Annotated in this window: 37 protein-coding genes; 21 read left to right on the forward strand and 16 right to left on the reverse strand. The window is 67.6% G+C overall.

Annotated elements, in window-relative coordinates; translation table 11 throughout:
• Window positions 1-166: 166 nt before the first annotated feature.
• The gene (locus QZ847_RS06140; RefSeq protein ID WP_294354325.1) at window positions 167-934 is read right to left on the reverse strand and encodes a Crp/Fnr family transcriptional regulator; all 768 of its coding nucleotides are present in this window, start codon (window positions 932-934) and stop codon (window positions 167-169) included.
• Between the two features lie 144 nt (window positions 935-1,078).
• Between QZ847_RS06140 and QZ847_RS06145 the strand changes: the two genes are divergently transcribed.
• Genes QZ847_RS06145 through QZ847_RS06160 form a run of 4 tightly spaced genes read left to right on the forward strand, consistent with a single transcriptional unit; the run spans window position 1,079 to window position 5,203 of the window.
• Window positions 1,079-2,215, forward strand: coding sequence for a metallophosphoesterase (locus QZ847_RS06145; RefSeq protein ID WP_294354327.1), 1,137 nt, complete (start codon window positions 1,079-1,081; stop codon window positions 2,213-2,215).
• Complete coding sequence (locus QZ847_RS06150; RefSeq protein WP_294354329.1) at window positions 2,209-3,459, forward strand: arsenic transporter; 1,251 nt, start codon at window positions 2,209-2,211, stop codon at window positions 3,457-3,459. The genes QZ847_RS06145 and QZ847_RS06150 overlap by 7 nt, the downstream gene beginning before the upstream one ends.
• A 10-nt stretch (window positions 3,460-3,469) precedes the next feature.
• Window positions 3,470-3,916 carry a DMT family transporter gene (locus QZ847_RS06155; protein WP_294354332.1) on the forward strand — a complete coding sequence of 149 codons (447 nt, stop codon included), beginning with the start codon at window positions 3,470-3,472 and terminating at the stop codon, window positions 3,914-3,916.
• A gap of 30 nt (window positions 3,917-3,946) precedes the next feature.
• Window positions 3,947-5,203: an MFS transporter gene (locus tag QZ847_RS06160; RefSeq protein ID WP_294354337.1), complete on the forward strand. Its 1,257-nt coding sequence runs from the start codon at window positions 3,947-3,949 to the stop codon at window positions 5,201-5,203.
• Between the two features lie 15 nt (window positions 5,204-5,218).
• Here QZ847_RS06160 and QZ847_RS06165 read toward each other — a convergent pair whose 3' ends face one another.
• From QZ847_RS06165 to QZ847_RS06175, 3 genes are all read right to left on the reverse strand, one after another.
• Window positions 5,219-5,494 (reverse strand): hypothetical protein, encoded by a 276-nt coding sequence (locus QZ847_RS06165; RefSeq protein ID WP_294354341.1) that lies wholly within the window; start codon window positions 5,492-5,494, stop codon window positions 5,219-5,221.
• Window positions 5,495-5,586: 92 nt separating this feature from the next.
• Complete coding sequence (locus tag QZ847_RS06170) at window positions 5,587-5,886, reverse strand: hypothetical protein (RefSeq protein WP_294354344.1); 300 nt, start codon at window positions 5,884-5,886, stop codon at window positions 5,587-5,589.
• A 40-nt stretch (window positions 5,887-5,926) separates the two neighbouring features.
• Window positions 5,927-8,812 (reverse strand): pitrilysin family protein, encoded by a 2,886-nt coding sequence (locus QZ847_RS06175; protein ID WP_294354413.1) that lies wholly within the window; start codon window positions 8,810-8,812, stop codon window positions 5,927-5,929.
• 154 nt (window positions 8,813-8,966) lie between these two features.
• Between QZ847_RS06175 and QZ847_RS06180 the strand changes: the two genes are divergently transcribed.
• From QZ847_RS06180 to QZ847_RS06210, 7 genes are all read left to right on the forward strand, one after another.
• Complete coding sequence (locus QZ847_RS06180) at window positions 8,967-9,416, forward strand: MarR family winged helix-turn-helix transcriptional regulator (RefSeq protein WP_294354348.1); 450 nt, start codon at window positions 8,967-8,969, stop codon at window positions 9,414-9,416.
• A complete protein-coding gene (locus tag QZ847_RS06185) occupies window positions 9,413-10,849 on the forward strand; it encodes an efflux transporter outer membrane subunit (RefSeq protein ID WP_294354351.1) in 1,437 nt (478 codons plus the stop codon). Before QZ847_RS06180 ends, QZ847_RS06185 begins: the two co-directional genes overlap by 4 nt.
• A complete protein-coding gene (locus QZ847_RS06190; protein ID WP_294189172.1) occupies window positions 10,846-12,006 on the forward strand; it encodes an efflux RND transporter periplasmic adaptor subunit in 1,161 nt (386 codons plus the stop codon). Before QZ847_RS06185 ends, QZ847_RS06190 begins: the two co-directional genes overlap by 4 nt.
• 133 nt (window positions 12,007-12,139) lie before the next feature.
• Complete coding sequence (locus QZ847_RS06195; RefSeq protein ID WP_294354415.1) at window positions 12,140-13,654, forward strand: DHA2 family efflux MFS transporter permease subunit; 1,515 nt, start codon at window positions 12,140-12,142, stop codon at window positions 13,652-13,654.
• Between the two features lie 46 nt (window positions 13,655-13,700).
• Window positions 13,701-14,894, forward strand: coding sequence for a kynureninase (kynU, locus tag QZ847_RS06200; RefSeq protein WP_294354355.1), 1,194 nt, complete (start codon window positions 13,701-13,703; stop codon window positions 14,892-14,894).
• Window positions 14,891-15,727, forward strand: coding sequence for a tryptophan 2,3-dioxygenase (kynA, locus tag QZ847_RS06205; RefSeq protein ID WP_294354360.1), 837 nt, complete (start codon window positions 14,891-14,893; stop codon window positions 15,725-15,727). The genes kynU and kynA overlap by 4 nt, the downstream gene beginning before the upstream one ends.
• Before the next feature lie 117 nt (window positions 15,728-15,844).
• A complete protein-coding gene (locus QZ847_RS06210) occupies window positions 15,845-16,510 on the forward strand; it encodes an energy transducer TonB (RefSeq protein WP_294354363.1) in 666 nt (221 codons plus the stop codon).
• A gap of 40 nt (window positions 16,511-16,550) precedes the next feature.
• Here the strand turns inward: QZ847_RS06210 and QZ847_RS06215 are convergent, their stop codons facing one another.
• Window positions 16,551-17,180 (reverse strand): L,D-transpeptidase family protein, encoded by a 630-nt coding sequence (locus QZ847_RS06215; protein WP_294354366.1) that lies wholly within the window; start codon window positions 17,178-17,180, stop codon window positions 16,551-16,553.
• Between the two features lie 175 nt (window positions 17,181-17,355).
• Here QZ847_RS06215 and QZ847_RS06220 point away from each other — a divergent pair, with 175 nt between their 5' ends.
• Window positions 17,356-18,099, forward strand: coding sequence for a murein L,D-transpeptidase catalytic domain family protein (locus QZ847_RS06220; RefSeq protein WP_294354367.1), 744 nt, complete (start codon window positions 17,356-17,358; stop codon window positions 18,097-18,099).
• 44 nt (window positions 18,100-18,143) lie between these two features.
• Here the strand turns inward: QZ847_RS06220 and QZ847_RS06225 are convergent, their stop codons facing one another.
• The 3 genes from QZ847_RS06225 to QZ847_RS06235 are packed head-to-tail and all read right to left on the reverse strand — an operon-like array spanning window position 18,144 to window position 21,982.
• Complete coding sequence (locus QZ847_RS06225; protein ID WP_294354370.1) at window positions 18,144-19,187, reverse strand: glycosyltransferase family 2 protein; 1,044 nt, start codon at window positions 19,185-19,187, stop codon at window positions 18,144-18,146.
• Entirely contained in the window at window positions 19,184-21,643 is a 2,460-nt protein-coding gene (locus tag QZ847_RS06230) for a DegT/DnrJ/EryC1/StrS family aminotransferase (RefSeq protein WP_294354371.1), read from the reverse strand. Before QZ847_RS06230 ends, QZ847_RS06225 begins: the two co-directional genes overlap by 4 nt.
• 24 nt (window positions 21,644-21,667) lie before the next feature.
• Window positions 21,668-21,982: a chorismate mutase gene (locus tag QZ847_RS06235; protein ID WP_294189189.1), complete on the reverse strand. Its 315-nt coding sequence runs from the start codon at window positions 21,980-21,982 to the stop codon at window positions 21,668-21,670.
• A 124-nt stretch (window positions 21,983-22,106) separates the two neighbouring features.
• On the opposite strand from QZ847_RS06235, the gene QZ847_RS06240 reads away from it, so the two are divergent.
• A complete protein-coding gene (locus QZ847_RS06240) occupies window positions 22,107-22,316 on the forward strand; it encodes a hypothetical protein (protein ID WP_294354374.1) in 210 nt (69 codons plus the stop codon).
• Between the two features lie 225 nt (window positions 22,317-22,541).
• Window positions 22,542-23,156 (forward strand): 30S ribosomal protein S4, encoded by a 615-nt coding sequence (gene rpsD, locus QZ847_RS06245; protein ID WP_093006254.1) that lies wholly within the window; start codon window positions 22,542-22,544, stop codon window positions 23,154-23,156.
• Between the two features lie 139 nt (window positions 23,157-23,295).
• Here rpsD and QZ847_RS06250 read toward each other — a convergent pair whose 3' ends face one another.
• The gene (locus QZ847_RS06250) at window positions 23,296-25,056 is read right to left on the reverse strand and encodes a DUF885 family protein (RefSeq protein ID WP_294354376.1); all 1,761 of its coding nucleotides are present in this window, start codon (window positions 25,054-25,056) and stop codon (window positions 23,296-23,298) included.
• Between the two features lie 469 nt (window positions 25,057-25,525).
• Between QZ847_RS06250 and wecC the strand changes: the two genes are divergently transcribed.
• The 3 genes from wecC (at window position 25,526) to wecB (ending at window position 29,127) form a co-directional block, all read left to right on the forward strand.
• A complete protein-coding gene (gene wecC, locus QZ847_RS06255) occupies window positions 25,526-26,824 on the forward strand; it encodes a UDP-N-acetyl-D-mannosamine dehydrogenase (protein ID WP_294354379.1) in 1,299 nt (432 codons plus the stop codon).
• Between the two features lie 58 nt (window positions 26,825-26,882).
• Window positions 26,883-27,887, forward strand: a complete 1,005-nt coding sequence (locus QZ847_RS06260) for a GDP-mannose 4,6-dehydratase (protein WP_294354382.1) — start codon at window positions 26,883-26,885, stop codon at window positions 27,885-27,887.
• Between the two features lie 76 nt (window positions 27,888-27,963).
• Window positions 27,964-29,127, forward strand: coding sequence for a UDP-N-acetylglucosamine 2-epimerase (non-hydrolyzing) (gene wecB / locus QZ847_RS06265; protein WP_366930173.1), 1,164 nt, complete (start codon window positions 27,964-27,966; stop codon window positions 29,125-29,127).
• A 34-nt stretch (window positions 29,128-29,161) separates the two neighbouring features.
• Here the strand turns inward: wecB and tal are convergent, their stop codons facing one another.
• The 3 genes from tal to QZ847_RS06280 form a co-directional block, all read right to left on the reverse strand.
• Window positions 29,162-30,265, reverse strand: coding sequence for a transaldolase (tal, locus tag QZ847_RS06270; protein WP_294354383.1), 1,104 nt, complete (start codon window positions 30,263-30,265; stop codon window positions 29,162-29,164).
• 88 nt (window positions 30,266-30,353) lie between these two features.
• The gene (gene tkt, locus QZ847_RS06275; protein WP_294354386.1) at window positions 30,354-32,432 is read right to left on the reverse strand and encodes a transketolase; all 2,079 of its coding nucleotides are present in this window, start codon (window positions 32,430-32,432) and stop codon (window positions 30,354-30,356) included.
• Between the two features lie 122 nt (window positions 32,433-32,554).
• The gene (locus QZ847_RS06280) at window positions 32,555-32,716 is read right to left on the reverse strand and encodes a DUF1674 domain-containing protein (protein ID WP_294354388.1); all 162 of its coding nucleotides are present in this window, start codon (window positions 32,714-32,716) and stop codon (window positions 32,555-32,557) included.
• Window positions 32,717-32,827: 111 nt separating this feature from the next.
• On the opposite strand from QZ847_RS06280, the gene QZ847_RS06285 reads away from it, so the two are divergent.
• From QZ847_RS06285 to purH, 4 genes are read left to right on the forward strand one after another with little or no spacing between them, the layout of a single operon-like run.
• Complete coding sequence (locus QZ847_RS06285) at window positions 32,828-34,087, forward strand: RsmB/NOP family class I SAM-dependent RNA methyltransferase (RefSeq protein ID WP_294354392.1); 1,260 nt, start codon at window positions 32,828-32,830, stop codon at window positions 34,085-34,087.
• A 25-nt stretch (window positions 34,088-34,112) separates the two neighbouring features.
• Window positions 34,113-34,775, forward strand: a complete 663-nt coding sequence (rpe, locus tag QZ847_RS06290) for a ribulose-phosphate 3-epimerase (protein WP_294354396.1) — start codon at window positions 34,113-34,115, stop codon at window positions 34,773-34,775.
• Window positions 34,772-36,511 carry a heparinase II/III family protein gene (locus QZ847_RS06295; protein ID WP_294354398.1) on the forward strand — a complete coding sequence of 580 codons (1,740 nt, stop codon included), beginning with the start codon at window positions 34,772-34,774 and terminating at the stop codon, window positions 36,509-36,511. The genes rpe and QZ847_RS06295 overlap by 4 nt, the downstream gene beginning before the upstream one ends.
• Before the next feature lie 60 nt (window positions 36,512-36,571).
• Entirely contained in the window at window positions 36,572-38,143 is a 1,572-nt protein-coding gene (gene purH, locus QZ847_RS06300) for a bifunctional phosphoribosylaminoimidazolecarboxamide formyltransferase/IMP cyclohydrolase (RefSeq protein WP_294354401.1), read from the forward strand.
• Between the two features lie 6 nt (window positions 38,144-38,149).
• On the opposite strand, the gene QZ847_RS06305 is transcribed toward purH, so the two are convergent.
• The 4 genes from QZ847_RS06305 to QZ847_RS06320 form a co-directional block, all read right to left on the reverse strand.
• Window positions 38,150-39,688, reverse strand: a complete 1,539-nt coding sequence (locus tag QZ847_RS06305; RefSeq protein WP_294354404.1) for a lipopolysaccharide biosynthesis protein — start codon at window positions 39,686-39,688, stop codon at window positions 38,150-38,152.
• Window positions 39,685-42,468 carry a DNA polymerase I gene (gene polA, locus QZ847_RS06310; RefSeq protein WP_294354407.1) on the reverse strand — a complete coding sequence of 928 codons (2,784 nt, stop codon included), beginning with the start codon at window positions 42,466-42,468 and terminating at the stop codon, window positions 39,685-39,687. The genes QZ847_RS06305 and polA overlap by 4 nt, the downstream gene beginning before the upstream one ends.
• Window positions 42,469-42,566: 98 nt before the next feature.
• Complete coding sequence (locus QZ847_RS06315; protein ID WP_294354420.1) at window positions 42,567-43,712, reverse strand: serine hydrolase; 1,146 nt, start codon at window positions 43,710-43,712, stop codon at window positions 42,567-42,569.
• Between the two features lie 171 nt (window positions 43,713-43,883).
• The coding region (locus tag QZ847_RS06320) for an FAD-binding protein (RefSeq protein WP_294354410.1) at window positions 43,884-44,717 on the reverse strand (834 nt) is incomplete at its 5' end.

The raw sequence follows: 44,717 nt of genomic DNA on the forward strand, positions 1-44,717 counted from the left end.
ACGCCCAGCCGTTCTGCCATGTTCATTCCCCAACCCCGGTCCGAGAGCGGACCCAATGAAAGGGAGAAAGAAGCGAACAACGCCACCGTTCCCATGACGCACGTACAAAATGCGACTTTGTTCCGCCGCAGTGATCTACATCACTGATTTGATACAGCGATGTAATCTATGTCACTTTCTCCAGCGTCGGAGACACAGCGGCACCGACCGGCGGCAACCAGTCGGTCGCGATCACCGCATGTCGGTCGCGGAAGTCGACCAAGGCGGCGAGCCGGTCGACATCGGTGATCCGCACCACGCGCCCGTCGCGCTCGACCAGCCCGGTCGCCTCCAGCGCCTTGAGCGATCGGTTGACGTGCGTCTTGGTCAAACCCACCGCATCGCCGATGTCCTTCTGCGTCAACGGCAATTCGAACGCGCTGCCCTCCAGATTGTCGACCACGCGCAACCGCGAGCGGATATCGAGCAGCAATGTCGCGATGCGCGTAAACCCGTCGGTCTTGCTGATCGAGGTGAGCCGGTCGCCGATCGACACCTGTTCCGACGCGGAGATCGCGAACATCAACGCGCCCAGCCGCGGATGCTTGCGGAACAGGTCACCGAAATGCTCCTTCGGGATTTCGAACAGCGTCGTGTCGCTGACCGCCTGCAACGTCGCCGCGCTGTGCTGCCACGCGACCGACAGCGTCGTCGTTATGTCGCCGATGAAATAGAAGCGCAGAATCTGCCGGTCGCCGTCGCGCAGCGTCACCGAACTGTGCAGCCAACCACTGCCGACGATGTAGAGGTTCTCGATCGCCTCGCCTTCGTGAAAGATCACCGCGCCGGCCGGATACGACCGCTCGCGCCGTTCGAGCCAGCGCAGCGCGTCGCGCTCGGCAAAGGTGAGGTCGAGATGGTGCGACAAACGGGTTTCTAGCTGGCTGGCCGACATGGCGCTGCAAACGCCCGAACCGGTCGCGGTGTCCACGCGGGCCGAAGGAGGACTGATCTACTTTATTCTGGCCGACGTGGACATTTCTGAACATTGCTGAGTTCCAACGCCACTCTCAGGAAGGGCACCCGATGGAACGCCGGCATGACTGATGCGCGAATACCGTCCCGTTCGATTACGTGGGTGCATATCGGCGATCTGCACCTCGACGAGGCGGACGGCTGGGAAAGCCGCGACCGACTGGTGGCGATCGTCCATCAGATCGAAACCCGGCTGCGTGGGTCGGTCGACTTCGTCTATCTGCCCGGCGACAACGCCAATCACGGCACGCCCGAACAATATCGCGTCATGACCGACGCGCTCGCAGCCTTGACCGTGCCATGGCGCATTATCCCCGGCGACCACGATTTCGAGCCCGGCGACCTTTCCGCCTACGACGCCGCGATCCCGCCCGAGAACCGTCCGGAACACGAGGTGATCGCCGACCACCGGTGCATCTTCCTCGACATCGTGTCGGCGGGCGCCGGCGGTCCCGACTTCCGCCTGACGATGCACGACCGCAACCGTATCGCCGAGGAACTCGCGCGCGCCAGCGCCGAACGGCAGACGCCGCTCGTCTTCATGCACGCCTATCCGGGTGATCTCGCGGCGGACGGCGACGCGGTTGCGCAAAGCTTACTCTACGGCCACGTGGCCTTCGTCGACACCGGGCACACGCACTACAACGAGTTGCTGAACGACGGCTACGTCGTCTACGGCGCAACGCGCTCCACCGGGCAAATCGAAGAGGATCGCGGCCGCGCCGGGTTCGCGATCGTCACCGTCCACGATGGCGTGCCGAGCTGGCGCTTCCGCGCGGTCGACGCGCCCTGGCCACACGTGCAGATCGTGTCGCCGTGCGACCGACGCCTCGTCACCCGCCCCGCCGATCCGCTGCAGGTGCCGCGGCCGGGCAACGTGACCGTGACCGCGCGCGTCGATGGTGCCCCCGACAATATCGACGTGACCTTGGAGCATGGCTCGACCGCCACGCCGATGACGCGCGGTGCGGACGGACTGTGGCGCAGTGAGGTGTCGCTCAACGCCGGGCTGCACGCGCTGCGCGTCAATTGTGAACACCGGTCTGACACGATCGACGTGCTGGTGCGCGGCGCCGACGCGATCCCGAAGCGCCGCCTGCCGGTCGCACCCGGGCAGGAATGTCACGCAGTCGGTGCGTGGCCGATCGCCGGGATCGACGGCGCGCAGCTTGGTCCCAACAAGAACGGTGGCGGATGGTAAGCCTCGCCACGGGCGCCAGCTGGGCGATCGCGGGGCTGTCGACCGCGGCGGTGATCGCGCGGCCGATGCGCTGGCCCGAATGGATCTGGGCGGTCGCGGGTGCGGCTCTGCTCGTCCTGCTCGGACTGATGCCGCTTGGCGAAGCGGGCGGCGCGGTCGCCAAGGGGCTCGATGTCTACCTGTTCCTTACCGGCATGATGCTGCTGAGCGAGACTGCGCGCGAACACGGTGCGTTCGACTGGATCGCCGCCACCGCGGTGAACGCCAGCAACGGGTCACGCGCGCGGCTGTTCCTGCTCGTCTACGCCACCGGCGTGATCGTCACGACGTTCATGTCGAACGACGCAACCGCGGTGGTGCTGACCCCCGCGGTGTTCGCCGCGGCGAAGAAGGCGAAGGCCGACCCGCTGCCCTTGCTGTTCGCCTGCGCGCTGATCGCCAATGCGGCCAGCTTCGTGCTGCCGATCTCCAACCCTGCCAACCTCGTGCTCTACGGCGGGCACATGCCGCCGCTCGGACAATGGCTGCGCTCGTTCGCGCTACCGTCTATCGCATCAATCGTCGTCACCTTCCTCGTCCTGCGGTGGACGCAGGCGCGCCGGATCGCGGGCGCGTGCGAAAGCGACGTTGCGCGCGAGGCGCTGACCGGTCCGGGGAAGCTCGCAATCCTCGGCATCGTTGCGACTGCGGCACTGCTGCTGGTCGTCTCTGCACTCGACCGCGAGCTCGGTCTGCCGACCGCGATCGCCGGAATCGCGACCGCGCTTGTGGTCTCCGCGGCGGCAAAGGCGTCGCCGCTCACGCTCGCGCGGCAGGTGTCGTGGGGCGTGCTGCCGCTCGTCGCCGGATTGTTCGTGCTGGTCGAAGCGCTCGATCGCACCGGCGTGATCGCGCACGTCGCCGCATGGCTGCGTGCCGCCTCCGCGCAGCCGGTTCAGGCCGCCGCCGCATCAGGCACGATCCTGGCCTTTGTGTGCAACCTGATGAACAACCTGCCCGCCGGCCTCGTCGCCGCCACTGCCGTCGCGCAGGCGCAGCCGCCGCAGATCGTCACCGACGCGCTGCTGATCGGCGTCGACCTCGGACCCAATCTGTCGGTCACCGGCTCGCTCGCCACTATCCTGTGGTTGCAGGTGATCCGGCGCGAGGGCGAGGATGTCGGCTTCCTCGCCTTTCTGAAGGTCGGCGCGGTGGCGATGCCGCTCGCACTCATCGCCGCGCTCGGCGTGCGGCTGCTGGTATGAGGATGACACCATGAATGCCGCCTGGGCTTTCCCTTTCATCTTCGTCGCCGGCATGCTGCAGGCCGTCGGTGCCGCGATGGGTGGCGAGCTGAACAAGTCACTCGGTAATCCGTGGCTCGCGACGTCGGTGTCGTTCATGCTCGTGCTGTTCGTCACCGCCGCGCTGTTCGCGTGCATGCCGCGCCCGTTGCCCAGCGTCGGCGATCTCGCGGCGATGCCGTGGTGGGCGCCGCTCGGCGGGATCGTTGGCGCGGTGGCGGTGTTCGCGGGCTTCACGTTTATCCAGAAACTGGGCGCTGGGCCGGTCAACGGCGTCACTATCACCGCCAACATCCTGGCGAGTCTCGCGATCGATCATTTCGGGCTGCTGCGGATGGAGCAGCATTCGATGAATCCGATGCGCTTTCTGGGCGCCGCGCTGATGATCGGCGGCGTGACGCTCATTTCCAAATTCTGACACGCTGGCTCGAACGACGGGAAACGGATCATGGCGACGGCAACGGCATCGATCATGGCAGGCAGCTCGACCCCGAAACGGGGAGCACCCGGCCGCACGCTTGACGCACTGAACTTCTTCCTGGCCGACGTGCGCGACGGACTGGGTCCGTATCTCGCCATCTACCTCGTCGCGGTGCGCGGGCCGGCGCACGGCTGGAACGAGGCGACGGTCGGCATGGTGCTGACGATCGCCGGCATCTTCGGCCTGCTGGCGCAGACCCCCGCGGGCAGCCTGATCGACAAGAGCCGCAACAAGCCGCGGATCGTCATGGCCGCCGCGCTGCTCGTCACGCTGACCAGCGTTTCGCTCCCGTTCGTCCACGGCTTCGCTGCAGTGACCGCGACGCAGTCGATCGCGGCGGCCGCGGGCGCCGTGTTCGCGCCCGCGATCTCCGGCATCACGCTCGGGCTCGTCGGGCCGAAGCTGTTCGCCAAGCGCGTCGGCCGCAACGAGGCGTTCAACCACGCCGGCAATGCGGTGTCGGCGGCACTCGCGGGCGGATTGGCATGGAAGTTCGGGCCTGTGGTCGTCTTCTACCTGATGGGCGCGCTGACGGTCGCGAGCATCATCAGCGCCGCGCGCATCCGCAACGACGACATCGACAATGCGGTCGCGCGCGGGCTCGACTGCGAACCCGAGGAAGGCTGTGAAGAGCCGAGCGGGTGGAAGACGCTGATCGAGAACAAGCCGCTGCTGATCTTCGCCGTCATCGCATTCCTGTTCCACCTGTCGAACGCCGCGATGTTGACCTCGGTCAGTCAGTTGCTGGCGAAAAGCGTCGGCAAGGATCAGGCGACCTCGCTCACCGCCGCGTGCATCGTCGCGGCGCAGCTGGTGATGGTGCCGGTCGCAATGCTGGTCGGGCGCAACGCCGACCGCTGGGGCACGAAGCCGATCTTCCTCGTCGCCTTCGCGTTCCTGGCGGCGCGCGGCGCGCTGTATACCGTGTCGGACAATCCGTGGTGGCTGGTCGGGGTGCAGGCGCTGGACGGCGTTGGCGCGGGCATTTTCGGCGCGTTGTTTCCGGTCGTCATCGCCGATCTGACCGAGGGTTCCGGCCGCTTCAACGTCAGCCAGGGCGCGGTCGCGACAACGCAGGGTCTGGGTGCCGCGCTGTCGGCGAGCATGGCGGGCGCGATCATCGTCTGGGCAGGGTACAGCGCCAGCTTCCTGACGCTGGCGGCAATCGCGGCGGTAGGGTTCTCGCTCTACCTGATGGCGATGCCGGAGACGAAAAAGGACTAACCGGCTGCTGACGCGTCAGGCGCGGCGTGGGTCGTCGCGGTGTTCCGCCAAGGGGACGACCTCGAACAGGTAATCGCGCCAGCCCCGCTGTCGCGCGGCATCGGCTGCCGCCTGCTTCTTCGCGGCCGCTTCCTTCAACGACGCGGCGTGGCCCCAGAACACCTCGGTTCTGCCGTTCTCCAGCTCGGCGACGATGCGCCAGAAATGTGTGAAGGGCGACGCGGTCGGCCCGATCGTCTTGACGTAGCCATCGGGCATCGTCGCGGTCAGGTAGCGCTTCTTTCTCGCCATCGGCGCCGCATACAGGCTGGTCGGGAGCCCGTCAGCACGATGCCGAGAGGCGGGCACGCGCCGCACCTGGCGACGCGTACTCATCCGGTCGTTCAGCCCTTGCGCGTACCCGACAGCGGGAAGCTGCCGAACGCGCCCGCGCCAACCTGTCCGGTCACGGTGTCGCCGTCGATCGTGGCGCTGCAATCGAGCGTCATCGGCATCGGCGAGGTCATCTGCTGCTTCCACTTGAGCGTGTCGCCGTCGACCTCGCCCGACACGTCGGACGCGCCCATCGCGCCTGAGGCCTGGCCGGTGAAGCTGTTGCCCTCGGTCTTGACCGTCAGCGTCAGGTTCTGGTCGCCGAGCGGCGATTTGACCGTGCAATCGTAGGTACCGTCGAGATTGGCCATGATGCTCTCCTTAAGCGTTCACGAAAATGTGCAAGCGGGCTCAACGCCGCGCCGGCGCGGGCGTTGCGGCCGGTGCGGCCACCGGTGCGCCGCCAGTCGATGGCGCAACTACTGCTGCGGCGGGTATTACCTCCACCGGCAGGCCAAGCGTGCCGAGCTGCGGCTGGACCTGCTTGGCATCGCCGACGACGACCCAGACGAACTTGTTCGGATCGATCACCGCCCTGGTCGCCGCGGTCACCTGCGGCAGCGTCAGCGCGCGATATTTCTGCGTGATCGTGGCGTAATAATCGTCCGGCCGCTTGTAGAGGTCGTTCGCCTGCATCGCGCGCAGCACGTCGCCCGAGGTCTCGAAATCGCCCGACAGCGAGCGTGTCGCGCCGTTGATCGCGCGCTCGAACTCGTCCTGCGTCATCGGCTGCGCGCCGACATAGCCCGCGATGTCGCTGCGCATCGCCGCGATCGATGGCCCCGTCTGGTTCGCCTGCACCGGCGCCTGCACCGAATAGGGTGCCGCCATCTCGTTGCGGCGGAAATTGCCACCCGCGCCATAGGACCAGTGCTTCGTCTCGCGCAGGTCCATGTTGATGCGGCCGAGGAAGCTGCCGCCCAGTGCATCGTTGCCGACCTCGACCGGCAGCAGGTCGTCGGTGCCCTTCAACCCCGTCTGGGCGCCCGCGACGATCAGCGACTGCGGACTGTCCGGCCGATCGATCAGCACGATGCGCGACTTGGGCAAGGCGCCGCCCGCGGCCGGGAACACCTTTTGCCCGGCACTGCCGGTCGCCCGCCAATCGCCGAAGCGCTGCTCCATCACCTGTCGCACCTCGGCGAGCGGCCGGTCGGAGACGACGAAGATCTTCGCCTTGTCCGGCCGCAGCCACGCCTGCTGGAACGCGACGAGATCGGTGCGGGTCAATGCCTGCACCGCGCGCGGATCACCCGAACCCTGCGCCTTGGCGTAGGGCGAGTTTGGCGCGATCAGCTTGGGCAGCACGCGTTGTGCCAGCCCCCCTGGGCTGGTCAGCTCCTGCTGGATCTGCGTCAGCTGCTGCGTCTTGACGCGGCCGAGCTCGCTCTCGGGGAAGGCCGGCGCGCGCGCGATATCGGCCCAGATCTGCGACGCCGCAGAAAGGTTCGCGCTCGGCACCTGCAGCGACAAGGTGGTGCGATCGGCCGAGCTGCCCGTGCCGATCGTCGCGCCCAGCCGCTCCTTCGCCTCGGCCAGCTGCACTGAATTCAGCGAGCGCGTACCCTCGTCGATCATCGCCAGCGTCAGCTGCTGCGTGCCGAGCTTGTCCGCCACGTCCGCCGCGACCCCGGCGTCGAAGCTCAGCACCGCCTGCGTCATCGGCACGGTGGCGCGCTGCGCGTAGACGATCTCCATCCCGTTCGACAGCCGCGCGCGCTCCACCTTGGGGAAGGTGAGGCCAGCGATCTGACCGACGCCCGGCAGCGGCCCGCGCGTGCCCTTGGGCGCGGGTTCGGGTGCAGCCTGCACCGCGACGGCGGGCGGTACCTTCGCCTCCTCGTACGCGTCGCGCTTGCCCGGCACGACTTCGACCGAGAAGCTTGGGCGCGACAGCCACTTGTCCGCCGCCGCCTTGACGCTCGCCGGCGTCTGCGCGGCGAGCCGGGCGAGCTGTTTCTTGTAATAGCCCGGATCGTTCGAATAGAGCGCGCCTTCCGCCAGCGCGACCGCCTTGCCGCCGAAGCCGCCGACCGACTCCAGGCCGTTGATCCGGCGCGACACGGTCTGCGTGACGTAGCGGTTGACCTCGTCCGCGCTCGGCCCGTTCCTCAGGAACTCGGCCATGATCTCGTCCATCCGGCGCGAGACGACCGCGGGATCGACGCCGGGACGCACGATGGCGTTGATCGTGAACGTGCCGACCTGTGCGAAGCTGCTGTTGTCCGCCGACACCTGCACCGCCAGCTTGTCGCGCTTGACCAGTTCGTTGTCGAAGCGCGAGCTTTCCAGCCCGCCGAGCACGCCCGCCGCCACGTCGAGCGGTGCGGCGGCGGGATCGTTCAACCCCGGCACTGCCCAGGTCTTGACGATCATCGTCGCGGCGACATTGTCCTTGATCACCGCACTCGCCGGACCGGGCAGCGAGGCCGGAACCGCCGCCGCCGGCGCGACGCTCTTGGGGCCGGTGGGGATCGCGCCGAAATACTTCTCGACCAGCGGGCGCGCGGTCGCGACATCGATGTCGCCCGCCAGCACCAGCACCGCATTGTTCGGACCGTAATGGTCGCGGAACCAGTCCTTGACCGTGGTCAGCGTCGCCGCGTCGAGGTCCGCCATCGATCCGATCGTCGTGTGCCCGTAGGGGTGTGTCGCGGGAAACAGACCCTCGGTCAGCTTGTACTCGAGCAGGCCGTAGGGCTGGTTGTCCCCCTGACGCTTCTCGTTCTGGACGACGCCGCGCTGCTCGTCGAGAACGCCCTGCGTGATCGCGCCGGTCAGGTAACCCATGCGATCGGATTCGAGGAACAACGCCCGATCTAGCGCGGCGCGCGGCACCGTCTCGAAATAATTGGTGCGGTCGAAATAGGTCGTGCCGTTGAAATCGGTCGCGCCGACCTGCTGCAGCGGCTCGAAGAAGTCACCCGGCGCATTCTCGCTGCCGTTGAACATCAGGTGCTCGAACAGATGCGCGAAGCCCGTCTTGCCCTTCGGTTCGTGCTTCGACCCGACATCGTACCAGACACTCACGGCAACGACCGGTGCCTTGCGATCGGTATGAACGACGACGCGCAGTCCGTTCTTGAGCGTGAACTGCTGATACGGGATGTCGACCGCGCTGACGAGCGACGACACCGGCGCCGCGGCGGCGGTCGACGGCGGCGCGGACTGCGCCCAGGCAGCGGGGGTGAGACCGGCGAGCGCGACGCTCGCGGCGAGGAACGACTTGAAGGTCAAGACTGGCACGCTCCCTAAGATGTTTTGCCGTGGTGTTTTGCCGGAGCATAGCAGCGGCCCGGCCGGCGGCAATGCTCCCCACCCAACTTATCTTCATCGCTGTCAGTAGCTCTCGCAGTTGACTGCCGAAGCAACCGTTGCCATAGCAACCGTCATGAATGCTTACACGCGGGAAACCTTTCTTCCCGAAACCTCGATCGGCTATCTGGTGCGCTCGATCCACCAGCTCGGCTACGCGCGGATCGATGCCGCCTGCGCCGACGAGGGGCTGACCGGCATTCAATGGTCGGCGCTGATCGCGATCCATTTCGGCCAGACGACCTGCGCGGCGCTCGCGCGCGATCTCGCGCACGACAAGGGTGCGATGACGCGGATGATCGACGTGCTCGAGGCCAAGGGGCTGGTGCAGCGCGACCGCGACGACGCCGACCGGCGCCTCGTCAACCTGTCGCTCACCGACGAGGGGCAGGCCGTGGCGATGCGCAGCCGCGACAAGGTGATCGCGCTGTGGAACACCGTGCTCGCCGACTGGAGCACGGAAGAAACCATCGCGCTGATCGCGCAATTGCAGAAGCTGCGCCGCACGCTGGAAGAGTTCGCATGACCCGCCCGTTGACCCGGCCGTTGCTCACCAGCCTGCTCGCCGTCAGCGCGCCAATGGCACTGGGTCTGGCCGCCTGCACGCCGCCCGACACACGCCCAATGCTGACGCCAAAGGCGGCGAGCGACCTCGCGCTCGCCGGTCCTTCGGTACAGCTCGCGCCCGATTTCTGGACGGTGGTGGGCGACCCCCAGCTCGACCGGCTGATTGCCGACGCGCTGGCGGGCAATCCGTCGCTCGACGTGGCGCTCGCGCGCACGCGGCAGGCGCAGGCGGTGCTCGCGCGGCAGGGATCGGAGCGCGGACCCAATGTCACGTTCGACGGGCAGGTTCAGGGATCGCGTCTGTCGGGGCGCTACACCATTCCGCCACCCTTCGCCGGCACCGTTCGCGCGATCGGCACCGCGCAGGCCGGGCTCGACTGGAACCTCGACCTGTTCGGGCGACAGAAGGCCGCAATCGCGCAGGCGGGCGCATCATTGCAGGCGGCGCAGTACGACATCGCCGCCGCGCGCCTGATGATCGCAGGCTCTGTGATGCAGAGCTACGCCGAGGTCGCGCGCGCCGAGCGGCAGGCCGCGATTGCCCAGCGCACCATAGCGGCGCGCGAGCAGAGCGTCCGCCTGATCGACGCGCGTGTGCGCAACCGCCTCGCCAGTCGGCTCGACCAGCAGGCGGCGGGCACGCTGCTCGCGCAGGCGCGTCTCGTGCTGGTGCAGGCGCAGGCCGCGCGCGTGTTCGCGACCAACGCGCTCGCCGCGCTGGCCGGACGCGGCAGCGACTATGCCGCGCAAATCGGTGCCACGCATCTGCCGACCGATGCCGCGCTGCCGATCCCGGCGCAGATCCCCGCCGACCTGCTGTCGCGCCGCGCCGATGTCGCCGCCGCGCGCGCGCGCGTCGAGGCGGCATCGGCCGGGCGGCAGGTCGCACGCCGCGCCTTCTATCCCAACGTCAATTTGACCGCGCTGGTCGGATTGCAGGCGATCGGCTTCGGCAATTTCCTCGATCTCGACGCTGGCACCGCGGGCGGCGGCGCGGCGATCCATCTGCCGCTGTTCGACAACGGGCGGCTGCGCGCCGAGCTGGAGGGGGCGACCGCGCTCGTCGATGTCGCGACCGCGCAGTATAACCAATCGGTGATCGACGCCGCGCGCCAGGCCGCCGACGCGATCGCGCAGGTGCGCGCCGCCGACCTCGAGCGCACGCGCCAGCAGCAGGTCGTCTCAGGGTTCGCCGAAACGGGACGCCTAAACGCCATCCGCGTGCAGAGCGGGCTCGATAGCCGGCTCGACCTCGTCGACAACGACGTGCGGCTGCTCGACGCGCAGCTCGCCGCCGCCAACCTTTCGATCGACGCGCTGCTCGCACGCGCGCAACTCGCCATCGCGCTCGGTGGCGGCTTCGACCCTGCTCAGGACGTGACACCCCGATGACCGATAGCGCGACCGATACTGCTTTCGAGACCCCCGCGGGCAAGCCGCGCGCACGGCGTCGCGCCTTCGCGATCCTGGGCGTGATCGTCCTCGTCGCGCTGATCGTCTGGGCGGTGTTCCACTTCCTGCTGGCCGCACCCGAGGAGGAGACCGACGACGCTTATGTCGCGGGCGACGTGGTAGCGATCACCGCGCGCGATCCCGGCACCGTGCTCGCCATCCACGCCGACAATACGCAGAGCGTGAAGGCGGGACAGCCGCTGATCGACCTCGATCCCGTCACCGCCGACGTGAACGTCGCCGCCGCCGCTGCCGATCTGGCGAAGGCGGTGCGCGCCACCCGCGCCGACATTACGCGTGTCGGGCAGTCGGACGCGACGATCGTTCAGGCCCAGGCCGAGCTTGCCCGCGCGCGCGACGATTATCAGCGCCGCCGCGGTGCCGCCGCGGAGGGCGCCGTTTCGGGCGAGGAACTGTCCCACGCCGCCGACGCAGTGAAGGTCGCCAGCGCCAATCTGCGCCTCGCACAGCAGCAGCGCGCGCAGGCGCAGAGCAGCGTTCAGGGCACCGACGTCAACACCAACCCCGCGGTGCTCGCCGCGATCGCTGCCTATCGCCGCGCCGCGATCGTACGCAGCCACATGCACGTCGTCGCCCCCATCGACGGCGTCGTCGCGCAGCGTACGGTGCAGGTCGGGCAGCAGATCGCCGCGGGCACGCCGTTGATGGCGGTGGTGCCGCTCAAGCGCGTCTGGGTCGACGCCAATTTCCGCGAAACGCAGTTGAAGGACTTGCGCATCGGTCAGCCGGTACGCGTCACCGCCGATACCTACGGCGACGACCTGGTCTTCCACGGCAAGGTCGCGGGCGTCGGCGCGGGCAGCGGCAACGCCTTCGCGCTGCTGCCGCCGCAGAACGCCAGCGGCAACTGGATCAAGATCGTGCAGCGCGTGCCGGTGCGCATCGCGCTCGATCCGCGCGAACTCGCCGCCAACCCGCTGCGCGTCGGCCTGTCGGTCAAGACCGTGGTCGACACCGCGAGCAAGTCGGGCGCGCGCCTCGCCGCCGTCGCGGCTGCGCCCTACAAGGGCGAGGTGACCGGCACCGACCCGCAGGTTGAAGCCAACATCCGCCAGATCATCGCCGCGAACCGGTAACGTTTCCGTGGTCGAACAGAGCGCCGCCAGCAAGCTAGCCGAGGCAGCACCCGCGCAAGCGCAGGCCAACGCGCCTATCCGCCCCGCGGCGAACCCGGCGCAGGCGGCAGATGCCGGTGGCGGGCCACCGCCGATGGTCGGCGGGCAGCTGGCGCTCACCTCGTTCGCGCTCGCACTCGGCACGTTCATGATGGTGCTCGATTCGACCATCGCCAACGTGTCGCTGCCGACGATCGCGGGCAATCTGGGCGTCAGCAGCGACAATTCGACCTGGGTCATCACCGCCTTTGCGGTCTCGAACGGGATCGCTGTGCCGCTGACCGGCTGGCTGATGCGGCGGTTCGGCGTGGTGCGCGTGTTCTGCACCGCGGTTGCCCTGTTCACGCTCGCCTCGTTCCTGTGCGGCATCGCCTGGAACCTGCCGTCGCTGATCCTCTTTCGCGTACTGCAGGGCGCCACCGCCGGCCCGATCATGCCCGGCAGCCAGGCGCTCTTGATCGCGATCTTCCCACCGCAGAAACGCGCCACCGCGCTCGGCATCTGGTCGATGACGACTCTGGTCGCGCCGGTGATGGGGCCGATCCTGGGCGGCTACATCTCCGACAATTATCACTGGTCGCTGATCTTCCTCATCAACGTGCCGTTCGGCATCTTCGTCGCGTTCATGTGCTGGACCAACCTGAAGTCGCGCGAGACACCGACCGCGAAGCTGCCGATCGACGCGGTCGGGCTGGGATTGCTCGTCGTCTGGGTCGGCGCGCTCCAGGTAATGCTCGACCTCGGCAAGAATGCCGACTGGTTCAACGATCCCGCAATCATCGTGCTGACGATCGTCGCCGCGATCGGCTTCATCGCCTGGGTGATCTGGGAGTTGACCGACGAGAACCCGACCGTCGACCTGTCGCTGTTCGCCAGGCGTAACTTCCTGATCGGCAACCTCGCATTCGCGCTCGGCTATGCGGTGTTCTTCGCCAACCTGCTGATCCTCCCGCTGTGGTTGCAGACCCAGCTCGGCTACACCGCGACATGGGCCGGGCTGGTCGCCGCACCCAGTGGCGTCGTCGCGGTGCTGCTGACGCCGTTCGTCGCACGCCTGTCGGGCAAGTTCGACGCGCGGCTGCTCGCCAGTGTCGCGTTCATCGGCTTCGCGATCAGCTACTGGATGCGCTCGGGCTTCACGACCACCGCAAGCTTCACCGACTTCATGCTGCCGCTGCTGGTGCAGGGCGTGTCGATGAGCACGTTCTTCCTGTCCATGCTGACGATCGCGATCGATCGCATCCCGGCGGAGCGGCTGCCCTCGGCGACCGGCATCTCCAACTTCGCGCGCATCGTCGCGGGCTCGTTCGCGGCCTCGATCATCACGACCGCCTGGGACCGGCGCGAGGCGTTGCACCAGTCTCGGCTGGCCGAGGCGATCGGCAGCGGCGTGCCCTACCGCATGGCGGCCGAGCAACTGGCGCGCATGGGGCTGTCGGCCGAGCAGGCGGCGGGCGCGATCACGCGGCAGATGGTGGGGCAGGCGTATCTCCTCGCCTCGACCGACCTGTTCCGCATCAGCTCGTACCTGAGCGTCGGACTGCTCGTCATCGTCTGGCTGTGCCGCCGCCCGACCCCGCCCGAAGGACACGTCGTCGCGGCCGATTAACGCGCACTTCTAGGACTTGGCCCGCGGACCCGCTAAACGCACCCGCATGACCGATTTCGCCGCGACGCGCGCGCTGTTCCACCTGCCCGAGGGCGTAATCTACCTCGACGGCAACTCGCTCGGCCCGCTGCCGCTCGTCGCCGAGGCGCGCGTGCGCCAGGTGCTGCGCGAGCAATGGGGCGACCAGCTGATCCGCGCCTGGAACGACAGCAACTGGATGGCGCTGCCCGCGCGCGTCGGCGACCGGATCGCGCGGCTGGTCGGCGCGCCGCCGGCCAGCGTCGTCACCGGCGACACGCTGTCGATCAAGGTGTTCCAGGCGCTCGCCGCCGCATTGGCGCTCGCCCCGCCCGACCGCCGCGTGGTCCTGAGCGACAGCGGCAATTTCCCCAGTGACCTCTACATCGCCGACGGACTGCTCACCGCACTCGGCGGGCGCGAGCTGAAGGTCGTTGCACCCGAAGGAGTCGCCGACGCGATCGACGAGGGCGTAGCGGTCACGATGCTGACCGAGGTCGATTACCGCACCGGACGCCTCCACGACATGGCGGCGCTGACCGCACGCGCGCACGCGGCCGGCGCAGTGACCGTCTGGGACCTCGCCCATTCCGCCGGCGCGATCCCCGTCCATCTGGAACAAGCCAATGCCGACTTCGCGGTGGGGTGCACCTACAAATATCTGAACGGCGGTCCCGGCAGCCCCGCCTTCATCTATGTCGCACCCCGCCACGCCGACCACGCGCAGCCGATCCTGTCGGGCTGGCTCGGTCATGCCGAACCGTTCGCGTTCGAGCGCGCCTATCGTCCCGCCCCCGGCATCGAGCGGATGCGCGTCGGCACGCCGCCGATCGTCGCCTTGTCGATCCTGAACGCCGCGCTCGACGCATGGGACGGCGTCGACATGGCCGAACTGCGCGCCGCCGCAATCCGGTTGTCCGAGACGTTCATCCGCGAGGTCGAGCGACGCTGCGCCACGTTGACGCTCGCCTCGCCGCGCGATCCGCACGCACGCGGCAGCCAGGTGTCGTTCCGCCACGATCACGCTTACTCGGTGATGCAGGCGCTGATCGCGCGCGGCGTGATCGGCGACGTCCGCGCGCCCGACATCCTGCGCTTCGGCTTCACACCCTTGTACCTGTCCGACGCCGAGGTGGTGCAGGCCGCCACGATCCTCGCCGACGTGATCGACACCCGCGCCTACGAGGCGCCCGAGTTTCAGCAGCGCGCAGCCGTCACGTGAGCGACGACGCACCGCACGCTGCTCCCGCTCACGAGGGCGCCGAGCTCAACTTCGCCGGCAAGATGGCCTATGCCGATTACCTGGCACTCGACCGCGTGCTGACCGCGCAGCATCCGCGCTCGACCGCGCATGACGAACTGCTGTTCATCATCCAGCATCAGACCAGCGAACTCTGGATGAAGCTGGCGGTGCACGAACTCACCAGCGCGCGCGACGCGATCCTCGCCGACCGACTGCCCGACGCATTCAAGATGCTCACGCGCGTCAGCCGCATCCTGGAACAGTTGAACGGCGCGTGGGACGTGCTGCGCACCATGACGCCGAGCGAATACACGACCTTCCGCGATGCGCTCGGCCAGTCGTCTGGGTTCCAGTCGTGGCAGTATCGCGCGATCGAATTCCTGTGCGGCAATCGCCATCACGCGATGCTTGATCCGCACCGCCACCGCGCCGACACGCTCGCCACGCTGGAACAGATCCTCGCGAGCCCCAGCATCTACGACGCCGCATTGCTGCTGCTCCACGCGCGCGGGCTGCTCGCCGATCCGACGCGCGACTGGCATGTCGAGCGCACGCCCGATCCGGCGGTGACCGACGCCTGGGCGACGGTCTACCGCGATCCCACGCGCTACTGGCCGCTCTACGAACTGGCGGAAAAACTGGTTGATCTGGAGGATTACTTCCGCCGCTGGCGCTTCAACCACGTGACCACCGTTGAGCGCGTCATCGGGCTGAAGCGCGGTACCGGTGGCACCGGCGGGGTCAGCTACCTGCGCCGGATGCTGGAGGTCGAGCTGTTCCCCGAGCTCTGGCAGGTCCGCACCCATCTGTAGCACGCCCGATTAAGTCGCTTGATCAACATGGGGCGATAGGCGCAGCTTTACGTTACGGAGTTCGTCGACAGGCGGTTCCACGCCCGCGGCAGCACTCCGAACGAGGAGAGATGTCTTATGGTCTATTCCGATCAGGCACCGGGCAGCAGGCGGATCGCCACGATCGCGGGTGTCGCGGTGATCCACGGATTGCTCGGCTTCGCCTTCGTCACCGGCATGGCGACCAGTTTCGTGCGTGATGTGTCGCGCACGCTGACGACCACCAACGTGCCCCTCGACGAACCGCCACCGCCGGATGCACCGCCGCCGCCCAAACGGAGTGCGACCGCACCGTCGAGCGCCTCGACGATCACCGTGGTCGAACCGCGCGTGCCGACACCCGCCGCGAGCGACACCGTCTTCGTCGATCTTGCCCCGACGCCCGCGCCACCGCTGCCGCCCGCGCGCGTCGATGTCGCGCCGCCGCCGGCTCCGCCCGCGATCAGCAAGGCGAGCGGCGTCCGCGTGATCGGCAATCGCGGCGCCTGGATCACGACCGACAATTACCCCGCCGCCGCGCTGCGTGCCGAAGAGCAGGGCGTCACCGGCATCACCGTGAAGATCGGCGCGGATGGGCGCGTGACAGGTTGTTCGGTAACCGCGCCGAGCGGATCAAGCGCGCTCGACGCCGCGACCTGCCGGCTCTATCAGCGTCGTGCCCGCTTCGCACCCGCTCGTGACGATGCCGGCTTGGCGGTCGCCACCAGCTACAGCGACCGGGTACGCTGGCAACTGCCGCAGTGATCGATCAGTCGCTTCCCCGGCATACCCGCGGGGAAGCGGCTTAGTCGACCCGCATTGCCTGTGCGATGCCCTCGCGCTCGTTGGCGCGCGCGGTCTCGCTCGCCTCGTGATCGCGCACCGGTGCCACGCTGGCGTAGCGCGGCGCATCCATGCCGCTGATATAGGCCTCGTCGGTCACCTCGACGGTCGCACCCAAGCTGGTGATATCGAACAATTTCTTCGCAAACGCGGTCGGCAGGCGGATACACCCGTGCGAGGCGGGGAAGCCCGGGTTCGCACCCGCGTGGAGCGCGACGCCGTCCCAAGTCAGCCGCTGCATGTACGGCATCGGCGCGCTGTCGTAGAGGTTGGAGAAATGCTTCGCGTTCTTCTGCAGAATGGTGAAGCTGCCGGTCGGCGTGTCGTTGCCCGTCTTGCCGGTCGACACGCTCGACGCTGCGATCAGCGTTTCGCCGCGAAAGACATAGGCGCGCTGGTCGGGGATCGAGATCAGCACGCTGACCGGCCCCTGCGCCTCGTTATCGGTCCACAAGTAACGATTGGGCGACAGCGTCGCCGCCGCCTCGGTCAGCGCCAGACTGTCCATCGTCCGCGCGGTGGCGAGTGAAGGGAAACAGGCGCCGGCAATCACCGGCGCGACCATCAACATGGCGCGTCGCAGCATCGTCATCCTCGTGTCGTTTGGGCCACCTCGGCCGGGCTCGCACGGTTGATAACTCCTTTACGCGAATTTGGTGCCACGCCGACGAGTCGTGTGGAATCCGCGCCAGAATGTCGTAGTCGGCGCCTAAGATACGGAAAAGACAGCGGATCGTTAAGGCGAATCGTGATAATACGGCCTCGCAATGGGTGAGGGATTATTCAATCAGATGGAGCTGACGCGCGACACCGTGGCATCTAGGCGTGCCTTGTTGAAGACGGGTGGACTGTTCGCGGGGGCGATGATGATCCCCTCGGCCGTGGCTGCCGGTATGCGTCGCGCTCCCCAATCGTTGCTCCCCGCCGGCCTGTACGAGGGGCATAGCGCGGGCGGCTTCACCGCCGACTCCTTCCCCGCCGACAGCGCCAACAGCCTCGGCAGCGTTCGTCCCGCGCTGATGCGCCGTGCAATGGCCGCGCTCCAGCAGCACGGCAGCAGCGTCGCGCGACACGACCGCATCGCGATCGCGGACTTCGCCGCCTCATCGGGCCGCCCGCGCTTCCACCTCGTCAACCTCGAAGACGGCCGCACCGCCTCCAAGCTGGTCGCGCACGGTTCCGGTTCGGACCCGGCGCATACCGGCTACCTGCAGCGCTTCTCGAACGCCAACGGCTCCAATGCGTCGTGCGAGGGCGCCTTTCTGACCAGCGACTATTATGTCGGCAAGCACGGCAAGTCGCAGCGGCTGATCGGCCTCGACCATACCAACAACAACGCGCTCGACCGCGCGATCGTGGTGCACGCGGCATGGTACGCCAATCGCGAGATGGTGGCGGAACGCGGCATGCTCGGGCGTAGCCAGGGTTGTTTCGCGGTCGGCGAGAACGAACTGGCCGAGGTCTTCGAGCGGCTCGGGCCGGGCCGGATGATCTACGCTGCGAAGGTGTGATACCGCTCGCCTGAGCATCCGAGCTCGGGCGTAAACGCTCTAATCTACCCGGCGGCGAGCCACGGGCGGACCTGCCCGATCATGCGGCTCCATGCCAGCCGGTCGACGCGTGCGACCGTCGCGACCGGACCCGCCGCCATTGCGTCGCGCAGACCGATCGTCCCCCGCCGCAGGCCGGCGCGAACCACCTGTGCCCATACCCGCCGCGTCTCGCGCGCGATCAGCCGCCGGTCACGCGCATCCGCGGCCGCGGTCGCGAGGTAGCGCAGCCGCGCATGGTCGAGCAGCGCGGCCAGTCGCCCCAGCGTCTCGCCGTTCGGCACCGGCTCGCCGTGCATCAGGTGACGCACGAACAATCGTGCCGCCGCGGGCGCCATGCCGCCGAACGTCTCGTTCAGGCTCTCGCCCAGCACGCGCTCCGCACTTGCCAGCATAATGTCCTCATACCGCTGCGAACACCCGCCGGCGTGACTGCGATAGGTGACCAGCGGCTCGTCGATTCGCGCTACCTGCCCCAGCGCGGCGACGCGGTGGTAGAGGTCGAAATCCTCGGCATAGAGCATATCGGGGCGCGTGAACGGATCGAGCGCACGCGCGACCTCGCCGCGCACCATCACCGACGACCAGACGAGCGGGTTGGAAAAACGCAGCAGCCAGCCGACCGACGCGGGCGTCGTGACCGGCGACTGACGCGAGGGGGCGATGCCGCTGTCGCTCAGCACCTGCGTCGCCGTGCCCGCCAGCGCGACGTGACGGTGCGCGTCCATGAACGCGACCTGCCGTGCGAAACGCTCCGGATGACACAGATCGTCCTGGTCGAGTGCTGCGATATAGCGTCCGCGCGCGTGGGCAAGCGCGTGGTTGCGCGCGCGTACCGGACCGCCGTTCTGCGCCAGCGCAATCAGCCGCACGCGCGGGTCGTGCCAGCGCGCCACCACGTCGCGCGTGTCGTCGGTGGAACAATCGTCGACGACGATGACCTCGTAATCGCCCATCGTCTGCCGCGCGACGCTGGCCAGCGTTTCCTCGATCAGCCGCGCACCATTGTACGCCGCCATGATGACGCTGACGACCGGCGCCGCGCTCATCCCGTCAACGCCTGTGCCGCGGTGCCGAGCAGCTGATCGACGATCATCATGCCGACGTCGTTCTGCCACAGCCACAATCCGTTGGCCTGACCGCGAAAGCTTGGCTCGCCGCCCAGCCGTCCCCAAGGCACGAACCCCGCGGCGAGTCCGATCCCGTACAACCCCGCGATCGGAGCACCGGCGGCGTCGCATACACGGCAGTGGCGATCGACCATCGCGGCGCCGACGTCCGCCGACAGCACGATCGGCGTGCACGCTCGGTCGAGGACCGGCAGCGCGTGCGGGCGGTAACCGAGCGCGGCGACCACCACGTCGGCCTGCGCGATCACCTCTCTGGCGCGCGCGTCCTCGTTGGCCGCGATGCGATGCAGCCGGACCCGCGGATCGGGCACGCGACCATCGATACCCAGCATCCTCTGCACCAGATCGCGCGCCTCGAGCCGGAATCCCGCCAGGCGATAGACGAAGCCCGACACGGGGCAGATGTCGTCGGGCCCGAAATCGGTAAATCCTTCCTCCTGCGCCGCCGCGGCGGAAGGATAAAAGGGTCTGAGTGACCGCCGGTGCAGCAGCGTGATGGCACCCTCGCTCAGCGGCAGCAGCGCCTTCAGCAGCGCCGCGATCGTGGTCAGCGCGCTGGTCGATCCGCCGATCACCGCGATACGTGGATCGCGCGTGCCCGCGATCAGGTCGGCGACCTTCTGCGTGCCCCCGACGCTCAACACCGCGTCCGATTGCAGCAGTCGCCCGCCCGCCAGCGCGGACAGTGGCTCCCCTGCGACTTCCTGCGCGGCCAGCCGATCGATCGGCTGATGCCCTCCGGTTGCGATCACGACGTGGCGCGCGCGGTGCTCGGTGATCGTGCCGGTCGCGACATCCTCGATGCGCGTGCACCAGCCGCTGCCGTCCTGCCGCGTCGACAAGGCACGCCGGCCCGTCATCACCTGCCCGCCGTTGGCGCGCACCACCTGCGCCAGCCGGTCGCCGAGCACGTCGAGCATCGGCCCGACCTCGACCAGCGGGACACCCAGCCCGTGGCGGTGCGCCGCGACCCGCGCGGTTGCCGGATGATCGACCAGTGCCGCGATCTCGGCATGCGGGTTGTTGGCGACCGCGGTCAGAAACGTGTCCGCGCTCGAATCGGAGGTGATCGCGTAATGGCCGAGCCGCCCGCTCCCCAGCGTCGTGCCCGCCTCGACCACTGCAAGCCCTTGCGACAACGCCGGTAGAACCCCCGCCTTCGATGCCGCGGTCAGCAGCGCGGTACCCGCGGGGCCACCGCCCACCACCAGCGTTTCATGATGGTCGATCGCGCGCGGCACCGCCGCGACGCGCGGGGCCGCGACAATGCGGTTCAGCGCCGACGCGACGCGCTCAGCATCCGCCGGCGTCATCGTGTCGGTAACGGGCAGCGACAATATGCGCGCGCCTACGTCGTCGCACACCGGCAGCGGCTCGATCATCGCGACTTCGCGCACCCACGGCTGCTCGCCCAAATGCGGGCTGAAGTACGCGCCGGCGCCGATCCCTTCGCGCGCCAGCGCCGCGATCACGCCAGTGCGGTCACATCCGCGCGGCAGCAGCACCGGGAAGAAGCCGTGCGCCTGCTCCCCCTGCCCCAACCTCTGCAACGCGAGACGATCGCTCAGGCTTTTGCGGTAGGCGCCCACCACTGCGCCGCGGCTGGCGCTCACCGCGTCGAACGTCGTCAGCTTTGCGCGCGCTATCACCGCCAGCACTTCGGGCAGCTTGGCGTTCAGGCCCGGTATGGTGGCGACGCGAGGCTGGGTGAAACCGAAATTCGCCGCGGCGCGCAGCCGCTCGATCACGCCGGCGTCGCCGCAGTGGATCAGCCCGCCTTCCGCCACGGCGAAGGGCTTCGTCGCATGCATCGAGTAGACGACCGGAAAGGGTGCGCCAGCGCCGAAGTTCACGCCCGCAGCGTCGGTAGTGCCGAGCGACGCAGCCGCGTCCACCACCACCGCGACGCCGTGCCGCGCCGCCATCCAGCGGTAGCGGTCGAGGTCGATCGCGTGTCCGAAGGTAGCGTATGGCACGACCGCTGCGATTTCGGCTCCGTGACGCTGGAGCAAGCGCTCCTCCTCGCGGGCCGACGCGCTCCAATCGTCCGGATCGACGTCGCAGACGAGCGGCACCAGTCCCGCCCACCACGCCGCCTGAGCGGTCGCCGCGAAGGTGAAGCCGGGCATCAGCGCCCTGCGTCCGCGTCCGCGCGCGCCCACCGCATCGGCCAGCGCGATCATCATGCCCGTTGTCGCATTGTTGACTGCCAGCGTCGCGCCGCGTCCACCGAACAGCCGCTCGGTCACGTCACGCTCGAACGCGCGCGCTTCCGGTCCGTGATTGCTGTAGGTACCACTTGCCTCGACACGCGACAGCGCCTCGGACAGCTGCGACAAGCGCGGCGGGTTGGGGGCGATCAGCGGCAGGTCCATGCTGCCGCCTTGCGCCCGGACGCGCTAACGTCGGGTTACATCGCGCCTGTCGAATTCTTCCAATTCATACGCGATCGAGGCTTCGACCAACGTGTCCCACAGAGCCGCAACCTCCCGCGTGGGCAGCCCGACCGCCGCAGCCGCCTCGACCGCTTGCGCGATCACCTGCTGCTTGCGCTCCTCGTCGCGCACCGCTGCCCGCTCCGGTTTGATCCGTGCGGCGGCGTCCATGTAGTCAAAGCGCCGTCGCAGCAGCGCAACCAGTTCGCGGTCGAGCGCGTCAACGCCGGCGCGCACCTCCGCCATCGTGCTGCACTCGGGACCGGGCTTGGTGTTCATGGAGTCGCCTGTGCCGCTCACGACCATCGATGTCTAGCCGACGGACATGTAAGAACGCGTCGAACAAGGCCGTTGACCCCACCCACCGCGTCCGCGCACGGTAATCACCTTAAGGAGACCAACCATGCTGCTCGCTCTCGCGCTGATTCAGGCGACCGTTCCAGCGGCACAGCCGACGCCCCCAGCCCCGTCCGAGGAGAAGCTGATCTGCAAGCGCGTCCAGCAACCGGGATCGCGCCTGCCGGGTAAGAGGACATGCCTCAGCCGCGAGGACTGGGCCGCGCAGGAGAAGGATGGCCGCGACGCTTTGTCGAGCACCAGCCGACAATATTGACGTCGCTGGCGCAGGGTCAGCTCAGACCGGCGCGGCCCACCATTGCTTGACCTTGCGCGCCCGCGCGGCTAAGCGCGCGCCTTCGCAATTGCCCCTGCACCCCGGTGAAGCGGTGGGCCTGCGCCGTCACAATGGTGGCGACGCGGCGCGATGACCGGGAAGAACCCTGCCTTTCATCGACGATGACGCGCAGGCCACGTTGTTCGCATTTGCCAAGGATTGAATATGTCGAAGCGTCATAGCGCGAAGCACAAGCTCGATCGCCGTTTGGGCGAGAACATCTGGGGTCGTCCCAAGAGCCCGGTCAACAAGCGCGAGTACGGCCCCGGCCAGCACGGTCAGCGCCGCAAGGGCAAGGTGTCGGACTTCGGCATCCAGCTGCGCGCGAAGCAGAAGCTCAAGGGCTATTACGGCGACGTGACCGAGAAGCAGTTCAAGCACTGCTACGAGGAAGCCGCGCGCATGAAGGGCGACACCTCGCAGAACCTGATCGGCCTGCTTGAGCGTCGCCTCGACATGATCGTCTACCGCGCGAAGTTCGCGCCGACGATCTGGGCCGCGCGCCAGCTCGTCAGCCACGGCCACGTCCGCGTCAACGGCGTGAAGTGCAACATCGCGTCGCGCCGCTGCTACGTCAGCGACGAGATTACGCTGGGTTCGAAGGCGCAGGAAATGGCGCTGGTGCTCGAAGCCCAGCAGCTCGCCGAGCGCGAAGTGCCCGATTATGTCGCGCCCGACGGCAACGCCAAGGTCACCTTCATCCGCGTACCGACGCTGGACGAGGTGCCCTATCCGGTGAAGATGGAACCGAACCTCGTCGTCGAATTCTACTCGCGCTAAGCCGAGTAGAATCCGACGACCGGCCGGCGGGGCTAAAGCCCCGACCGACGACGCGGGCTTTAGCCCGCGGCGGTACCGGGGAGAAAAGGGCGGCCCCGCGAGGCCGTCCTTCTTCGTTTCAGCGCTCGCTGTTCCTTGATTAGCCAGCGGTCGCAGGCTTCGCCTTCTCCGCCGCGATCCATCGCAGCATTTCCGCCTCCATCGCGGGCAGCGGCACCGATCCCATGTTCAGCAGCGTGTCGTGAAAAGGCCGCTGGTCGAAGCGTGTGCCGAGTTCGCTCTCCGCCTTCGCGCGCAGCTCGCGCATCTTCATCTCGCCCAGCTTGTAGGCGAGCGCCTGCCCTGGCCAGCTGATGTAGCGGTCGACCTCGATCTCGACGTCGAGCTTGGCAAGTGCGGTGTGCGACGACAGGTAATCGATTGCCTGCGCGCGCGTCCAACCCATCGAATGCAGCCCGGTGTCGATCACCAGTCGCGCCGCGCGCCACATCTCGAACGTCTCGCGCCCGAACTCCTCATACGGCGTGCGGTACATGCCGAGCTTGGTGCCGAGCCACTCGGAATAGAGCCCCCAACCCTCACCGTAGCCGGAGAAGTAGGTTTGGCGTCGGAACGCTGGACGGTCGGGTGCCTCCAGCGCCATCGCCGCCTGATGGCTGTGGCCCGGCACGCATTCGTGCAGCGTCAGCGAGACGAGATTGTAGAGCGGACGCGACTTCAGATCATAGGTGTTCATCAGACAAGCGCTCAACCCGCCGCGACCCGAGGTATAAACGGGCGCCATCGCATTGGGCACCGGCTGGATCGTAAAGCGATAGCGCGGCAGCGTCGTAAACACGTCCTTCAACCGCCCGTCCATCCGCTTGGCGACGAGCGCGGAGAAGCCGAGCAGCTCGTCGGGCGTCTTGGCGTAGAACTGCGGATCGCTGCGCAGGAAGGCGAGGAACTCGGAGAAGGAGCCCTTGAACCCGGTCTGCGCGATCGTCGCCTTCATGTCGCGGTCGATCCGCGCGACCTCGGACAAGCCAATCCGGTGGATCTGCTCGGGCGAGAGGTCGAGCGTGGTATATTCGCGAATCTGGCTGCGATAGAAAGCGGGGCCGTCCGGCAATGCCGCCGCCGACAACGACGTTCGCGCACCCGGCACGTAGGTGTCGCGGAAGAAGACGAGCAGTTTTGCGTAAGCGGGCGCCGCCTGCGTGTCGATCGCCGCCTGCGCCTGCGCCCGTAGTTGCGCCTGCTCGGCGGCCGGGATCGATGCGGGCATCTCCTTGAATGGATCGAACAACGGGTTGGCCGCGCCCGTCATCGTGTACGCTTCGATCGTCTTGTCGCGCCCCGCTAGCGTCACGCGTGGCGGCGTGAACCCGCGCGCGAGGCCGGCACGCATGTTGGCGATATTGCCGTCGAACCAGCGTGGCACGTCGCGAAGCCGTCCGATGTAGCGGCGATAGTCGTCCGCGCTCTCCAGCGCGGCATAGGGCTTCACCTCACCCCAGAAGTAACTGTCGCTGTTGAGCGGCGCCTCGTAGGTGCGGAAGTCGATGTTGGCGACCTCGGCGCGCAGCGACTCGGTGAGAACGGCGGCGTTCAACCTTTCCTCGGGCGACAGGTTGGCGGCGGGGATAGCGGCTACACGGGTCAGTACATCCTGCCAGTAGGCGCGACGCCGCGCCCAGTCGGTGGGGGTCACGGCAGGAAAATGGTCGTCGCTCTCGCTACGCAAACCGTCGCTGACCTGCGCGAACTCGCGTTGTCGCCAGACCCACTCCGCGTCGTAGATCCCCTTAAGCTCGCGGTCGGCTGGCGTCGGCGCTGTCGCGACAACAGGTTGCGCAATCAGCGAAGTCGGGGTCAACGACGACAGACCTGCGATAACAGCCCAGTGCTTATTCACCATCCACCCCGCTTATAACTCCGCAACAGCGCATCGTTTAGACGAGGCTTAGTCTGATGCCTGGGCAGCGGGCAACATCAGGGAGGGTCCGCCAAAGCGAAGAAAGGTGTCTCGCACCGCCTCTCGAAAACAGAGTCCCCTGCGAGAATTTAAGTACGCTCGTCGTTCAGGTAAGCACCGCCGCAACGACTGCCCAAAAGGGGAGGCAAAGCGCCAACCCTATCGCAACCCCCGTCATCGGCGGCATCTTCTCCGCGAAGACGACAGATCCTCTCTCATCTATTGGGTCTTTTGTCATAGTAACAATGGTACGTTTTAATCCCTTGAAAGTTCCTTTATCGTGCGGACCGCATCTGACATGATGCGGCATACGCCAAAAGGTCGACGTTACCGAAAACGCAACCACTTGTGCGGCATGACGCACACCGACCTGTCCGCCGCTCGCCGCGGGCGTGGAGGAAAGAGGTAGCTCGTGCTCGGCGGAACGGAACTGAAGGTCTGCGTACTGGGACTAGGCTATATCGGCCTGCCAACCGCGGCGGTCATCGCGCGCACGGGTGCCCAGGTGCTGGGCATCGACGTGTCGCCACACGTGGTGGAAACGGTAAACTCGGGCCGGGTCCATATCGAGGAGGTCGATCTCGACGGGCTGGTATCGGGCGTGGTCGCGCGCGGCAGCTTGCGCGCCTCGACGCAGATCGAACCCGCCGACGTGTTCGTCATCGCAGTGCCGACGCCGTTCGGGGCCGATCACGTACCCGACGTCGGTTACGTACTGAAAGCAGCCACCGCGGTCGCGACCGTGCTGAAGGCAGGCGACACCGTCATCCTCGAATCGACCTCGCCCGTCGGCACGACCGAGCAGGTACGCGACTTCATCGCGGAATTACGCCCCGACCTTAAGGTGCCGGGTCGCAGCAGCGGCGGGCACGCCGATGTCGCGATTGCTTATTGCCCGGAGCGCGTGCTGCCCGGGCGCATCCTGGTGGAATTGATCGACAACGACCGCGTGATCGGCGGGATCACGCCGCGCTGCGCCAGGCGCGCGCTCCACTTCTATCGCCGCTTCGTACGCGGCGCCTGCGTCACCACTACCGCACGCGCGGCGGAAATGACTAAGCTGACCGAGAACGCATTCCGCGACGTCAACATCGCGTTCGCCAACGAGCTGTCGCGCGTGGCGGAAACGCTTGGCGTCGACGTATGGGAAGTGATCCGCCTCGCCAACCGCCACCCGCGCGTCAACATCCTGCAGCCCGGCCCCGGCGTCGGCGGCCACTGTATCGCGGTGGATCCGTGGTTCCTCGTCCACGGCGCGCCCGACGACACGCAGCTGATCCGCACCGCGCGCGAGGTGAACGATGCCAAGTGCGACCATGTCATCGCACGCGCGTCGGCGCTGATCGCGGCGCATCCGGGGGCGTCGGTCGCGTGCCTGGGGCTCGCGTTCAAGGCGAACATCGACGATTTCCGTGAGAGCCCCGCGCTCAAGGTCGCGGTGGCGCTAGCGCAGCGGTTCGGATCGCGCGTGCAGATCGTCGAGCCTTACGCCGACACGCTGCCGTCCGCGTTCGACGGCACTGGCGCGACGCTGGTCGACCTCGACGACGCGCTGGAACGCGCCGGCGTGATGATCGCGCTGGTCGACCATGACCTCTTCCGCTCGGTCCCGCTTGAGGAACGCTGCGACAAGCACGTCTACGACACACGAGGCATCTGGCCCGACCAGCCCGCGGTCGCCGACAGCCGAGCGATGCGGCTCGCCAGTTAGCCGCTGCGAGCGATCGAGAAGCACGCTAGGATTAGCGAGGTCCGCAAGGGAACGACAGATGACGACATTGGTGACCGGCGCGGCCGGGTTCATCGGGATGCATGTGGCCGAGCGGCTGCTCGCGCGCGGCGACCGCGTCATCGGGATCGACGTGATCAACGATTACTACCCACCGGCACTCAAGCACGCGCGGTTGGCGCGATTGACCGCGCGCTACGGTGATCGCCTTACCTTCCTGCGCATCGACTTCGCCGACATGGCCGCGCTGACCGAAGCGCTCCAACCGTACGAGTTCGACCGCATCGTTCACCTGGGCGCGCAGCCGGGTGTGCGCTACTCGATCGAGAACCCGCACGCCTATGTGCAGGCGAATCTCGTCGGCCACCTCAACCTGCTCGAGGTCGCGCGTCATCGCCGTGTCGCGAATCTGGTCTACGCCTCCTCCTCCTCGGTCTACGGCGGCAACACCAAGATGCCGTTCGCGGTCGAGGACCGCGTCGACCATCCCGTCTCACTCTACGCCGCGACCAAGAAGGCCGACGAGTTGATGAGCGAGACCTACGCGCACCTCTATCGCCTGCCGCAGACAGGCCTGCGCTTCTTCACCGTCTACGGGCCATGGGGGCGGCCCGACATGGCGCTATGGCTGTTCACTGAGGCAATGTTCGCGGGCCGTCCGATCAAGGTGTTCAACAACGGCGACATGCAGCGCGACTTCACGTTCATCGACGACATCGTCTCGGGCGTTGTTTCCTGCCTCGATCAGCCGCCCGCCGACGATGGCGCGCCCAAGCCGGGCGGCAGCGTCGCGCCGCATCGGCTCTACAATATCGGCAACAACAATGCCGAGCAGCTCGGCCGCATGATCGACGTGCTCGAACAGGCGACCGGGCGCACCGCGATCCGCGACTATCAGCCGATGCAGCCGGGCGACGTTCATTGCACCTTTGCCGATATCTCCGCGATCAATCGCGATCTCGGCTATGCGCCGACCACGTCCATCGACATCGGCATCCCGCGCTTCGTCGACTGGTTTCGCGACTACCACGCAATTGACGGCTGATCGCATCGTGGCACGATAACCGCTTCGTTAAGCCTGCCGCGGTAAGCTGGCACGCGAACGGCCAAGCGGGGTTGTAGTGACGATCAAGGTTCTGTCGGTGTTCGGCACCAGACCCGAGGCGATCAAGATGGCGCCGCTCGCGCTCGCGCTCGCTGCCGACGCGCGCTTCGACGCCAGGGTGTGTGTAACCGGGCAGCACCGCGAGATGCTCGATCAGGTCATGCGGCTGTTCGGCCTTTCCGCCGATCACGATCTCGCCGTGATGCGGCCGGGGCAGGACTTGACCGGGGTCGCGACCGCCGTGCTGTCTGGGATGGCTGAGGTGTTCGCGCGCGAGACGCCTGATATCGTGCTGGTCCACGGCGACACGCTGACCACGCTTGCCGCCTCGCTGTCGGCCTATTGGCACCGCATCCCCGTTGCCCATGTCGAGGCGGGCCTGCGCACCGGCGACCTCTATGCGCCCTGGCCCGAGGAGGCGAACCGCAAGCTGACCGGCGCCCTCGCCGCGCTCCATTTCGCGCCGACGATCCGCTCGGCGCAGAATTTGCGCGCCGAGGGCATCGATCCGCGGGTCATCACGGTGACGGGTAATACCGTGATTGACGCGCTACTGGCCGTCGTCGCGCGGCTGCGCGGGGATGCAGACCTACACGCGCGGGTGACCGCCGACCTGCCGCTGCCCGCACCCGGCCGGCGCATGGTGCTGGTGACCGGGCATCGGCGCGAGAATTTCGGTGCCGGGTTCGAGCGTATCTGTGCCGCGCTCGCCCGCCTCGCACGTGCGTTCCCGACCGTCGATTTCGTCTACCCGGTTCACCTGAACCCCAACGTGCAGGAGCCGGTCAATCGGCTGCTGAGCGGCCTCGCCAACGTGCGCCTGATCGCGCCGCTCGACTATCTGCCCTTTGTCGCGATGCTCGACGCCGCGACAATGGTGCTGACCGACTCGGGCGGCATCCAGGAGGAGGCGCCGTCGCTCGGCAAGCCGGTGCTCGTGATGCGTGATACGACCGAGCGGCCCGAGGCGGTCGATGCGGGCACGGTGCGGCTGGTCGGCACCGATGAGGAAGCGATCGTCCGCGAGGTGACGCGCCTGCTGACCGACGCGCACGCCTATGCGGCGATGAGCGGCGTCCATAATCCTTACGGCGACGGACACTCAGTGCCGCGGATCATCGACGCGCTGGTCGGTTGGGCGGCGGTGCGCGACGAGGCGACTTACCGCGCCAGCGCATAACCGCTCTGCCGGCAAACCCGGCGGAGCATGAGCCTCAGGCTGCCTTCTGCTTGCCGATCGCGGCGAGCAGGTCGTCAAACGACTTGGTGAAGCTCGCCACGCCCTCGTCGACCAGCGTCTTCGTAACCCCGACCAGGTCGAGGCCGAGCCGATCAGCATCCGCGATCACCTTGCGCGCAGCCTCGACATCCTCGGTCAACGTGACCTTGACCGTGCCGTGGTCGCGGAACGCGTCCATCGTCTTCGGCGGCATGGTGTTGACCGTTTCCGGACCGATCAGTGTGTCGACGTAGAGCGTGTCAGGATATTCGGGGTTCTTCGTGCCCGTCGACGCCCACAGCAACCGCTGCGGCTGCGCGCCCTTGGCGGCCAGCTTCTGCCAGCGGTCGGAGGCGATGAACTCCTCGTACCATGCATAGGCGAGCTTCGCATTGGCGATCGCGACCTTGCCCTTCAGCGCCTTCGCCTCGTCGCCGCCGATGCCTGCATCGATCTTGTCGTCGATCTTGCCGTCGATGCGGCTGACGAAGAAGCTCGCGACGCTGGCGATCTGGTTGATGGGCATGTCCTTCGACACGCGCTCCTCCAGACCCTCGACATAGGCGTGCGCGACCTTCTTGTACGCCTCGACCGAGAACAGCAGCGTTACGTTGACGTTGATCCCCTTGGCGATCGTATCGCGGATCGCGCGGACACCGTCGTCAGTGCCGGGTATCTTGATCATCAGGTTGGGGCGATCGACCGCCTTCCACAGCCGCTCGGCCTCCTCGGCGGTTTCGGGACCCTTGAGCGCGAGATAGGGCGAGACCTCAAGGCTGACATAGCCGTCCTTGGCCGAGAGCCGGTCGTAGACCGGGCGAAGCACATCGCACGCTGCCTGGATGTCCTTGATCGCCTGGGATTCGTAACGTGCCATCGGCTCAGCATTCGGCGTCGCCTTGTCGAACTCGGCGAATCCTTCGGCATAGGCGTCGCCCGACCCCATCGCCTTTTCGAAGATCGTCGGGTTGGAGGTGACGCCGGTCACGCCGTCTTCGTCGACCAGCTTCTTAAGTCCACCGGCATCGAGGAACTTGCGGTCGACGAAGTCGAGCCACGGCGCCTGACCGATATCGCGGAGTTGTTCGAGCTTGCTCATGCCTTGATCCTCTGGTCGCCGGTGGACGGAACGTGTTAAGCCGATATGGTGATGCGCGCCGCCCGTCTCCGCGGCGCGCCGGTCTGGGTCAGCCCATTACTTCCTTGGCGACCTTCACCACGTTCTCGACCGTAAAGCCGTATTTGTCCTGCAGCTTGGCGATCGGGGCCGAAGCACCGAAGGTCGACATGGTGATCGTCCGGCCTTCGTACCCGACGTAGCGATCCCAGCCGATCTCGCCCGCCATCTCGATCGCGACGCGCGCCTTCACCGACTTGGGCAACACGCTCTCCTTGTAGGCGTCGTCCTGCTTTTCATAGCGGTACCAGCTCGGCATCGACACGACGCGGGCAGCAACGCCCTCTTCCTTGAGCTTCTCGTATGCCTTGAGCGCCAGCGACACTTCGGAACCCGTCGCGATCAGGATCACCTGCGGATCCTCGCTGTCGGCGAGCACATAGCCGCCCTGCGCAACACCCGCGGCGCTCGCGTATTTGCTGCGGTCGATCGTCGGCAGCGCCTGGCGCGACAGCACCAGTGCCGCCGGCGTGCTGCCGTCCTTCATCAGCGTGCGCCACGCTTCCGCGACTTCGTTGGCGTCACCGGGACGGAACGTGTCGAGCCCGGGGATCGCGCGCATGGTGGCGAGATGCTCGATCGGCTGATGCGTCGGGCCGTCCTCGCCGACGCCGATCGAGTCGTGCGTGTAGACCCAAACCGACCCGACCTCCATGATCGCCGAAAGGCGCACTGGCGCGCGCATGTAGTCGAGGAACACGAGGAAGGTGGAGCCGTAGGCTCGCAGGTGCGACAGCGCCATGCCGTTCACCACCGCGCCCATGCCATGCTCGCGGATGCCGAAGTGGAAGTTGGTACCGCCGTAATTGTTCGCCTCGAAGGAGGGTGCACCCTTGATGTCGGTCTTGGTCGAAGGCGCGAGATCGGCCGAGCCGCCGAGCAACCACGGCACCTTCTTGACGATGGCGTTCAGCACCTTGCCGCTCGAATCGCGGCTGGCGAGGCCCTTCTCATCCGCATCGAAGGTCGGGATCGCGTCTTCCCATCCGTCGGGCAGTTCGTCGGCGAGCAGCTGCTTGAGCTCGGCCGCCTCGGTCGGGAACTGCCCAGTGTACTTGGCAAGCAGCGACTCCCATTCCTCGCGTAGTTTCTCGCCGCGGCCGCGCACCGCCTGCTCGAACGCCGTCTTGGCATCGGAGGGAACGTAGAAATCCTTCTCCGGCCAGCCATACGCTTTCTTGGTCTCGGCGATCGCCTCAACGCCCAGCGGTTCGCCGTGTGCTTTCTCGCTACCCGCCTTGGGGCTGCCCCAGCCGATCACCGAATGCGCGACGATGAAGGTGGGCTTGTCGTTCGTCGCCTTGAACGTGTCGAGCGCAGCATTCATCGCGGACAGGTCGTTGACGTCGTTGACGTGCATGACGTTCCAGCCATACGCCTCGAAGCGCTTGCCCACGTCCTCGTCGAACGCGAGGTCGGTCGCGCCCTCGATCGATATGTGGTTGCTATCGTAAATCCAGCACAGGTTCGACAGCTTCAGGTGGCCGGCGATGCTCGCCGCCTCGGCGCTGACACCCTCCATCATGTCGCCATCGCCACACAGCACGTAGACGTCGTGATCGAACAGCGTGAAGCCGGGCTTGTTGTAGCGCGCGGCGAGCCAGCGCTCGGCGATCGCCATGCCGACCGAGTTGCCGCAACCCTGCCCCAGCGGTCCCGTCGTCGTCTCGACTCCCGTCGTGTGGCGATATTCAGGGTGGCCAGGCGTCTTCGACGACAGCTGACGGAATTGTTTGATATCGTCGAGGCTGATCGCGGGATTGCCGGTCTTCTTGCCCGACCCATCAACTTCTTCGACGCCCGCCAGGTGCAGCAGCGCGTAGAGCAGCATCGAGGCGTGACCGACCGAAAGCACGAAGCGGTCGCGGTTGGGCCACTGCGGCGCACCCGGATCATAGCGGAGATAGTTGTTCCACACGGTCCAGCCGACCGGCGCCAACGCCATCGGCGTACCCGGATGGCCCGAATTCGCCTTCTGCACCGCGTCCATCGACAAGGTGCGGATCGTGTCGATCTGCAGCCGCGCGGGGCTGCCGTCCTCGTGCAGGTCCGTGGCCTTGGCGGCGGGGGCGGTAGCGGTGTCAGTCATCGGGGAGCCTCTTGTCGGGTTGAAGCGCGAACGCACCGATGCGCGCCCGGTTGCCGAATGTCCGCCGCCTTAAACGCTCGCCCCGCCTTGTTCCATAGCCGTAACGGTGTCAGCGTGGCGGTTCAGAAGTCGATCGCGATGCCCTTCTTCTCCCAATCGCCGTAGCGAACCGGATCGCGGCCGAGCGGGTCTTCCGCCGGCCGCTGCATCGGCTCGGGCGCGGGGACGGGCGTGTTGGGCGTCAGATATTCGGGCGGCTTCACGTTTTCGGGTCGCTTTCCCATGAACCGGCCTTTCGGATTGTGCGCGTGGTGCCCAAGCGACATATGGGCCGGCATGAACGGCTTCAAGACGACCGCCCTTTCCGACGAAGCACGCGGCTGATGGCGCGCGACATGACGCGGGCGGGCGAGCCGCTCGGCACCGCGCCCCGGCGGGCAGCGCTCCGCCTGCTCGACGCGGTGCTGCGGCGCGGTGAGGCGCTCGATGCCGCGCTGCCACTCGCCACGCGTGCGCTCCACGGCGGCCCTGACCGCGGCCTCGCGCACGCGATCGCCGCGGAGACGCTGCGGCGGTTGCCCGACCTGGACGCGTTGATCGACTCCGCAACGCGGCAGCGCCTACCCGACGATGCCAAGGCGCGCTTCGTGCTGCGTATCGCACTCGTGCAGGCACTGTCGCTCGGCACGCCGCCGCATGCCGCGATCGCGACCGTGCTGCCGCTGATCGATGGCGGGCCGAAGCGGTTGGTGCACGGCGTGTTCGGCACGCTGATGCGGCAGAACGCAGCGCTGCCCGAGCAGCCGACGCTGCCCGCGCACGTGGCGGAGCGCTGGCGTACGCACTGGGGCGAGGCGATGGTCGCCGCTGCCGCGCGCGCGATCGCGGCGCCGCCGCCGCTCGACCTGACGCTGCGCGGTGACAATGTGGTTCACCCCGACGGCGTATCGCTCGCTCCCGGTCACGTTCGGGTCGAGGGAGGCGACGTGCCGACGCTCGCTGGCTATGCCGAGGGTGGCTGGTGGGTGCAGGATGTCGCAGCCTCGATCCCCGCACGGCTGATCGGGCGCGGCGCGGGCCATGCCCTCGACCTGTGCGCCGCACCTGGCGGCAAGACGCTGCAACTCGCCGCCGCCGGCTGGCAGGTCGAGGCGATCGACGTGTCGCAGACCCGCGCCGAGCGCTTGGCGCAGAATCGCGCGCGCACCGGGCTGTCGTTCGATACGGTGATCGCCGACGTGCTCGATTGGGCGCCGGCCACTACCGCCGACGCGGTGCTGATCGATGCTCCGTGCAGCGCCACCGGCATCTTCCGCCGCCACCCCGACGTGCTCTACCGCGCGCATCCGGCGGTGATCGCGGAGGCAGCGGCGTTGCAGGCGCGCATCTTCGATCGTGCGGCCGGTTGGGTGAAGCCCGGCGGCATGCTCGTCTACGCGACCTGCTCGCTTGAGCCGGACGAAGGCGAGGCGCAACTCGACCGCTTCCTTGCGGCCCATGACGATTATGCGATCGAACCGGCGCGCAGCGACGAGCTGCCCGCCGGGATCAGCGCACACTCGAACGGCTATGTCCGCACGCTGCCGACCATGCTCAGTGACGCGGGCGGCTGCGACGGGTTCTTCGTCGCACGCTTGCGCCGCGCTGGCGGATAGCGTGGACGCACGCTAGGGCTGCGCGATGCAGAAAGCCGTCCGCATCGCGCCCTCGATCCTGTCCGCCGACTTTTCCAAGCTGGGCGAGGAGGTCCGCGCGATCGACGCGGCGGGTGCCGACTGGATCCACATCGACGTGATGGACGGGCATTTCGTCCCCAACATCTCGATGGGACCGGCGGTGGTGAAGGCGATCCGCCCGCACACGACCAAACCTTTCGACGTCCACCTGATGATCTCGCCCGTCGACGCCTACCTGGACGCCTTTGCCGAGGCCGGCGCGGACACGATCACCGTCCATCCCGAAGCGGGGCCGCACATCCACCGCTCGCTCCAGCACATCAAGTCGCTCGGCAAGCGTGCGGGCGTCGTGCTCTGTCCGGGTACGCCCGCCAAGATGCTCGACTATCTGATCGACATGGTGGACCTGGTGCTGGTGATGAGCGTCAATCCCGGCTTTGGCGGGCAGCATTTCATCGAGAGCCAGCTGAATAAGATCGCTGCCATCCGCAAGATGATCGACGCAACCGGGCGCGACATCGACCTGGAGGTCGACGGCGGGATCGATCCTGACACCGCCAAGCGCGCGATCGAAGCCGGTGCCGACGCGCTGGTCGCAGGCACCGCCACCTTCCGCGGCGGCCCCGAGGCCTACGCCGGCAACATCCAGGCGATTCGCGGCGAATGAGCGACGCGCGCGCCGACGAGCAACGGGATGGCGGCGCGCGCGACACGATCGACGCGGGCCATCGCATGGTGCGCGCGGTGGGTGAGGGAAATGCGTCGCTTGGACAGCGCGTTGCGGATTACTTCGACCGACTGACGTGGCGCACACCGATCCACGACATGCGGCTGAAGGGCCGTTATCCGCGCAAGTTGCTCGCCGTACCGGCCGATCCAATCGCCGGCAGCGCGGAATATGGCGAGGCGCTGACCGCGGGGTGGCTGGCGTGGCGCACCGAGTTCCGCGCGCTCGACGAGGTGACGTTCGCGTCGAGCATCGGCAGCACCGCGTTCGACGACCACGCGCAGAGCTTCGCCTGGCTTCGCGACCTGTGGGCGACGCCTGATCGTACCGCCGCGACGCGCACGGCGGAAATCCTGACGCAGCGCTGGCTCGCGGTACATGGTGAACGCGTGACCGAGCGCGGCTGGCGCCCCGATCTGTGGGGGCGGCGCATGCTGATATGGACCGCCCACGCACCGCTGCTCCTGTCGTCCACCGACCTGATCTATCGCAGCAGCGTGCTGAGCGCGCTCGCGCGCGGCGCACGCCACCTCGACCGCACCGCGGAAAAGACCCCGGTCGGCGTGCGTCGCATCGCCGCCTGGTGCGGCGTCGTCGCGGCCGGGCTGCTCATCCCCGGTGGCGATCCGCGCCGCGCGATCGGCGAGGCCGGGCTGGAGCGTGCGCTGGCCATGTCGATCGGCAGCGACGGCGGCATCGCCAGCCGGAGCCCACGCGATCAGTTGGACGCGATCGAGCTGCTCGCGTGCCTGCGTGCAGCCTATGATGCGCGGCGGCTCGATCTGCCCGAGGCGGTCGCGCAGGTGCTGGCGCGGATGGTGTCGGCGATGCTCGGGACGATGATGGGCGACGCGGGCCTGTCGAGCTGGCAGGGGTCCGGGCCGATCGCCGCGGACGAGGTGCAGGCGGTGCTCCATGCCAGCCGCGTGGTGCGGCGCCCGCTGCGGCAGGCGAGCAACCGTGGCTATCAACGCATCGCGGCGGCGCGCAGCGTGCTGGTGATGGATGCGGCGCCCCCGCCCACCGCGCCGAGTGCGGCAGGCGCGTGCGCGTCGACACTGGCGTTCGAACTGTCGGATGGCGAGCAGCGTGTCGTCGTCAATTGCGGCGGTGCAGGGATGATCGCGGACGCCGGGCTGTCGGCAGGGCTGCGCTCCACCGCCGCGCATTCAACGCTGGTGCTCGCCGACAGCAACTCGACCGCGCTGCTGCCCGATGGCGCGCTCGGGCGCGGCGTGAGCGAGGTCGACCTGTCGCGGCAGGAATCGGACGCGGGCAGCCGGATCGAGGCGCGTCACGACGGCTACGCCCGACGCTTTGGCTTTCGCCATCATCGCACGCTGACGATGGCTGCCGACGGGCTGGAACTGCGTGGCGACGACTCGCTGGTACCGACGGGCAAGCGGGCGGCGCGCGGACAGGTGCCGTTCGCGATCCGCTTTCACCTGGGTTCGGGCGTCGAGGTGCTGGCGAGCCCCGACGCGCAAGGGGCGACGCTGATGACACCGGGCGGCATAACGTGGCACTTCCGCGCGGGTGGCGCGACCGTGGTGATCGAGGACAGCGTGTGGATCGATCCCGAGGGTCAGGTCGTGCCGACCAGGCAGATCGTGGCGGGCGGCAGCGCCGACCCGGGCGGCGCGAGCGTCAGTTGGGTCTTCAAGCGCACACGGTGAACTGGCCCTTGAAGCGCGCCCGCTGAGCGGCCAAGGCCCCCGGAAACCATGAGTACAGCCATGACCAGCATCACGATCAAGCGCGCGCTTCTTTCCGTTTCCGACAAGACGGGGGTGGTCGACCTCGCCCGCGCGCTCGCCGACAAGGGGGTCGAACTCGTCTCGACCGGAGGCACCGCAAAAGCGCTGCGCGATGCCGGGTTCGACGTGCGCGACGTATCCGATCTGACCGGCTTTCCCGAGATGATGGACGGGCGCGTCAAGACATTGCACCCGATGGTGCACGGCGGGCTGCTGGCGGTGCGCGACGATGCGGCGCACGCCGCGTCAATGCAGGAGCACGATATCGGTGCGATCGACCTTGTGGTCGTCAACCTCTACCCCTTCGAGGCGACGGTCGCAAAGGGGGCTGAGCGCGACGAGGTGGTCGAGAACATCGACATCGGCGGCCCGAGCATGGTGCGCTCCGCGGCAAAGAACCATGCCTATGTTGCAATCGTCACCGACCCCGCAGATTACGCGCTGGTCGCAGAGGGCGAGACCAGCCTCGATGACCGCAAGCGGCTGGCGGCAAAGGCGTTCGCGCTGACCGCAGCGTATGATGGCGCGATCGCGCGCTGGTTCGGGCAGGTCGACCAGGGCGCGGCCTTCCCAGACGTACTGCCGCTAACGCTCCGACGGCAAGGCGAGCCGCTGCGTTACGGCGAGAACCCGCACCAGTCCGCGGCCTTCTACGCCGCGAACGACGGAGTGCGCGGCGTCGGACAGGCGCGACAGGTGCAGGGCAAGGCGTTGTCATACAACAATTACAACGATGCCGACGCAGCACTGGAGCTTGTGGCGGAGTTCCGCGACGCCGCACCCACCTGCGTGATCGTCAAGCATGCCAATCCATGCGGCGTCGCGACGGCCGCGACGTTGGAGGAAGCGTACGCGCAGGCGTTCGCGTGCGATACTGTCTCGGCGTTTGGCGGTATCATCGCGCTCAACCGTCCGCTCGATGCGGCGACTGCGAAGGCGATCACCGGCATCTTCACCGAGGTGGTGGTGGCACCCGACGCCGACGAGAAGGCGATCGCGCTGTTCGCCGCCAAGAAGAACCTGCGGCTGCTGCTGACCGGCGACCTGCCCGAGCCTGCGCGCGGCGGATTGTTCGCGAAGTCGATCGCGGGCGGCTGGCTGGTGCAGGGGCGCGACAATGGTGTCCTCAACGACAACATGATGAAAGTCGTGACCAGGCGCCAGCCGACCGCGCAGGAACTGGCAGACTGCCGCTTCGCCTGGACGATCGCCAAGCACGTCAAGTCGAACGCGATTGTCTACGCGAAGGACGGTGCGACCGCAGGCGTCGGCGCGGGGCAGATGAACCGGCTCGAGTCCGCGCGGATCGCCGCGTGGAAGGCCAAGGATGCGGCCGAGAAGGCGGGCTGGAACGAGCCACGTACGATCGGCTCGGCGGTCGCCTCCGACGCGTTCTTCCCCTTTGCCGATGGATTGATGGCGGCGGTCGAGGCGGGTGCCACGGCGGTTATCCAGCCGGGCGGATCGATCCGCGACGACGAGGTGGTCGCTGCCGCCGACGCAGCGGGGCTGGCGATGGTGTTCACCGGCATGCGCCACTTCCGGCACTGATGCCGACTAACTGGTGAAGCCACCCTCCTTCGGCAGGGTGGCTTCTTCGGCCTTGGGCATCTTGGTGAACAAGGAGCGGTCTTCAGGTCCGAAGGCATAGCGCCAGATCATCCACAGGTAGATCGCGGCGGTCGCCGGAATGCCGACGGCCAGCTGGATCGCGCGGTGCCCGGGTGGCAGCAGCGTGAAGGTTCCGCCCACCAGCCCCGCGGCGACTGCCGCCCAGGCGAGCGGCCAGCGCATCGGCGACACCGATGCGCCCAGCATCCGCCGCAGCACGCGCGCCTTGATGACCGAGGTCAGCAGCAGCGTCACCATCAGCGCGACCGGCGCACCCGCGGCCTGCTCGGTCAGGCCAAAGCCAAAGCCGCGCATCCCGAGAATGAACGCGAACGACAGCGCTACCTGCACACCCAACATCGTCGCCGAGATTACGAGGTTGCGATGACGCGCCATATAGACGAGCGCGGATTCGCTGACCGCGCCGGTCGATGCGAACACCTCCGCAAACAGTAGGAACACCATCGCCGCCGCGCCGCTCTCGAACTGTGCGCCGACCGAGGCCATCACCGCCTTGCGCGGGATCGACGCCATCAACGCGAGGCATAATTGCGCCGCGATGATCCAGAACGCGACCTGCCGCACCTGCCGCGCGATCGCACCATAGTCGCGCCGCGCGAGGCTCTGCGTCACGACGGGTCCGAGGATCGGGTCGAAGCTGGTCTTGAGCTTCTGCGGCAGGCTCGCGACCTGTTGCGCCATGTAATAGATGCCGACCACCCCTGGCGCGAACAGTACGCCCAGCACGATGCGGTCGACGTTGCGGCTGCCCCACTCCAATGCATCGGCACCCGCGAGCGGCGCATTGGCGCGGGCGAGCTGGAACAGTCCACGCAAATGCGGCGACCAGCCGGTCGGGATGCCATAGCTGCGCACCAGCGGCACGATGCTGGCGATCAGCGCCGCGGTCATCGACGCGACGTAGGACAGGATCAGCCCGTCGCGCAGCGTGAAGAAGGAGAAGGCGTAGGCCGCACCCGACAGCGTCCAAGGCTCGACCACCGCGCGTGCGGTGACGCTCGCTTTCACGTCGTGGCGGTAGGCGAGCGCGGCGAGACTCACGTCGGAGAGCGCGGGCGCGAGTATAATGAGCGGGAAAAAGCGATCGAGCCCGGTGATCCAGCTGCTCGGGTACATCAGCTGCGGAAAGGCGCACAGCAGTGCGCTCGCACACAGCGATACGATCAGCGCGACCGTCAGCGCATCCGCGACGACCGCGTTGTGCGGTCGGTCAGTGCTGCTCAGCGCCTGCGCGAGCCCGCGCTTCAACCCCAGCGTTGCCACCAGCGCGGCGAGTTCGACCACCACCACTGCGATCGCAAAGCGCCCGACCAGCGCCGCGCCGTAGAGATGCCCGGCGATGAACAGGAACGGAATGCGCGCGCCCAGCCGCAGCACGAACCCCGCGACGTTGGTGCGCCCGCCCTTGGCGAGCGCCGCGATGTCCTTCTGCTCGGCCGGCACGGCGCCGGCGACGCTCGTCAATGCGCCGCTCCCCAGCTCGCCCCCGTGCCGATCTCGACACCCAGCGGCACGTCGAGCTTGACCGCAGGCTCGGCCGCGGTAGCCATGACGCGCTCGATCACCTCGCGTGCCGCGTCGACCTCCGCGTCCGCGACCTCGAACACCAGTTCGTCGTGAACCTGGAGTAGCATGTGCGTGTTCGTGAGCCCGGCGGCGGCGAGTGCGGGCTCCATCCGCACCATCGCGCGCTTGATGATGTCGGCGCTGGTCCCCTGGATCGGCGCGTTGATGGCGGCGCGCTCTGCACCCTGCCGTTCGTTCTGCACCTTGCTGCGAATGCGCGGGAAGTGCGTCTTGCGCCCGAATAGGGTAGTGGTGAAACCGCGCTCACGCACCCCCGTCAGCGTCTCCGCGATGTAGCGGTTGATGCCGGGGAAGCGATCGAAATAGCGGTCGATCATCGCTTGCGCCTCGTCCGCCGAGATGTCGAGCCGGCCGGCGAGCCCCCAGCGGCTGATGCCGTAGAGGATCGCGAAATTGATCGTCTTGGCGCGCGCGCGATTGTCGCGCGTCACCTCGCCGAACAGCTCCTGCGCGGTCAGGCTGTGGATGTCGTCGCCGTTCGCGAACGCCTGCTTCAGCGCGGGCACGTCGGCCATGTGCGCCGCCAGCCGCAGCTCGATCTGCGAGTAATCGGCGGCGAGGATGACGTGGCCGGGTTGTGCCACGAACGCGTCGCGGATCTGGCGGCCGACCTCCTGCCGGATCGGTATGTTCTGCAGGTTCGGATCAGAGGACGACAGCCGCCCGGTTTGCGCACCCGTCAGCGAGTAGCTGGTGTGGACACGACCGGTCGACGCATTGATCTGTTCCTGCAACGTGTCGGTGTAGGTGTTCTTGAGCTTGGTCAGCCCGCGCCAGTCAAGAACCTTGCGCGCGATCTCGGCACCAGCCGAGTCCTTGTCGGCGGCGAGGCGTTCGAGTTCGTTGACGTCGGTCGAATAGACCCCGCTCTTGCCCTTGCGCCCGCCCTTCAAGCCCAGCCGCTCGAACAGCACGTCGCCGAGTTGCTTTGGGCTGCCTATCGTAAATGGACCGCCGGCGAGATCGTGGACCACAACCTCAAGCGCGGCGATCTGCGTCGTGAAGTCCGCCGACAATGCCGCCAGCCGCTCGCGATCGACCATGATCCCGCGCTGTTCCATGCGGGCGATGACGGGAACGAGCGCACGATCGACCATCTCGTAGACGCGGGTGGCACTTTCCGCGGGCAGCCGCGGCTTGAAGCGGCGCCACAGCCTCAGCGTCACGTCGGCGTCCTCCGCGGCGTAGCGGGTCGCCGCCTTCAGATCGACCTCATGGAAACCGAGTGCCTTCTTGCCCGTGCCGACCACGTCCTTGTAGGCGATGCACGAATGCTGGAGGTGCGTCGCGGCGAGTTCGTCCATGCCGTGACCGTGAAGCCCTGCGTCGAGGTCGAAGCTCATCACGATCGTGTCGTCGAGCGGCGCGATCCTCACGTCGCCCAGCCCGTTGGCCGCATAGGCGCGGTTGAGCACGATCAGGTCGTACTTGAAATTGTGCCCGACCTTGAGGACGCCGGCGTCCTCCAGCAGCGGCTTGAGCTTGGCGAGCACCAGCGCCGCGTCGAGCTGCGCCGGGCGTTCGGCGAACATGTCGCTGCCGCCGTGAGCCAATGGAACATAGCAGGCGCGGTTTGGAGCGAGCGCGATCGAGAGGCCGACGAGGGTGGCTAACATCGGGTCTTTGGACGTCGTCTCGGTATCGAGCGCGAGCCAGCCCTGAGATCGCGCGGCGGCGATCCATTCGTCGAGCTTGGCCTCGTCGACCACCGTTTCGTAGCCGTCGTGGTCGCACGCCGGCTCGTCGTCGAACTGGACGCCGGGCACCTTGGCCTCGGGCGCGGGCGCGTCAGCGACCTGGCCTAGCCGCGAGAGCAGCGACTTGAAGCCGTGATGTTCGAGAAAGGCGCGCAAGGGCGCCTCGGGAATGCCCTTGAGCGCCAGATCCTCGAGCGGTTCGGGCAGCGGCACGTCGCAGGCGAGTTCGACCAGTCGCCTGGACAGCCGCGCGTTGTCGGCGTGTTCGAGCAGATTGTCCTTCAACTTGCTCTTCTTCATCTCGGGTGCGGCGGCGAGCACACCCTCGACGTCGCCGAACTCCTGGATCAGCTTGGCCGCGGTCTTGGGACCGACGCCGGGCACGCCGGGCACGTTGTCGACCGAATCTCCCATCAGCGCGAGCACCTCGCCGACCTTGGCCGGGGGCACGCCGAACTTCGCCTCGACATCCGCCGCCATCAGACGGCGATTGTTCATCGTGTCGAGCATGTCGAGGCTGCCGTCCTCGACCAACTGCATCAAATCCTTGTCCGACGACACGATGGTCACCTGCCAGCCTTCAGCCAGCGCCGCCTTGGCGTAGCTGGCGATCAGGTCGTCGGCCTCCCATCCCTGTTCCTCGATGCAGGGCAGCGAGAAGGCGCGGGTCGCATCGCGGATCATCGGAAATTGCGGAACGAGATCCTCGGGTGGCGGCGGGCGGTGCGCCTTGTACTGGTCGTACATCTCGTTGCGGAAGGTGACCGACGATTTATCGAGGATGACCGCCATGTGCGTCGGCCCGTCGGCCTTGTGCAGGTCGTCCGCCAACCGCCACAGCATCGAGGCGTAGCCGTAGACCGCGCCGGCCGGCTCGCCATGCTTGTTGGTGAGCGGCGGCAAACGGTGATAGGCGCGGAAGATGTAGCCCGAACCGTCGACTAGATAGAGATGCGGCATGACCGCTGGCTTAGGCGGTTTCAGGCCATCGCGAAACCGCCGCGCTGCGCTTCGGTCACGCGGCGTTGCGAAAGCGCAACGCCTGCGACATCGAGGACTCAGCCGTCGCTCGCGTCCTCGCCGACGTTGGCGCCCGCGTGCCCGCCGGTCAGTGCGGCGGCGACGTTCTGAATCAGTTGCTGGCGCACGCGCATCGGCGCGCGCGTGTCGCCGATCATCACCGCGACCGCGTAGCGTTTGCCATCGGGCGCGGTCAGCAGGCCGACGTCGTTGAAGCCGGCATTGCGCCCGGCGAGCTCCTGCCCGGTGCCGGTCTTGTGCGCGATCGTCCATCCGCTAGGCAGTGCGGCGCGCAGGCGCGCGCGACCCGTGACCGAGGCGCCCATCGTGTCGAGCATGACGCGGGTCGATGTCTCGCTCAGCAGGTCGCCGCGCGCCAGCCGCGCGAGCGCGTCGGCGATCGCGAGTGGTGCGGCGCCGTCGGGTGGATTGTCGATGTAGCGCTGCATCGCCGCGGCGCGCACCTCGGGCGACAGTCGCGCGCGCGCCGCCTCGAACCCGCGCCCCAGCGCCATCGACTGGTTCCACGTGACGCCGGCGGTGCCGCTCTGCAGCAGGCGCTCGCCGGGGCCGAAGCGGATCGCCCCCAACTGGTGCTCGGCGATGAAGGCGCGGACCGCCGAAGGGCCGCCCACGAGCGTCAGCAGCCGGTCGTTGGCGGTATTGTCGCTCTGCGTCAGTGCGCGTGTCAGCAGCCCCATGACGGTGGTCTGGTAGCCTTCGCCGCGCACCAACGACGCAATCGGCTGGTGGAACAATGTCAGGTCGTTCGTGGTGACGAGCACGGGATCGTCGAGCCGCAGCTTGCCGGCATCGCGCTGCGACAGCACGGTTAGCGCTACCCACAATTTGCTGACGCTCTGCTGCGGCATGCTGAGCGCCCCGCCGCGTTGAACGGTCCAGCCGTCGTCGACCGCGCGGATCGCGGCACCGGCCTTGCCGGGGAAGTCGGCGATCAGCCGGTCGACCTCGGCGCGCAGCCGGGCGGGCGCAGCATTGTTGACCGGCAGCGGGCGCGCGGCCGGCACCGGCATGCTGACGATCGGCCCAGTGTCGCCCTGCGTCTCGGAGGAGAGCGGCGCCCGCCCGCCGTAATTGGCACCGGGATTGGGCACTACCCCGCCGCTGCACGCCACCACCAGCGCCAGCACGCCCGCCAATCCCAACAACACGCCGTTACGCATTCGTACCCGCACCTCGCCCGCTGCCGCCTTGTTGAGACGAGGCCGCGCCAAACGGCAATGCTCGGGCCGCCGGTCTGCGACCATCACCCTCGTCGCTGCGACGAGATGTTGTGACGATGCGACGGGCAGACAAGGATGGCAGCTCCGCAAGCACCTGCTACATCACGCTTTTCACGGCACCAGCACGGTGTCGACGGCCTCAGACAGCATCCCGGGGTAATCGAGCGTGAAGTGCAGTCCGCGGCTCTCGTGACGGTGTAGCGCGGAGCGGACGATCAGGTCGGCGGTCCCAATCAGGTTGCGCAGTTCGATCAGGTCGGCGGTGACACGGAAATGGCCGTAATGCTCCTCGACCTCCTGCGTCAGCAGGTCGATGCGACGCTTGGCACGCTGCAGCCTTTTGGTGGTGCGCACGATGCCGACATAATTCCACATGAAGCGGCGGATCTCGGTCCAGTTCTGCTTGATGACGACTTCCTCGTCGGAGTCGGTGACGCGGCTCTCGTCCCAGGCGCGGATCGCAGGCACGGGCGGCAGCGTGTCCCAGCATCCTGCGATATGGCGCGCCGCGGCCTCGCCGAAGACGAAGCATTCAAGCAGCGAATTGGACGCGAGCCGGTTGGCGCCGTGCAAGCCGCTCTCGGTACATTCGCCCGCGGCGTAGAGCCCGGGCAGGTCGGTGCGTCCGTCGCGATCGACGACGATACCGCCGCAAGTGTAATGCTGTGCGGGCACCACCGGGATCGGCTGCGTCGTCATATCGATGCCCAGCCCGAGCAGCTTCTCATGGATGTTTGGGAAATGCGCGCGCACGAAGTCGGCGGGTTGGTGGCTGATGTCGAGGTGGACGTAATCGAGCCCGTAGCGCTTGATCTCCGCATCGATCGCGCGCGCCACCACGTCGCGCGGCGCGAGTTCCATCCGCTCGGCATCGTAATAGGTCATGAAACGCTTGCCCGTCGCCGGGTTGATCAGCCGCCCGCCCTCGCCGCGCACCGCCTCGGT

It is taken from the genome of uncultured Sphingomonas sp. (assembly GCF_913778135.1).
In the GTDB taxonomy this organism is placed as follows: domain Bacteria; phylum Pseudomonadota; class Alphaproteobacteria; order Sphingomonadales; family Sphingomonadaceae; genus Sphingomonas.

Bases quoted from the DNA above. Each gene is read 5' to 3' on its own strand.
- rpe (WP_294354396.1), top strand. From the start codon at position 34,113: ATGCAGAAAGCCGTCCGCATCGCGCCCTCGATCCTGTCCGCCGACTTT.
- polA (WP_294354407.1), bottom strand. From the start codon at position 42,468: ATGCCGCATCTCTATCTAGTCGACGGTTCGGGCTACATCTTCCGCGCC.
- kynU (WP_294354355.1), top strand. From the start codon at position 13,701: ATGACCGATTTCGCCGCGACGCGCGCGCTGTTCCACCTGCCCGAGGGC.
- QZ847_RS06155 (WP_294354332.1), top strand. From the start codon at position 3,470: ATGAATGCCGCCTGGGCTTTCCCTTTCATCTTCGTCGCCGGCATGCTG.
- QZ847_RS06150 (WP_294354329.1), top strand. From the start codon at position 2,209: ATGGTAAGCCTCGCCACGGGCGCCAGCTGGGCGATCGCGGGGCTGTCG.
- QZ847_RS06185 (WP_294354351.1), top strand. From the start codon at position 9,413: ATGACCCGCCCGTTGACCCGGCCGTTGCTCACCAGCCTGCTCGCCGTC.
- QZ847_RS06160 (WP_294354337.1), top strand. From the start codon at position 3,947: ATGGCGACGGCAACGGCATCGATCATGGCAGGCAGCTCGACCCCGAAA.
- QZ847_RS06165 (WP_294354341.1), bottom strand. From the start codon at position 5,494: ATGGCGAGAAAGAAGCGCTACCTGACCGCGACGATGCCCGATGGCTAC.
- QZ847_RS06140 (WP_294354325.1), bottom strand. From the start codon at position 934: ATGTCGGCCAGCCAGCTAGAAACCCGTTTGTCGCACCATCTCGACCTC.
- QZ847_RS06215 (WP_294354366.1), bottom strand. From the start codon at position 17,180: ATGACGATGCTGCGACGCGCCATGTTGATGGTCGCGCCGGTGATTGCC.
- QZ847_RS06240 (WP_294354374.1), top strand. From the start codon at position 22,107: ATGCTGCTCGCTCTCGCGCTGATTCAGGCGACCGTTCCAGCGGCACAG.
- QZ847_RS06280 (WP_294354388.1), bottom strand. From the start codon at position 32,716: ATGGGAAAGCGACCCGAAAACGTGAAGCCGCCCGAATATCTGACGCCC.
- QZ847_RS06235 (WP_294189189.1), bottom strand. From the start codon at position 21,982: ATGAACACCAAGCCCGGTCCCGAGTGCAGCACGATGGCGGAGGTGCGC.
- QZ847_RS06285 (WP_294354392.1), top strand. From the start codon at position 32,828: ATGACGCGGGCGGGCGAGCCGCTCGGCACCGCGCCCCGGCGGGCAGCG.
- rpsD (WP_093006254.1), top strand. From the start codon at position 22,542: ATGTCGAAGCGTCATAGCGCGAAGCACAAGCTCGATCGCCGTTTGGGC.
- QZ847_RS06260 (WP_294354382.1), top strand. From the start codon at position 26,883: ATGACGACATTGGTGACCGGCGCGGCCGGGTTCATCGGGATGCATGTG.
- QZ847_RS06250 (WP_294354376.1), bottom strand. From the start codon at position 25,056: ATGGTGAATAAGCACTGGGCTGTTATCGCAGGTCTGTCGTCGTTGACC.
- QZ847_RS06220 (WP_294354367.1), top strand. From the start codon at position 17,356: ATGGGTGAGGGATTATTCAATCAGATGGAGCTGACGCGCGACACCGTG.
- QZ847_RS06315 (WP_294354420.1), bottom strand. From the start codon at position 43,712: ATGCGTAACGGCGTGTTGTTGGGATTGGCGGGCGTGCTGGCGCTGGTG.
- tal (WP_294354383.1), bottom strand. From the start codon at position 30,265: ATGAGCAAGCTCGAACAACTCCGCGATATCGGTCAGGCGCCGTGGCTC.
- QZ847_RS06190 (WP_294189172.1), top strand. From the start codon at position 10,846: ATGACCGATAGCGCGACCGATACTGCTTTCGAGACCCCCGCGGGCAAG.
- tkt (WP_294354386.1), bottom strand. From the start codon at position 32,432: ATGACTGACACCGCTACCGCCCCCGCCGCCAAGGCCACGGACCTGCAC.
- QZ847_RS06145 (WP_294354327.1), top strand. From the start codon at position 1,079: ATGACTGATGCGCGAATACCGTCCCGTTCGATTACGTGGGTGCATATC.
- QZ847_RS06230 (WP_294354371.1), bottom strand. From the start codon at position 21,643: ATGGACCTGCCGCTGATCGCCCCCAACCCGCCGCGCTTGTCGCAGCTG.
- QZ847_RS06210 (WP_294354363.1), top strand. From the start codon at position 15,845: ATGGTCTATTCCGATCAGGCACCGGGCAGCAGGCGGATCGCCACGATC.
- QZ847_RS06225 (WP_294354370.1), bottom strand. From the start codon at position 19,187: ATGAGCGCGGCGCCGGTCGTCAGCGTCATCATGGCGGCGTACAATGGT.
- QZ847_RS06295 (WP_294354398.1), top strand. From the start codon at position 34,772: ATGAGCGACGCGCGCGCCGACGAGCAACGGGATGGCGGCGCGCGCGAC.
- QZ847_RS06195 (WP_294354415.1), top strand. From the start codon at position 12,140: ATGGTCGGCGGGCAGCTGGCGCTCACCTCGTTCGCGCTCGCACTCGGC.
- QZ847_RS06180 (WP_294354348.1), top strand. From the start codon at position 8,967: ATGAATGCTTACACGCGGGAAACCTTTCTTCCCGAAACCTCGATCGGC.
- QZ847_RS06170 (WP_294354344.1), bottom strand. From the start codon at position 5,886: ATGGCCAATCTCGACGGTACCTACGATTGCACGGTCAAATCGCCGCTC.
- purH (WP_294354401.1), top strand. From the start codon at position 36,572: ATGACCAGCATCACGATCAAGCGCGCGCTTCTTTCCGTTTCCGACAAG.